Raw genomic sequence first — 56347 nt, forward strand, 5'->3', positions numbered from 1 at the left:
ATCACCGCCAGCGTCGGTTTCGCCCAGAGCGCCGGCCTGATCCTCGGTGGCTCGATCAGCCAGAGCAACTTCCTCGGTACCGGTAACAAGGTGTCGATCGGCCTGACCCGTTCGGAATACCAGACCCGCTACAACTTCGGCTTCGTTGACCCCTACTTCACTGCCGATGGCGTGAGCCTGGGCTACAACGCCTTCTACCGCAGCACCGACTACGACGACCTCGACGTCGACGTGGCCAGCTACGCGGTGGACAGCTACGGTGCGGGCGTCAGCCTCGGTTACCCGATCAGCGAGACATCGCGCCTGACCTATGGCCTGAGCGTGCAGCAGGACAAGATCAAGACCGGCAAGTACACCGTTGACGAGATCTTCGATTTCCTCGAAGAGGAAGGCGACAACTTCCTGAACTTCAAGGCCTCGATCGGCTGGTCCGAGTCGACCCTGAACAAAGGTGTGCTGGCAACCCGTGGTCACTCCCAGAGCCTGACCCTGGAATCCACCATTCCGGGCAGCGACCTGTCGTTCTTCAAGCTCGACTACCGCGGCCAGCTGTTCAAGCCGATCACCAACGACTACACCCTGCGCCTGCACACCGAGCTGGGTTATGGTGACGGTTATGGCAGCACCTCTGGCCTGCCGTTCTACGAGAACTACTTCGCGGGTGGCTTCAACTCCGTCCGTGGCTTCAAGGACAGCAGCCTGGGCCCACGCAGTACCCCAAGCCGCGGCGAGGCCAACGGTGGCAAGCCAGGCACCATCGCCGACCCGGACCAGGATCCGTTGCCGTTTGGTGGCAACGTGCTGGTACAAGGTGGTGTCGAGCTGCTGTTCCCGCTGCCGTTCGTCAAGGACCAGCGTTCGCTGCGCACCTCCGTGTTCTGGGACGTGGGTAACGTGTTCGACACCAATTGCGGCAACCAGCCGGATTGCGAGAAGGTCGGTTTCTCGGGCATGGCCAGTTCGGTCGGCCTGGGCGTGACCTGGATCACCGCACTGGGCCCGCTGAGCTTCAGCCTGGCAATGCCGGTCAAGAAGCCGGACGATGCCGACACCCAGGTGTTCCAATTCTCTCTGGGCCAGACCTTCTGAGGTCGGCCCTCGCTTAATGACAACGGTTTATCCAGGAGTGCATCGTGCGTAAGTTGACCCAACTGGCCGTAGTGGCCGCGGCGCTGGTCGCCACCCCGGCTTTCGCCGAAATGAAGGTTGCCGTCCTGAACTATCAGATGGCCCTGCTGGAGTCGGATGCCGCCAAGAAATACGCGGTGGATGCCGAGAAGAAGTTCGGTCCGCAACTGACCAAGCTGAAAAGCCTGGAAAGCAGCGCCAAGGGCATCCAGGACCGTCTGATCAAGGGCGGCGACAAGATGCAGCAGCAGGAGCGCGAGCGCCTGGAGCTCGAGTTCAAGCAGAAGGCCCGTGACTTCCAGTTCCAGTCCAAGGAACTGAACGAAGCCAAGGCCGTTGCTGACCGCGACATGCTCAAGCAGCTGAAGCCGAAGCTGGATGGCGCTGTCGAGGAAGTGATCAAGAAAGGCGGTTACGATCTGGTCCTCGAACGTGGCGCGGTCATCGATGTCAAGCCTCAGTACGACATCACCCGCCAGGTCATCGAGCGCATGAACCAAGCCCGTTGATATGACCGTGACCATGACGCTAGGCCAGTTGGCCGAGGCCCTCGGCGCCACCCTCAAGGGGCCCGAGGCGCTGCAGATTACCGGGCTGGCCACCTTGCAGGAGGCTGGCCCAGGTCAGTTGAGCTTCCTCGCCAACCCGCAGTACCGCAAATTCCTGGATAGCAGCCAGGCGGCCGCGGTGCTGCTCAAGGCGGCGGACGCCGAAGGCTTTGCCGGCAATGCGCTGATCGTCGCCGATCCGTACCTGGCCTACGCGCGCATTTCCCACCTGTTCGACCCCAAACCCAAGGCTGTGGCGGGTATTCATCCCAGCGCCGTGGTGGCCGAGGACGCGCAGGTGGACGCCAGTGCCAGCATCGGGCCGTTCGCGGTCATCGAAAGCGGTGCGCGCATCGCGGCCAATGTCAGCGTGGGTGCACACTGCGTGGTCGGTGCCCGTTGCGTGATCGGAGAGGGCGGCTGGCTGGCCCCACGGGTCACCCTGTACCATGATGTGACCATCGGCAAGCGTGTGGTCATCCAGTCGGGTGCGGTGATCGGCGGTGAAGGCTTCGGCTTTGCCAACGAGAAGGGCGTGTGGCGCAAGATCGCCCAGATCGGTGGCGTGACCATCGGCGACGACGTGGAAATCGGTGTCAACACCGCGGTCGATCGTGGCGCGCTGTCGGATACGCGGATCGCTGATGGGGTCAAGCTCGACAACCAGATCCAGATCGCCCACAACGTGCAGATCGGTGAGCACACGGCCATGGCCGCCTGCGTCGGAATTTCCGGCAGCACGCGCATCGGCAAGCATTGCACCATTGCCGGAGGTGTCGGCATGGTGGGTCATATCGATGTCTGTGATAACGTTTTCGTGTCCGGGATGACCATGGTGACCCGTTCGATCACCGAACCGGGTGCCTATTCTTCCGGCACTGCCATGCAGCCACTGGCTGAATGGCGCAAGAGCGCCGCGCGTATCCGCCACCTGGACGACATGGCCAAGCGTCTCCAGCAGCTGGAAAAACGCGTCGATACCGTGACCTCAGGTGGCCAGCCGACATCAGAAGGCTGATACCATTCCCTGAGCAAGAGTGAACAGTCGCTAGCTGGCTCCTCTTTGGACTGCAAAAGGAGCGTGTGGTCAGCACCTGCGCTCCCTATTCTTATTACAGGCTTCCCCCCCGAAATGATGGACATCAACGAGATTCGCGAATACCTGCCTCACCGTTACCCGTTCCTGCTGGTGGACCGCGTGACGGAGCTGGACTACGAGGCCCAGAGCATTCGTGCCTACAAGAATGTCAGCATCAACGAGCCGTTCTTCAACGGCCATTTCCCGGCTCACCCGATCATGCCGGGCGTCCTGATCATCGAAGCCATGGCACAGGCCGCGGGTATCCTCGGTTTCAAGATGCTCGACGCCAAGCCGGCCGATGGCACCCTGTACTACTTCGTCGGCTCCGACAAGCTGCGTTTCCGTCAGCCGGTACTGCCGGGTGACCAGTTGGTGCTGGAAGCCAAGTTCCTCAGCCGCAAGAGCATGATCTGGAAATTCGAGTGCCGCGCCCTGGTCGACGGCAAGCCGGTTTGCTCGGCAGAAATCACCTGCGCGGAACGCTCCCTATGAATTCGATTGATCCTCGGGCCATTATCGACCCGTCGGCCAAGCTGGCCGATGGTGTCGAGGTCGGCCCCTGGTCGATCGTTGGCCCCGATGTGGAAATCGGGGAGGGCACCGTTATCGGCCCGCATGTTGTGCTCAAAGGGCCGACCCGCATCGGCAAGCACAACCGTATCTTTCAGTTTTCCTCGATCGGCGAAGACACCCCGGACCTCAAGTACAAGGGTGAGCCGACGCGCCTGGTGATCGGCGATCACAATGTGATCCGCGAAGGGGTGACCATTCACCGCGGCACCGTCCAGGACCGTGCGGAAACCACCGTGGGCGACCACAACCTGATCATGGCCTATGCCCACATCGGCCACGACAGCGTCATCGGCAACCACTGCATCCTGGTCAACAACACGGCCCTGGCCGGCCATGTACACGTGGGGGACTGGGCGATCCTGTCCGGCTACACCCTGGTGCACCAGTACTGCCATATCGGTGCCCACGCGTTTTCCGGCATGGGCACGGCGATCGGCAAGGATGTCCCGGCCTTCGTCACCGTGTTCGGCAGCCCGGCCGAAGCCCGCAGCATGAACTTCGAAGGCATGCGCCGCCGGGGTTTCAGCGACGAGGTGATCCATGTGCTGCGCCGTTGCTACAAGATCGTCTATCGCCAGGGCCTGACCGTCGAAGACGCGCTCAAGGAGCTGGACGAACTGGCTGCGAAGCACCCTGAGGTCGATCTGTTCCGTCAGTCGATCGTGAACTCCGCCCGCGGCATCACCCGCTGACATGGCCCAGCTTTGCGTAGCCTTGGTCGCAGGTGAGGCCAGCGGCGACATTCTCGGTTCCGGCTTGATGCGTGCCATCAAGGCGCGCCACCCCGACGTACGGTTCATCGGCGTTGGCGGCCCCTTGATGGAAGCCGAAGGCCTGCAATCCTATTTCCCCATGGAACGCCTGGCCGTCATGGGCCTGGTCGAAGTTCTGGGGCGCCTGCGCGAGTTGCTCAAGCGCCGCAAGCTGCTGATCGAGACCCTGATCGGCGAAAAGCCCGATGTGTTCATCGGCATCGATGCCCCCGACTTCACCCTCAACATCGAACTGAAACTGCGTCAGGCCGGGATCAAGACCGTGCACTACGTCAGCCCGTCGGTCTGGGCCTGGCGGCAGAAGCGTGTGCTGAAGATTCGCGAAGGCTGCGACCTGATGCTGACGCTGTTGCCATTCGAGGCGCGGTTCTATGAAGAGCAGGGCGTACCGGTGCGCTTCGTCGGCCACCCGTTGGCCGACACCATCCCGCTCGAAGCCGACCGCCCTGCCGCACGTGCCGCGCTGGGCCTGGGCGAAGGGCCGGTGGTCGCGTTGATGCCGGGCAGCCGGGGCGGCGAAGTAGGGCGGCTGGGCGCACTGTTCCTGGATGCTGCCGAACGGCTGCGCCAGCAGGTACCGGGCGTGCGTTTCGTGCTGCCCTGCGCCAATGCCGCACGTCGCGCCCAGGTCGAGCAGATGCTCGAAGGGCGCCAGCTGCCGCTGACCCTGCTCGATGGCCAGTCGCACCAGGCCCTGGCGGCCTGTGACGCGGTGCTGATCGCCTCGGGTACCGCCACCCTCGAAGCACTGCTGTACAAGCGACCGATGGTGGTGGCCTATCGCCTGGCGCCCCTGACCTACTGGATCCTCAAGCGCCTGGTAAAGAGCCCCTACGTGTCGTTGCCGAACCTGCTGGCCCAGCGCGTGCTGGTACCCGAGTTGCTGCAGGATGGCGCCACCAGCGAAGCCCTGGCCAATACCCTGGCGCCGCTGGTGGCCGATGGCAGCCAGCAGACCGAAAGTTTCGACGAAATTCACCGCACCCTGCGCCGTGACGCCTCCAACCAGGCGGCCGAGGCGGTACTGGCCTTGCTCAAGGACCGCTGACATGCAAATTGGACTGGACTTCAACCTGGTCGAAGACCTGGTCGCCGGCGTCGACGAAGTGGGCCGTGGCCCGCTGTGCGGCGCGGTGGTGACCGCGGCGGTGATCCTCGACCCGGCGCGCCCGATCCTCGGCCTGAACGATTCGAAGAAACTCACCGAAGCCAAGCGCGAGGCGCTGTTCGACGAGATCTGCGAAAAGGCCCTGAGCTTCTGCATCGCCCGCGCCGAGGTCGAGGAAATCGACCGCCTGAACATCCTGCATGCGACCATGCTGGCCATGCAGCGCGCCGTGGAAGGCCTGCACATTACACCGAAGCTGGCCCTGATCGACGGCAACCGCTGCCCGAAACTCGCCGTACCGGCGTCGCCGGTAGTCAAGGGCGACAGCCAGGTGCCGGCCATCGCGGCGGCGTCGATCCTGGCCAAGGTGACCCGTGACCGGGAAATGAGCGCATTCGAGCTGATCTACCCGGGTTATGGCATTGGCGGGCACAAGGGCTACCCGACCCCGGTGCACCTCGAGGCGCTGGCACGCTTGGGGCCTACGCCCATCCATCGGCGCTCCTTTGCCCCGGTGCGGGCCGCGTGGGATGCACGTGAAGGCGTCACCGACTCCCTTATCTGAGCTCTGGGGCCGCCTTGCGGCCCGATCGCGACACAAGGCCGCTCCTACAGGCGATCGCGTAACTTCTGTAGGAGCGGCCTTGTGTCGCGACAGGGCTGCGAAGCAGCCCCAAAAAAACATCCCCATTTAAGCTACAATCCCGCCCTTGTCGTTCAGCACTGCTACAGGATCTTCCATGTCGGTTCCCTTCGTTCACCTGCGCGTCCACTCCGAATTCTCGCTGGTCGACGGCCTGGTGCGGATCAAGCCGCTGGCCAAGGCGCTGGCCGGGATGAACATGCCGGCAGTGGCGATCACCGACCAGAGCAACATGTGCTCGCTGGTCAAGTTCTACAAGACCGCCATGGGCGCCGGCATCAAGCCGATCTGCGGCGCCGACCTGTGGCTGGCCGCTGCCGACCCGGAAGCACCGCTGTCGCGTATCTGCTTCCTGGCCATGAACCCCAAGGGCTACCGCAACCTCACCGAGCTGATCTCGCGCGGCTGGACCGACGGCCAGCGCAACGGCCTGGTCATCCTCCAGCGTGAATGGATCGCCCCCGCCAGCGAGGGCCTGATCGCCCTTTCCGCAGGCAAGGAAGGCGATATCGGCATGGCCTTGCTGGCCGGCAAGGACGATGAAGCCGAGGCCCTGCTGCAAGACTGGATGGGCATGTTCCCCGAGCGCTTCTATGTCGAAGTGCAGCGCACCAACCGCGCCCGCGACGAGGAGTACGTGCACGCCGCCGTGGCGTTGGCCGACAAGTTCGGCGCTCCGCTGGTCGCAACCAACGACGTGCGTTTCATCAAGCAATCGGACTTCGATGCCCACGAAACCCGCGTATGCATCGGTGAGGGGTGGACCCTCGACGACCCGCGTCGGCCAAGGATGTACAGCGACCAGCAGTATCTGAAGTCGGCCGAGGAAATGGCCGAGCTGTTCAGCGACCTGCCCGATGCCATCGCCAACACTGTCGAGATCGCCAAGCGCTGCAACATCCAGGTGCAGCTGGGCAAGTACTTCCTGCCCGACTTCCCCACGCCCAACGGCATGGGCATCGATGACTACCTGCGGCATGTGTCCCACGAAGGCCTGGAAGAGCGCCTGGCGGTGCTGTGGCCGAAAGAGACCACACCCAATTACGAAGAGAAGCGCCAGGTCTACCTGGACCGCCTGAAGTTCGAACTGGACATCATCATCCAGATGGGCTTCCCCGGTTACTTCCTGATCGTCATGGACTTCATCAAGTGGGCCAAGAACAACGACGTACCGGTTGGCCCGGGCCGAGGATCGGGTGCCGGCTCGCTGGTGGCGTACGTGCTGAAGATCACCGACCTCGACCCGCTGGCCTACGACCTGCTGTTCGAGCGCTTCCTCAACCCTGAACGTATTTCCATGCCCGACTTCGACGTCGACTTCTGCATGGATGGCCGTGACCGGGTGATCGACTACGTGGCCGAAGCCTATGGCCGCAACGCGGTCAGCCAGATCATCACCTTCGGTACCATGGCGGCGAAGGCGGTGGTGCGAGACGTGGCGCGGGTACAGGGCAAGTCCTACGGCCTGGCCGACCGTCTGTCGAAGATGATCCCCTTCGAAGTGGGCATGACCCTGGAGAAGGCCTACGAGCAGGAAGAGATCCTGCGTGACTTCCTCAAGGGCGACGAAGACGCCCGCGAGATCTGGGACATGGCCCTGAAGCTCGAGGGCGTGACGCGCGGTACCGGCAAGCACGCCGGTGGTGTGGTCATCGCCCCGACCAAGCTCACCGACTTCTCGCCGATCGCCTGTGACGAAGAGGGCGGCGGCCTGGTAACCCAGTTCGACAAGGATGACGTCGAGGCTGCCGGCCTGGTGAAGTTCGACTTCCTCGGCCTGCGGACCCTGACCATCATCAAGTGGGCGATGGAGATCATCAACCGCGAGCAGGCCAAGAAGAACCTGCCCGACGTCAACATCGACTTCATCCCGCTGGACGACCGCAAGACCTACGAGCTGTTGCAGAAGGCCGAAACCACGGCGGTGTTCCAGCTTGAATCGCGTGGCATGAAGGAGCTGATCAAGAAGCTCAAGCCCGACTGTCTGGAAGACCTGATCGCACTGGTGGCACTGTTCCGCCCGGGCCCGCTGCAATCGGGCATGGTGGACGACTTCATCAACCGCAAGCACGGTCGCGCCGAGCTGGCTTACCCGCACTCCGACTACCAGTACGAGGGCCTGAAACCGGTACTGGCACCGACCTACGGCATCATCCTGTACCAGGAGCAGGTGATGCAGATCGCCCAGGTCATGGCTGGCTATACCCTCGGCGGCGCCGACATGCTGCGCCGTGCGATGGGTAAGAAAAAGCCCGAGGAAATGGCCAAGCAGCGCGGTGGTTTCATCGAAGGCTGCGTGGCCAACAATATCGATGCGGATCTTGCGGGTAACATTTTCGACCTGGTAGAGAAGTTCGCCGGCTACGGCTTCAACAAATCCCACTCCGCCGCCTATGGCCTGGTGTCGTACCAGACCGCCTGGCTGAAAACCCACTACCCGGCGCCATTCATGGCTGCGGTGTTGTCGGCGGATATGCACAACACCGACAAGGTGGTGGTGCTGGTCGAGGAAGTGCGCAGCATGAAGCTGCGCCTCGACGCGCCGGACGTGAACTTCTCCGACTTCAAGTTCACCGTCAACAATGACGGGCGCATCGTCTACGGCCTGGGCGCCATCAAGGGCGTCGGCGAAGGCCCGGTGGAGGCGATCGTCGAGGCCCGCGCCCAGGGTGGCCCGTTCAAGGACCTGTTCGATTTCTGTGAGCGCATCGACCTCAAGCGGGTCAACAAGCGTACCCTCGACGCGCTGATCCGCAGTGGCGCGCTGGACCGCCTGGGCCCGCATTTCCATGACGAGATCAAGGCCTACCACGTCAACATCGACATCAACCGTGCAACCTTGCTCTCGGCGCTGGGCGAGGCCATCAAGGCTGCCGAGCAGGCCGCCCACACCGCCGACAGTGGCCACGTCGACCTGTTCGGCGGCATGTTCGAAGCGGCGGATGCCGACGTCTACGCCAACCACCGCAAGGTGCGCGAACTGACCCTCAAGGAACGCCTGAAGGGCGAGAAGGACACCCTCGGCCTGTACCTCACCGGCCACCCGATCGACGAGTACGAGACCGAGATCCGCCGCTTCGCCCGCCAGCGCATCATCGACCTCAAGCCGTCACGCGAAACCCAGACCATCGCCGGCATGATCATTGCCCTGCGGGTGATGAAGAACAAGAAGGGCGACAAGATGGGCTTCGTCACCCTGGACGACCGCTCCGGGCGCATCGAGGCGTCGCTGTTTGCCGACGCCTTCATGGCGGCACAGTCCTTGCTGCAGACCGATGCCATGGTGGTGGTCGAAGGCGAGGTCAGCAACGACGATTTCTCTGGTGGCCTGCGCCTGCGGGTGAAGCAGGTGATGACCATGGAGGATGCGCGCACCAAGCTGGCCGAGAGCCTGCGCCTGAAGGTGGCACACGAAGCGCTCAAGGGCGACCGGCTGAAGTGGCTGGGCGAGCTGATTACCCGCCATCGCGGCGCTTGCCCGATCACCCTCGAGTACACCGGCAGCGACGCCAAGGCCATGCTGCAGTTCGGCGAGCAGTGGGCGATCGACCCGGCCGATGGGCTGATTCAGGCGCTGCGTGACCAGTTCGGGCGTGAGAACGTCTTCCTGCAATATCGTTGAACCGACAAAAATTTAATCTCGACCTGAATGCGCCTGATCCCTTAAGGTAGGGCGCCAAACGGATCAACCGGCCGGCCGCCTGGCCGTAGACCCAAGACGGATGACTATGAACCCGAATTTTCTCGATTTCGAACAGCCGATTGCCGACCTGCAAGCCAAGATCGAAGGCCTGCGCCTGGTAGGCAACGACAACTCGCTGAACATCAGCGATGAAATTGCCCGTCTGCAAGACAAGAGCAACACCCTGACCGAAAGCATCTTCGGCAACCTGACCAGCTGGCAGATCGCCCGCCTGGCCCGTCATCCGCGTCGTCCTTACACCCTGGACTACCTGGAGCACATCTTCACCGAGTTCGAAGAGCTGCACGGCGACCGCCACTTCGCCGACGACGCTGCCATCGTCGGTGGAACCGCGCGCCTGGACGGCAAGCCGGTCATGGTCATCGGCCACCAGAAGGGCCGTGAAGTGCGCGAGAAGGTTCGCCGCAACTTCGGCATGCCGCGCCCTGAAGGCTACCGCAAGGCCTGCCGCCTGATGGAAATGGCCGAGCGCTTCAAGATGCCGATCCTGACCTTCATCGACACCCCGGGCGCCTACCCGGGCATCGACGCCGAAGAGCGCAACCAGAGCGAGGCCATCGCCTGGAACCTGCGCGTGATGGCGCGCCTGAAAACCCCGATCATCGCCACCGTGATCGGTGAGGGTGGTTCCGGCGGTGCGCTGGCCATCGGCGTGTGCGACCAGTTGAACATGCTGCAGTACTCCACCTACTCGGTGATCTCGCCGGAAGGCTGTGCCTCGATCCTGTGGAAGACTGCCGACAAGGCAGCCGACGCAGCTGAGGCCATGGGCATCACTGCCGAGCGCCTGAAGAGCCTGAACATCGTCGACAAGGTCATCCAGGAGCCGCTGGGCGGCGCTCACCGTGACCCGGCGAAGATGTCGGAAAGCATCCGTGCCGACCTGGTACAGCAGCTGGACATGCTCGGCAAGCTCGACCATGACGCGCTGCTGGCCCGCCGTTACGATCGCCTGATGAGCTACGGTCTCTGAGACACCCTGGGGCCGCTATGCGGCCCTTTCGCGACACAAGGCCGCTCCTACAGGGGATTGCGTAATCCTGTAGGAGCGGCCTTGTGTCGCGAAAGGGGTGCGCAGCGCCCCCGGCAATCTCAAGCCATGTGAGGCCCCAATGATCAACCTCACCCCCTGGCTCAACGCCCCCACCTGGTACATCGCCTTCTCCGGCGGCCTCGATTCCACCGTCCTCCTGCACCTGCTGGCCGACTACGCCCGCAATCACGCATCCCCTCCACTGCGCGCCATCCACGTCCACCACGGCCTGCAACCCGCCGCCGATGCCTGGCCCGCTCACTGCCAAACCGTCTGCGACAATCTCGGCATCGAACTCCAGGTCATCCACGTCCAGGTCACCCCCGGCGCCAGCCTCGAGCAAGCCGCCCGCGACGCCCGCTATGCTGCCTTCAGGCAAGCCCTCGGCCCGGGTGACATCCTGTTCACCGGCCAGCACCGCGACGACCAGGCCGAAACCCTGCTGTTCCGCCTGCTGCGCGGCGCAGGCCTGCGTGGCCTGGCTGCAATGCCGGGGCAGCGGGCGCTAGGGCAGGGCAGCCTGGTCAGGCCATTGCTGGGCTGTTCCCGCCAGCAACTGCAGGACCATGCTCAGGCCAATGGGCTGGCCTGGATCGAAGATCCGTCAAACGCTGACACACAATTTGCCCGCAACTACCTGCGCAGCGAAGTGTTTCCGCTGCTTCAGCAACGTTGGCCGCAGGCCAGCCAGAACCTGGCCCGCGCCGCCGAGCACCTGGGCGAAGCCCAAGGGCTGCTGGACGAACTGGCCCAGGACGACCTGGCGCTCGCCGGGGAGGGCGCGCCGGTGGCTTGGCCGGGGCTGGACTCCCTCGACCTGGCTACTCTGGTGGCGCTGTCGCCGGCCCGTCAGCGCAATGCCCTGCAATACTGGCTGAGCCGCCGTACCCGCCTGCCCGACACCCGGCACTGGGCCGGCTGGGCCGACCTGCGCGATGCCGCCGCCGATGCCCAGCCCGCCTGGCAGCTTGCCGATGGGCAACTGCTGCGCAGTCATGGGCGCATCTGGTGGTTGAGCGGTGACTGGCTGCAGCTGCCCGTCGGCGAACTGGCCTGGGCCGATCCCGCCAAGCCCTTGCCGTTGCCGGGTAACGGCAGTGTGCGTCTTGTTGGCGCAGCGCCGCTGCACGGCTTGCGCATTGCCTACCGTCAGGGCGGTGAAGTGCTTGACCTCCCCGGCCGCGGCCGACGCGACCTCAAGCGCCTGCTCAACGAGCTGCAGGTGCCGCTTTTCCTGCGCCCGCGCTTGCCACTGCTGTACCAGGGCGAGCGCCTGCTGGCGGTAGCCAACCTGCCCGGGCTGGTGCAGGCTGATTGCCAGCTGTCCTGGCAGTTGCCGACGAACGCGCAAGGTTTGAGCTGAAGGGTACATTCGGGTAGACTACCCTCCCTTCTTGATACAGCTTCTGTGGGTTCCGCGAAAACACAGGAGTTGCCGATTACCAAGCAGTTTTTTGCTGGGCTGATTCTGGAAATGACGAGCGAGCTCCATGCCGGGGATACCCCTGGTCTGTACAGACGCGGCAGTTTTTCGAGATGCACTGTGATTGACGCAGGTGATCGGGGGCTTCGGCCTTCCTTCGCTTTCTCCGGCGGCGCTGGCCGCCTTAACGCAGACTTCTAGGGTTTTTCATGACGCGCTACATATTCGTCACGGGCGGTGTTGTTTCTTCATTGGGGAAAGGCATTGCCTCGGCTTCCCTGGCGGCCATCCTGGAAGCGCGGGGCCTGAAGGTCACCATGCTCAAGCTGGATCCGTACATCAACGTCGATCCGGGCACCATGAGCCCGTTCCAGCACGGTGAAGTATTCGTCACCCACGATGGCGCCGAGACCGACCTCGACCTGGGCCACTACGAGCGGTTCATCCGCACCACCATGACCCAGAACAACAACTTCACCACCGGCCGCATCTACGAGCACGTACTGCGCAAGGAGCGTCGTGGTGACTACCTGGGCGCGACCATCCAGGTCATCCCGCACATCACCGACGAAATCAAGCGTCGCATCATCAAGGGCGCCGGCGATGCCGACGTGGCCCTGGTGGAAATCGGCGGTACCGTGGGTGACATCGAGTCGCAGCCGTTCCTCGAGGCCATCCGCCAGCTGCGCGTCGAAGTGGGCTCCAAGCGCGCCATGCTGATGCACCTGACCCTGGTCCCGTACATCGCCACCGCTGGCGAGACCAAGACCAAGCCGACCCAGCACTCGGTCAAGGAGCTGCGCTCCATCGGCCTGCAGCCTGACGTGCTGATCTGCCGCTCCGACCACCCGGTCGATGCTTCGTCGCGTCGCAAGATCGCGCTGTTCACCAACGTTGAAGAGCGTGCGGTGATTTCGCTGGAAGACGTCGACACCATCTACAAGATCCCGGGCGTGCTGCACGCACAGGGCCTGGACGACTTCGTCGTCGAGCGTTTCGGCCTGCAGTGCAATGGCGCCGACCTGTCCGAGTGGGACAAGGTGGTCGATGCCAAGCTCAACCCCGAGCACGAAGTGACCATCGCCATGGTCGGCAAGTACATGGAGCTGCTGGATGCGTACAAGTCGCTGATCGAAGCGATGAGCCACGCCGGCATCACCAACCGCACCAAGGTCAACCTGCGCTACATCGACTCGGAAGACATCGAGAACCAGGGCACCAGCCTGCTCGAAGGCGCCGATGCCATTCTGGTACCGGGCGGTTTCGGCCTGCGCGGCGTGGAAGGCAAGATCACCGCGGTGCAATACGCCCGTGAAAACAAGGTGCCGTACCTGGGTATCTGCCTGGGCATGCAGGTTGCCGTGATCGAATTCGCCCGTAACGTGATGGGCTGGAAAGACGCCAACTCCACCGAGTTCGACCGCAACAGCGGCCACCCGGTCGTCGGCCTGATCACCGAGTGGGCCGATGCCACCGGTGCCGTCGAAACCCGCAGCGAAGCCTCCGACCTGGGTGGCACCATGCGCCTGGGTGCACAGGACTGCCAGCTGGCCGCCGGCTCCAAGGTGCACGACTGCTACGGCAAGGACGTGATCACCGAGCGTCACCGTCACCGCTACGAAGTGAACAACAACCTGCTGCCACAACTGGTCGACGCCGGCCTGGTGGTTTCCGGCCGTTCCGAAGATGGTGCGCTGGTGGAAGTGGTCGAGTCCAAGGACCACCCATGGTTCGTCGCCTGCCAGTTCCACCCGGAATTCACCTCGACCCCGCGTGACGGCCACCCGCTGTTCAGCGGCTTCGTCAAGGCAGCCCTGGCTCAGAAGAACAAGGCCTGATCAATGACCCAGAAGATCATTCGCGTCGGTAACATCGAGATCGCCAACGACAAGCCGTTCGTCCTGTTCGGCGGCATGAACGTCCTGGAGTCCCGTGACCTGGCAATGAAGGTCTGCGAGGAGTACGTGCGGGTGACCGAGAAGCTCGGTATCCCGTACGTGTTCAAGGCCAGCTTCGACAAGGCCAACCGTTCGTCGGTAACCTCGTACCGTGGCCCGGGCATGGAAGAGGGGCTGAAGATCTTCGAAGAGATCAAGCGCGCCTTCAACGTGCCGGTCATCACCGACGTGCACGAGCCTTACCAGGCCGAGCCTGTAGCCAAGGTGTGCGACATCATCCAGCTGCCGGCCTTCCTGTCGCGGCAGACCGACCTGGTGGTGGCCATGGCCAAGACCGGCGCGGTGATCAACATCAAGAAGGCCCAGTTCCTCGCACCCCAGGAAATGAAGCACATCCTGACCAAGTGCGAGGAGGCCGGTAACGACCAGTTGATCCTCTGCGAGCGTGGTTCGAGCTTCGGCTACAACAACCTGGTGGTGGACATGCTCGGCTTCGGCATCATGAAGCAGTTCGAGTACCCGGTGTTCTTCGATGTGACCCACGCCCTGCAGATGCCGGGTGGTCGCGCCGATTCCGCCGGTGGTCGCCGCGCCCAGGTCACCGACCTGGCCAAGGCCGGCATGAGCCAGGGCCTGGCCGGGCTCTTCCTCGAAGCCCACCCCGATCCGGACAACGCCAAGTGCGATGGCCCATGCGCCCTGCGCCTGGACAAACTGGAGCCGTTCCTGGCCCAGCTCAAGCAACTGGACGACCTGGTGAAAAGTTTTCCGACGGTAGAAACCGCGTAAAGCTCGATTCTCGGGTAAAGTACCGTCCGATCCACCCCTGACCAGTCGGTCAGGGGTTCCCTTCACCCGGCCTGCCCACTGCAAGTCCGCCCGGTGAACGGCAAGAATTTCCTAAGCTAAGTTGTTTTCGTCAATTCTGGAGTGCTTACAACAATGGCAAAAATCGTCGACATCAAAGGTCGTGAAGTTCTCGATTCGCGTGGCAACCCCACCGTGGAAGCCGATGTACTGCTCGACAACGGCATCATCGGCAGCGCCTGCGCGCCGTCCGGTGCTTCCACTGGCTCGCGCGAAGCGCTGGAGCTGCGTGATGGCGACAAGAGCCGTTACCTGGGCAAGGGCGTGCTGAAGGCCGTCGCCAACATCAACGGCCCGATCCGTGACCTGCTGCTGGGCAAGGACCCTGCCGACCAGAAGGGCCTGGACCGCGCCATGATCGAACTGGACGGTACCGAGAACAAGGCCAAGCTGGGCGCTAACGCCATCCTGGCCGTTTCCCTGGCTGCCGCCAAGGCCGCTGCCCAGGACCAGGACCTGCCGCTGTACGCGCACATCGCCAACCTGAACGGCACCCCGGGCCAGTACTCGATGCCGGTACCGATGATGAACATCATCAACGGTGGCGAGCACGCCGACAACAACGTCGACATCCAGGAGTTCATGGTTCAGCCAGTTGGCGCCAAGACCTTCTCCGACGGCCTGCGCATGGGTACCGAAATCTTCCACCACCTCAAAGCCGTGCTGAAGGCCCGTGGCCTGAACACCGCTGTTGGTGACGAGGGTGGTTTCGCCCCTAACCTGGCTTCCAACGAAGACGCCCTGGGCGCCATCGCCGAAGCCGTCGAGAAAGCCGGCTACAAGCTGGGCACCGACGTGACCCTGGCCCTGGACTGCGCGGCTTCCGAGTTCTACGAAGACGGCAAGTACAACCTGTCCGGCGAAGGCAAGTCGTTCGACGCCGAAGGCTTTGCCGAGTACCTGAAAGGCCTGACCGAGCGCTTCCCGATCATCTCGATCGAAGACGGCCTGGACGAGTCCGACTGGGCTGGCTGGAAGATCCTCACCGACAAGATCGGCACCAAGGTGCAGCTGGTTGGCGACGACCTGTTCGTGACCAACACCAAGATCCTCAAGGAAGGCATCGAGAAGGGCATCGGTAACTCGATCCTGATCAAGTTCAACCAGATCGGCTCGCTGACCGAAACCCTGGAAGCCATCCAGATGGCCAAGGCTGCTGGCTACACCGCGGTGATTTCGCACCGTTCCGGTGAAACCGAAGACTCGACCATTGCCGACCTGGCCGTGGGTACCGCTGCTGGCCAGATCAAGACTGGCTCGCTGTGCCGTTCCGACCGCGTTTCCAAGTACAACCAGCTGCTGCGCATCGAAGAGCAACTGGGTGCCAAAGCGGTTTACCGCGGTCGTGCCGAGTTTCGCGGCTAAGCAAGAGATGGTAAAAAGACAGCAGCCGGAGTTGTAGGAACGTTCGTACTGTTCTTTTCTACATTCCAACGGGTTTCTGTCGACGAAGCCTGGCCTCGGCCAGGCTTCGTGCTATTCGAGGCCCCGAAGTAAAAAGTACCCGGCAGCCTTTTTAACCTGGATAACGTGATGCGCAGTCCCTATTGGTTGTTCCTCGTCCTGCTCCTGCTGCTGGGTGGCCTGCAGTACCGCCTGTGGGTGGGTAATGGCAGCCTGGCGCAAGTGACCGAGCTGAAGCAGCAGATTGCCGAGCAGCATGCCGAAAACGAGCGCTTGCTCGAGCGCAACCGCGTGCTCGATGCCGAAGTGCTGGAGCTGAAAAAAGGCATGGAGACCGTTGAAGAGCGGGCTCGCCACGAATTGGGGATGGTCAAAGAGGGCGAAACCCTCTTCCAGTTGCCACAGAAATGATCGAAACCTTACCGGCCTTCTGGGCCGTGATTCCTGCTGCGGGCGTAGGTGCCCGCATGGCTGCCGACCGCCCCAAGCAGTACCTGGAGCTGGCCGGGCAGACCATTCTCGAGCACAGCCTCGACTGTTTTCTTGGCCACCCGATGCTCAAGGGCGTGGTGGTCAGCATTGCCGAAGATGACCCGTACTGGCCTCGCCTGCGCTGCGCCAGCGACCCGCGCATCCAGCGCGCCACGGGTGGCCGCGAGCGTGCCGACTCGGTGCTCAATGCCTTGCTGATGCTGCATGCCCAAGGGGCGGCGGACAGCGACTGGGTGCTGGTGCATGATGCCGCGCGACCGAACCTGGCGCGCAGCGATCTGGACAAGCTGTTGGCGGAGCTGGCGGGCGACCCGGTGGGTGGCCTGCTGGCGGTGCCGGCGCGCGATACCCTCAAGCGGGCCGATGCCGATGGCCGGGTGGGTGCTACCGTCGACCGCAGCACCATCTGGCAGGCCTATACGCCGCAGATGTTCCGCCTGGGGGCGTTGCATCGGGCGCTGGCCGAGTGCCTGGTGTCGGATGTGCTGGTAACCGACGAGTCCTCCGCCATCGAGTGGTCCGGCCAGGCGCCGCGGCTGGTCGAAGGGCGCAGCGACAACATCAAGGTAACCCGGCCAGAAGACCTGGAGTGGTTGCGCCAGCGTTGGGCAGGGCGCCGCTGAATTTCTTGCTCCTGTGCCGGCCTCTTCGCGGGTAAACCCGCTCCCACAGGTATCGCACATCCCTTCAGGTCTGCGCTGTACCTGTGGGAGGGCGGCGCTGAATTTCTTGCTCCTGTGCCGGCCTTTTCGCGGGTAAACCCGCTCCCACAGGTATCGCACATCCCTTAAAGTTTGCGCTGTACCTGTGGGAGCGGGTTTACCCGCGAAGAGGCCAGACCGGTCAGCACAAGGTTTCAGTTCAAACGATACTCCGGCAGCCCCGCCAACCCTTCCTTCAGGTAATCCACCAGCCGCCGTACCTTCGGCGACAGGTGCCGTTGCTGCGGATACAGCGCCCACACTGCGGTATTCGGTGGCTGGTGCGCCTCCAGCAACGACACCAGCGCACCACTGTTCAAGTGCTCCAGCACGTAGTAATCCGGCAACTGGCACAACCCCATCCCCTGCAGCGCCGCGTCCAGCACCGCCTGCCCGCTGTTGCAACGCCAGTTGCCCTGCACTCGCTGGCTGATCTCGCGGCCGTCCTGCTGCAGCGCCCACAAATCCGAGCTGCCCACCAGGCAATTGTGCCGCGCCAGTTCCGACAGGCTGTGTGGCCGACCATAACGTTCCAGGTAGGCCGGCGAAGCGCACAGGTACATGCGCCGGGGCGCCAGGCGGGTTGCCACCAGTCGTGAGTCGGCCAGCCGGCCCAGGCGGATGGCCAGGTCCATGCCTTCATGCACCAGGTCGAGGGTGTGGTTGCTCAGTTCCACATCCACCCGCAGCTGCGGATACAGCGCCATGAACCGCGTCACCAGCGGCACGATGAAGCGCTCGCCATAAGCCACCGCGCAGGTCATGCGCAGCAACCCCTTGGGCTCGCTGGCCAGGTCGCCCATGGCGCGCAGGGCTTCCTCGCGGCCATCCTGCAGGCGCTGGCAGTGCTGCAGGAATGTCTGCCCGGCCTCGCTCAGGGTCACCCGCCGGGTACTGCGGTACAGCAGGCGCGTCTGCAGCCGTTCCTCCAGCCGGGCGATCTGCCGGCTGATGTGCGATGAGGAAACCCCCAGGCGCTCGGCGGCCGCGGTGAACTGGCCCGACTCGGCCACGGCGACGAACTCGTCGATGCCTTCCCAGCGGCTGCTCATTGATTATCCCTGTATGGCAATAATGTTTTGTCTTTGGCCGGATTATTCATCAAAAGACGGTGAATTACACTGCCAGACTGAATCGACCCTCTGTCTGGAGACCTTTGATGATCAAGTCCCGTGCTGCCGTAGCCTTCGAAGCCAAGAAACCCCTGGAAATCGTCGAAGTCGACGTGGCCATGCCCAAGGCCGGTGAAGTGCTGCTGCGCGTGGTCGCCAGCGGTGTCTGCCACACCGACGCCTACACCCTGTCGGGCGCCGACCCGGAGGGCATCTTCCCGTCGATCCTCGGCCACGAAGGTGGCGCGATCGTCGAGGCGGTAGGCGAGGGCGTCACCTCGGTCGCCGTCGGTGACCACGTCATCCCGCTGTACACCCCGGAATGCGGCAAGTGCAAGTTCTGCCTCTCGGGCAAGACCAACCTGTGCCAGGCCATCCGCGCCACCCAGGGCAAGGGCCTGATGCCGGACGGCACCACGCGCTTCTCCTACAAAGGCCAGCAACTGTTCCACTACATGGGTACCTCGACCTTCTCCGAGTACACCGTGCTGCCGGAAATCTCCGTGGCCAAGATCCAGAAAGAAGCGCCGCTGGAAAAGGTCTGCCTGCTGGGTTGTGGTGTCACCACCGGTATCGGCGCGGTGCTCAACACCGCCAAGGTCAAGCCGGGTGACACCGTGGCCATCTTCGGCCTGGGCGGCATCGGCCTGTCGGCAGTGATCGGTGCGGTCAAGGCCAAGGCGTCGCGCATCATTGCCATCGACATCAACCCGGCCAAGTTCGAAATCGCCCGCCAGCTGGGTGCCACCGACTGCATCAACCCGAAAGACTACGACCGCCCGATCCAGGAAGTGATCGTCGACCTCACCGACGGCGGCGTGGACTTCTCCTTCGAGTGCATCGGCAACGTGCAGCTGATGCGTGCTGCGCTGGAATGCTGCCACAAGGGCTGGGGCGAATCGGTGATCATCGGCGTGGCCGGTGCCGGCCAGGAAATCGCCACTCGTCCGTTCCAGCTGGTCACCGGCCGCGTATGGCGTGGTTCGGCGTTCGGTGGCGTACGTGGCCGCAGCGAGCTGCCAAGCTACGTGGAAATGTCCGAGAAGGGCGAGATCCCGCTGGATACCTTCATCACCCACACCATGGGCCTGGAAGACATCAACAAGGCCTTCGACCTGATGCACGAAGGCAAGAGCATTCGCAGCGTGATCCACTTCTGAGGTTTGCCATGAGCCTGGATAACATCTCCTGCCAGAAGAGCTTCGGCGGCTGGCACAAGCGTTACCGGCATCACTCCAAGGTGCTGGGCTGCGACATGGTGTTCGCCGTCTACCTGCCGCCGCAGGCCGAACAGGGCGAGAAGCTGCCGGTGCTGTACTGGCTCAGCGGCCTCACCTGCACCGACGAGAACTTCATGCAGAAGGCCGGCGCCCAGCGCCTGGCCGCGGAGCTTGGGTTGATCATTGTCGCCCCCGACACCAGCCCGCGTGGCGAGCAGGTGCCGGGCGACCCGGACGGTGCCTGGGACTTCGGCCTGGGTGCCGGCTTCTACCTCAATGCCACTCAGCAGCCCTGGGCCCAGCACTACCGCATGCACGACTATGTGGTGGAGGAGTTGCCCGCGTTGATCGAGGCGTACTTCCCGGCTTCGGGCGAGCGCAGCATCAGTGGCCACTCCATGGGTGGGCATGGCGCGCTGGTGTGCGCCTTGCGCAACCCGGGGCGCTACCGCTCGGTGTCGGCGTTCTCGCCGATCAGCAACCCGATGGATTGCCCGTGGGGCGAGAAAGCCTTCAGCCGCTACCTGGGTGAAGACCGTGCGCGCTGGCGCGAGTGGGATGCCAGCGTGCTGCTGGCCGAGACCCCGGCCGGCGAATGCCCGCCGTTGCTGGTGGACCAGGGCGACCGCGACGACTTCCTCGAGAAGCAGCTCAAGCCTGAAGCCCTGGAGCAGGCGGCACGCAAAGGTGGGCATGAACTGACCTTGCGCCTGCAACCTGGCTATGACCACAGCTACTACTTCATCGCCAGCTTCATCGAGGAGCACCTGCGTCATCATGCGGTGGCATTGGGGCGGGTGTAAGGCGTAGCTGCGCGATCGCCTGTAGGAGCAGCCTTGTGCTGCGAATGGGCTGCGAAGCAGACCCTGGGTCTAACGCTATCGCCGATATTGCCGGGGCCGCTTTGCGGTCCATTCGCAGCACGAGGCTGCTCCTACAACGACGGCCCCAATGCCGGCTAAAGCAGGTAGAATCACGCCCTGACTCATTCAGGGCGTTTTTCTATGCGTATTGGCCACGGCTACGATGTGCACCGTTTCTGCGACGGTGATTTCATTACCCTGGGCGGGGTGCGTATCCCCCACAAATACGGCCTCCTGGCCCACTCCGATGGCGACGTGCTGCTGCACGCCCTGAGCGATGCCTTGCTTGGCGCGGCGGCGCTGGGTGACATCGGCAAACACTTCCCCGACACCGATCCGCAGTTCAAGGGCGCCGACAGTCGGGTGCTGCTGCGCCATGTGGTCGGCATCGTCCAGGCCAAGGGCTGGAAGGTCGGCAACATCGACGCCACCATCGTCGCCCAGGCGCCGAAGATGGCCCCGCACATCGAGACCATGCGCAAGCTGATCGCCGAAGACCTGCAGGTCGAACTCGACCAGGTCAACGTCAAGGCTACCACCACCGAGAAGCTCGGCTTCACCGGCCGCGAGGAGGGCATCGCCGTGCATTCGGTAGCCCTGCTGCTGCCAGCATGACCGAACTGGAACTGCTGGGCCCGCGCGCATCGGGCCAACCACTGGGTACCGCCGTCCTCAAGGCGGTGGCCGAGGATTTCCAGGTCGACGAAGTACTGGACATCCCCCTGTCGGGCCACGGCGAGCACCTGTGGCTGTGGGTCGAGAAGCGTGACCTGAACACCGAGGAGGCGGCCCGCCGCCTGGCCCGTGCTGCTGGGGTGCCGGTGCGCACGATCAGCTACGCCGGCCTCAAGGACCGCCAGGCCCTGACTCGCCAGTGGTTCAGCCTGCACCTGCCAGGCAAGGCCGACCCGGACCTGTCGCGTGCCGAGGATGCCAGCCTGCGTGTGCTCAAGCAGGTGCGCCACCAGCGCAAGCTGCAGCGCGGTGCGCATTCGGCCAACGGCTTCACGCTGCGCCTGACTGCCCTGGCTGCCGATCACCAGGCGGTGGATGCACGCCTGGAACAGCTCAAGCAGCACGGTGTGCCGAATTATTTCGGCACCCAGCGCTTCGGCCACGGTGGCGGCAACGTTCACGACGCTCTCGATTGGGCCGCACGCAAGGCCCTGCCCGAACAGCGCAACGTGCGTTCGCGGTTGCTCTCGGCCGGGCGCAGCTACCTGTTCAACCAGGTGCTGGCAGCCCGTGTTGCCGACGGCAGCTGGGCGCAGGCCCAGGTGGGCGACCTGCTGGCGTTCACCGACAGCCGCAGCTTCTTCCCGGCGGGTGAGGCGGAATGTGCCGACCCGCGCCTGGCGATTCTCGACCTGCACCCGACCGGCCCGATGTGGGGCGCGGGCGATTCGCCGGCCGCCGGTGTCACCGCACAGCTGGAAAACACCGTCGGCGCGCGTCAGCCAGCACTTTGCCAGTGGCTGGCCTTGGCGGGCATGGATCACGAACGACGCATTCTGCGGCTCCCTATTGGCGGTCTTACGTGGCATTATCCGGAGCCTGATATCCTGCAACTGGAATTCGTCCTTCCGGCCGGATGCTTCGCCACCGTGGTGGTGCGCGAAGTCGTGGATCTGGTGTCGGCGGGGCAGACGGACAGCTCATGCGTATTCTGATTTCGAACGACGACGGTGTTACCGCACCCGGCATCGCCGCGCTGCACGCTGCGCTGGCGGATTACGCCGAGTGCGTGGTTATTGCCCCGGATCAAGACAAGAGCGGCGCCAGCAGTTCGCTGACGCTGGACCGGCCACTGCATCCGCAGACCCTGGCCAATGGCTTCATCAGCCTCAACGGCACGCCCACCGACTGCGTGCACCTGGGGCTCAATGGGCTGTTGCCACAGGCGCCGGACATGGTCGTGTCGGGGATCAACCTCGGTGCCAACCTGGGCGACGACGTGCTCTATTCGGGCACGGTCGCGGCCGCGTTGGAAGGCCGTTTCCTCGGCGGTACCTCGCTGGCGTTTTCGCTGTTGTCGCGCCAGCCGGACAACCTGCCGACCGCGGCCCATATCGCCCGCCGTCTGGTCGAGGCGCAGTCGCGCCTGGCCTTGCCGCCGCGCACCGTGCTCAACGTCAACATCCCCAACCTGCCGCTGGAGCACATTCGTGGCATCCAGCTCACCCGCCTCGGTCACCGGGCGCGGGCGGCGGCGCCGACCAAGGTGGTCAACCCGCGCGGCAAGGAAGGCTACTGGATCGCCGTGGCCGGGGATGCCGAGGATGGTGGCCCGGGTACCGACTTCCACGCGGTGATGCAAGGCTATGTATCGATCACTCCGCTGCAGCTCGACCGCACCTTCAGTGATGCTTTCGAGCAGCTCGACGGTTGGCTGGAGGGCCTGCTCTGATGCGCGAGGACGATATGCTGCGGCGTGGCATCGGCATGACCTCCCAGCGTACCCGGGAGCGGCTGATCCAGCGCCTGTGCGAGGAGGGCGTTTCGAACACCAAGGTGCTCGACGTGATCCGTCGTACCCCGCGCCACCTGTTCGTCGACGAGGCGCTGGCGCATCGCGCCTACGAAGACACCGCGCTGCCGATCGGCCACAACCAGACCATCTCGCAACCGTTCATGGTTGCCCACATGAGCGAGCTGCTGCTCGAGGCCGGGCCGCTGGACAAGGTGCTGGAGATCGGCACCGGCTCGGGCTACCAGACGGCAATCCTGGCCCAGTTGGTCGAGCGGGTGTTCTCGGTGGAACGCATCAAGGTGTTGCAGGACCGGGCCAAGGAGCGCCTGGTGGAACTGAACCTGCGCAACGTGGTGTTCCGCTGGGGCGACGGTTGCGAAGGCTGGCCGGCGCTGGCGCCGTACAACGGCATCATCGTCACCGCCGTGGCGCCGGAAGTGCCGCAGGCATTGCTCGACCAGCTGGCGCCCGGTGGCCGTATGGTGATCCCGGTGGGGCCAGCCGGCGAAACCCAGCAGCTGATGCTGATCGTGCGCGAGGAGCATGGATTCTCCCGCCGCGTGCTGGGGGCAGTGCGCTTCGTACCGCTGCTCAACGGCCCGCTGGCCTGAACACTGCTGGTTCGAGCCGCGCGATATTTTTGCGCCAGCACCGAATTCTTGCAGCAACGCCCTGTCTATCTGGCGGGGTGAAGCGCTAGCGCACAGCGTGTGCCATGGCTTTGCAGCAGTCTTTCACCAACCCTGCCAATGCGGGCGGGCTTGGTTATAATTGCAATAATATTGCATTTCTTGTCTTCATATCGTTTTCGGCACCATGAGGGGAGCGCGGGTGGGTCACACAGTCATTCGGCAGCGCAAGGACGGGTCGGGTTTCACGCTTCTGGTGATTGCACTGGCCATGGGCACGCTACTGGTGGGTTGCTCGAGCACCAGCAGCAACAGCGCGCGGGTGGTCGACCGCAATAACACCGTGCCCAAGCGCCCGGCGGTAACCACCGGGCAGTACATCGTCAAACCTGGCGATACGCTGTTCTCCATTGCCTTCCGTTATGGCTGGGACTACAAGGAACTGGCTGCGCGCAACGGCATCGCGGCGCCTTACACCATTCGCCCGGGGCAAGCGATTCGTTTCAGCAGCGGCTCTGCGGGCAGCACCACGGTGGTGTCCAGCCCGTCGTCGTCGAGCAAGACCACGGTCATCCGGCGGCCTGTAGGAAGCACCAGCACGCCCCCTGCCAGCACCAGCAAACCGGCCACGCCGGCAGCCTCCAGCAGCGCCCCGGTGGTCGCCACGGTGCCTGCCGCGGAGCGCGCGGTAGGCGGCTGGACCTGGCCTGCCAATGGCGTGCTGATTGGAAAATTCGCTTCAAACGGTAGTTTGAATAAAGGCATTGATATCGCCGGTGATTTGGGACAGCCTGTTTTTGCTGCGTCTGATGGTGCAGTGGTGTACGCCGGGAGTGGCTTGAGGGGCTACGGCGAACTGATCATCATCAAGCACAGCGATACCTACGTCAGTGCCTACGGCCATAACCGCAGGCTGTTGGTTCGGGAGGGGCAGCAGGTCAAGGCAGGGCAGTCGATTGCTGAAATGGGGTCCACGGGCACAGATCGGGTGAAGCTGCATTTCGAGATTCGCCGCCAGGGCAAACCCGTCGATCCGCTCCAGTTCCTGCCACGTCGTTGACCGTTGTACCCGGCCTGTTCCTGTGATGTAGAGGGGACAGGCTCCAGCGCTGCCAGGGAGATAGGTGCCGCTCGAGTCTGAGTTCGAACTCAGCAAAGGACTATAACAATGGCTCTCAGTAAAGAAGTGCCGGAGTTTGACATCGACGATGACCTGCTTCTGATGGAGACGGGTATCGTTTTGGAAACGGATGTGGTGTCAGACGAACCTGCTGTATCTTCGGTTCGGACGAGGGCCAAGTCGGGCTCTTCGCTCAAGCAACACAAGTATATCGATTACAGCCGGGCGCTCGATGCCACCCAGTTGTATCTCAACGAGATCGGATTCTCGCCTCTGCTTTCGCCGGAAGAGGAAGTGCATTTTGCGCGCCTGTCGCAAAAGGGCGACCCTGCCGGCCGCAAGCGCATGATCGAAAGCAACCTGCGCCTGGTTGTAAAAATTGCCCGTCGTTACGTGAACCGCGGCCTGTCGCTGCTCGACCTGATCGAGGAGGGCAACCTGGGGCTGATCCGTGCCGTCGAGAAGTTCGACCCGGAGCGTGGTTTCCGGTTCTCGACCTATGCGACCTGGTGGATTCGCCAGACCATCGAGCGGGCGATCATGAACCAGACCCGCACCATTCGCTTGCCGATCCACGTGGTCAAGGAACTGAACGTCTACCTGCGCGCTGCGCGCGAGCTGACCCAGAAACTGGACCACGAACCCTCGCCAGAAGAAATCGCCACGCTGCTGGAGAAACCGGTCGCCGAGGTCAAGCGCATGCTGGGCCTGAACGAGCGGGTGTCTTCGGTGGATGTGTCGCTCGGCCCGGATTCGGACAAGACCCTGCTCGATACCCTGACCGACGACCGCCCGACCGACCCGTGCGAACTGCTGCAGGATGACGACCTGTCGCAGAGCATCGACCAATGGCTGGGCGAGTTGACCGACAAGCAGCGTGAAGTGGTGGTGCGCCGCTTTGGCCTGCGCGGGCATGAAAGCAGCACCCTGGAAGATGTAGGCCTGGAGATTGGCCTGACCCGTGAGCGGGTGCGGCAGATCCAGGTTGAGGGGCTCAAGCGTTTGCGTGAGATCCTCGAGAAGAACGGCCTGTCCAGTGAGTCGTTGTTCCAGTAGCGGAAGCCTGCAACACAAAACGCCCCGATGATTTCGGGGCGTTTTTGTATGCCTGTTTGAGATTGCTGGGGGCGCTGCGCGCCCCTATCGCGACACAAGGCCGCTCCTACAGGAGATCGCGTTGCCTGTAGGAGCGGCCTTGTGTCGCGAAAGGGCTGCAAAGCAGCCCCAAGACATTATGTACTGCGCTACCCCAGTAACATCGCGTGTAAGCCTTTGCTTACTTGTTTTGTAAGCCTTCTATGTACGCTTCAGTAAATCATTGTCGTATCCAGATCCTGCGTTTTCCCAACTCATTGAAAAACCTGGCTTATTCAGCTGTGAGGAAATGTGTCACCTGCAACACCCTGTGAGGTTTAGCGGTTGCCCGCCCGGCTCAAGTCGCTAGTATTCGAACTGTGCACAGGGACATGCACAGGCTTTCAGGAGGAAAGCCAGGGACGTCGCAAGAGGCGATTTCATCAGGATGATGTTTGGGACAAGCAGGGACTACGGAAAAAATGTGGGCGGGTCAAACCGCCCCTTCTTTTTGCCCGCAGAAAACAAAAAAGGCCCCAAGGGGCCTTTTTCGTGTCCGGACGCTATCAGCGCTCCAGGTCTGCAATCTTGCCAGTCTTGCCATCCCACTCTTCAGCGTCCGGCAGGGCGTCCTTACGCTCGGTGATGTTCGGCCAGATTTCCGCCAGTTCGGCGTTCAGCTCGATGAAGTTCTCCATGCCCGCAGGCACTTCGTCTTCCGAGAAGATGGCTTGCGCTGGGCATTCCGGCTCGCACAGGGCGCAGTCGATGCACTCGTCCGGGTGGATGACCAGGAAGTTCGGGCCTTCGTAGAAGCAGTCCACCGGGCAGACTTCCACGCAGTCGGTGTATTTGCATTTGATGCAGTTGTCGGTGACGACGAAGGTCATTTCTAATTCTCTCCTCAGGCGACGGCGGCGGCCCTTCCTCTCAGGGCCGCGCGGTTTGCGGGCATGTGGCTGCAGGCCAGGCTAATAACCTGCAGCACCAGCAAACCGCGGCGGATTCTACCAGCTTGTAGTGGGCGCCGTTATAACAGGTTCTTTAGTTGATATAGCATTTCGATAGCTTGACGCGGGGTCATGTCGTCCAACTGCAGCTTGCCCAGCTTCTCGATGGCCGGGTGTGGCAGGCTGGCGAACAGGTCGCTCTGGTGCGGGACCTGTGGCACGTCCTTGGCCTTTTGGGCCGGAGGCTGTTCATGCGGCAGGCTGGTGGTCTCCAGCCTTGCCAGGTGTTCACGGGCACGCTGGATGACGGCCGTCGGCACGCCGGCCAGCTGCGCCACGGCCAGGCCGTAGCTCTGGCTGGCAGGGCCAGGCAGCACGTGGTGCAGGAACACGATGCGTTCGTTGTGCTCGGTGGCGTTCAGGTGCACGTTGGCCACCAGCGGCTCGCTTTCCGGCAGCACGGTGAGCTCGAAGTAGTGCGTGGCGAACAGCGTGTAGGCACGCAGCTGGGCCAGGCGCTCGGCGGCGGCCCAGGCCAGCGACAGGCCGTCGAAGGTACTGGTGCCGCGGCCCACTTCATCCATCAGCACCAGGCTGCGGTCGGTGGCGTTGTGCAGGATGTTGGCGGTTTCGCTCATCTCGACCATGAAGGTCGAGCGGCCGCCGGCCAGGTCGTCGCTGGAGCCGATGCGGGTGAAGATGCGGTCGACCAGCGACAGCTCGCAGCTGGCAGCCGGCACGAAGCTGCCGATATGCGCCAGCAGCACGATCAGGGCGGTCTGGCGCATGTAGGTGGACTTACCGCCCATGTTCGGGCCGGTGATGATCAGCATGCGCGTGCTGTTGTCCAGGCCCAGGTCGTTGGCCACGAATGGCGTGGTCAATACCTGTTCCACCACAGGGTGGCGGCCCTGCTCGATGCGCAGGCACGGCTCGTCGACGAAGCGCGGGCAGTTCAGGTCCAGGTTCAGTGCACGTTCGGCCAGGTTGCTGAGCACGTCCAGTTCGGCCAGGGCGGCGGCGCTGTCCTGCAGCGGTGCCAGGTGGCTGATCAAGGTTTCCAGCAGGGCGTCGTAGAGCATCTTTTCGCGGGCCAGGGCGCGGCTCTTGGCCGACAGGGCCTTGTCCTCGAACGCCTTCAGCTCCGGGGTGATGAAGCGCTCGGCGCCTTTCAGGGTCTGGCGGCGGATGTAGTCGCCCGGGGCCTGCTCGGCCTGCTTGGTCGGCAGCTCGATGAAGTAGCCATGCACCCGGTTGTAGCCGACCTTGAGGTTGGCCAGGCCGGTGCGGGCCTTTTCCCGGGCTTCCAGGTCGATCAGGAACTGGCCGGCGTTCTCGCTGATCGCCAGCAGCTCGTCCAGTTCGTTGTCATAACCGGCCTTGAGCACGCCGCCATCGCGGATCACCGCCGGCGGGTTGTCGATGATCGCCCGCTCCAGCAGGCTGGCCAGTTCGGGGTAGGTGCCGGTAATGGCGGCCAGGCGTGCCAGGTGCGGCGCCTCCAGCTCGGCCATGGCGTTCTGCAGCTCGGGCAGCGCGCCCAGGGCATCGCGCAGGCGTGCCAGGTCGCGTGGGCGGGCGTTGCGCAGGCCGATACGGGCGAGAATCCGCTCGATATCGCCGATTTCCTTGAGCTGCGGCTGCAGCTTCTCGAAGCGGTAGCCGTCGAGCAGGCAGCGGATCGAGTCCTGGCGTGCCTGCAGCACCTTGAGGTCGCGCAACGGGCGGTTCAACCAGCGGCTCAGCAATCGGCTGGCCATGGCGGTCTGGCAGCGGTCGATCACCGACTGCAGGGTGTTGTCACGGCCGCCGGCGAGGTTGATGTCCAGCTCCAGGTTGCGGCGGCTGGCGCCGTCGAGGATGACCGTGTCGTCCAGGCGTTCGTGGCGAAGGCTGCGCAGGTGCGGCAGGGCGGTGCGCTGGGTTTCCTTGGCGTAGATCAGCAGGCAACCGGCGGCGCCGATGGCCAGGGTCAGCTTGTCGCAGCCAAAGCCCTTGAGGTCCTTGGTCGCGAACTGCTGGCACAGGGCCTTGCGCGCCGAGTCGCGGTCGAAGTCCCATGGCGCACGGCGACGGGCGCCCGGGCGTTTCTCGGCGGGCAGGTCGCGCGGCCAGTCGTCGGGGATCAGCAGCTCGACCGGGTTCAGGCGCTCGAGCTCGGCCAGCAGGTTTTCCCAGCCCTTGATCTCCTGCACGCTGAAGTTGCCACTGGTGATGTCCAGTACCGCCAGGCCGAACAGGCGCTCGTCACCGAGCAGCGCGGCAATCAGGTTGTCGCGACGCTCGTCGAGCAGGGCCTCGTCGCTGACCGTACCCGGGGTGATGATGCGCACCACCTGGCGTTCCACCGGGCCCTTGCTGGTGGCGGGGTCGCCAATCTGCTCGCAGATCACCACCGATTCGCCGAGCTTGACCAGCTTGGCCAGGTAGCCTTCCAGCGAATGGAACGGAATCCCGCACATGGGGATGGACTGGCCGGCCGACTGACCGCGCGCGGTCAGGGTGATGTCCAGCAGTTTTGCGGCTTTTTTCGCATCTTCGTAGAAGATCTCGTAGAAGTCGCCCATGCGGTAGAACATCAGCTGGTCCGGGTGCTGGTTCTTCAGCTTCCAGTACTGCTGCATCATCGGGGTGTGTGCGGAGAAATCGGAAATTGCTTTATTCATCAAGGGCTTAGAAAGTAGGTCTCAATATTGTGGGGCAAATTGGGGCGTTCTGTGTTGCATGCGCGACGCCGAGACCCACCGGATTTTCAAGCCGCATAGGTTAACACGGCTACCCGGCAGGCTGTACCTGCAAGTCCGGCGAGTGCACAGGGATGCGCTGAAGGCGGGTTGACATCATGGTGCCTCCATGGAGAATTGCCTGCCTTCGCCCATCAGGGATGACTTGCCTGACGCATTCGCGGTGGCCCGCGACCCGGTAAAAAGATATTGCAACAGGTTGATTAGTGCAGTGAGCGCAATTCGTTTTGATGTAGATGCGGTTTTTTGTATTTCCCTCGACACCCGCGCTGACCGGCGCACGCTGTTCAGCGAAACCATCGGGCGACAGCTCGACAACGAAGTGCACTTTCATGTCGTCGAGAAAAACAGCGACCCCAAGCGCGGTTGCTACGAGTCCCATCAGCAACTGGCCCGTCATGCGCTGGACAATGGCCTCGATCGAATCCTGATCTTCGAAGACGATGCCAAGGCCTATGAGTTCGAACCTTCGCGGGTGCGCTGGGTAAACCGCTTCATGCAGAAACGGCCCTTCGAGGCCTTGCACCTGGGCTATTCCATGGGGCGAACCTGGCTGACCTGGTTCCCGTTCATCGCCCGCGGGCGGGTGGTGGCGCTGCATGCCTATGTGCTGTCGCGCGAGGGCTGCCGGATCCTGGCAGAGACGCCCTACGATGGCACCCCGGTGGATGTGGTGGTCAAGCACCGGATCCGCCAGCACTGCGTGTTCCCCATGATGTTCCGCCAGCACGCCGCCGCCGTGGCCGGTAGCGACCTGGAACAGGTGGTGCGCAATGAGGACGAGTGGTGGGAGCGCAACTGGGCCAAGCATCGTCGTTCACCGATGAAGAACATCTGGCGGACCGTGCTTCGGCTGAATTTCTGATTGGTGTGGGCTTGGGGTGCATGCCTTGAGAGGTTTGGCGCCTGCGAGATCGAGCGCCGCCCGCGCGGCGCTTCGCAGCACAAGGCTGCTCCTACATCTGTTTCGGGCCAGTTATTCCTGAGGCGAAGGCGCGCGCCCATTGGTGTCCACCTCGATTTCGTGCCGGGCAAACAAGGCGGTCGCGTGCACTGGCACAGGCGTTACTGGCCCGAAACAGATGTAGGAGCAGCCTTGTGCTGCGAAGCGCCGCGCGGGCGGCGCTCGATCTCATAGGCGGCAAAAATCCAGAGGCGAACATCCTCATGCCCAGCACGCCGCCAGACGCCCATTCCCCATCTCTGAAATGCTAGGGTAGAGGGCAGCCTTCAAGGAGCCCGACATGGACCCGATCACCACGCTTGCCACCCGCCTGGGTGAACACCTGCGCCGCTTCAACGCGCAGGTGACCACCGCCGAATCCTGCACCGGTGGCGGCATCGCCGAGGCCATCACCCGCGTGCCCGGCAGCTCGGCCTGGTTCGAGGCTGGGTACGTGACCTATTCCAACACCCAGAAAACCCGTCAACTGGGAGTGCCCGCGGCGTTGTTCGGCCAGGTTGGCGCGGTCAGCCAGGAAGTGGTCGAAGCGATGGTCCGCGGCGCCCAGGCCGCCAGCGGCGCGCGCTTTGCCGTGGCGGTGAGCGGCGTGGCCGGGCCGGATGGTGGTTCGCCGTCCAAACCGGTGGGCACCGTGTGGCTGGCCTGGGGCGACGGCAACCATGTGTTCAGCGAGCGGCGCCAGTTTGACGGCGACCGCGAGGCGGTGCGCCGACAGACGGTGATCGCCGCGTTAGACGGCTTGTTACAGCTTGGTGCCGAGTAAATCGACGACAGGGGTTTGCGCGGGCGCTTGCCTGTGGAATAATACTGGCTACTTATACAGGTATTCCGGCCGTCAGGGCCAAGTCGAACACGTGAGGATTTCAATGGACGACAACAAGAAGCGCGCCTTGGCTGCGGCCCTGGGTCAGATCGAACGCCAATTCGGCAAGGGCGCCGTCATGCGCATGGGCGACCACGAGCGCCAGGCTATCCCTGCCATCTCCACCGGCTCGCTGGGCCTGGACATTGCCCTGGGCATCGGCGGCCTGCCAAAAGGCCGTATCGTCGAGATCTACGGCCCGGAATCGTCGGGTAAGACCACGCTGACCCTGTCGGTCATCGCCGAAGCCCAGAAAAACGGCGCCACCTGCGCCTTCGTCGACGCCGAACACGCCCTCGACCCCGAGTACGCCGGCAAGCTGGGCGTCAACGTCGACGACCTGCTGGTTTCGCAGCCGGACACCGGCGAACAGGCCCTGGAAATCACCGACATGCTGGTGCGTTCCAACGCTGTTGACGTGATCATCGTCGACTCCGTGGCTGCTCTGGTACCGAAGGCCGAGATCGAAGGCGAGATGGGTGACATGCACGTGGGCCTGCAGGCGCGCCTGATGTCCCAGGCGCTGCGCAAGATCACCGGTAATATCAAGAACGCCAACTGCCTGGTCATCTTCATCAACCAGATCCGTATGAAGATTGGCGTGATGTTCGGCAGCCCGGAAACCACCACCGGTGGTAACGCCCTGAAGTTCTACGCCTCGGTGCGTCTGGATATCCGCCGTACTGGCGCGGTCAAGGAAGGCGACGAGGTGGTCGGTAGCGAAACCCGCGTCAAGATCGTCAAGAACAAGGTTTCGCCGCCATTCCGTCAGGCCGAGTTCCAGATCCTCTACGGCAAGGGTATCTACCGTAACGGCGAGATCATTGACCTGGGTGTTTCCCAAGGCCTGGTCGAGAAGTCCGGTGCCTGGTACGCCTACCAGGGCAACAAGATCGGTCAAGGTAAGGCAAACGCTGCCAAGTACCTGGCTGAGAACCCGGCTATTGGTGCCGAGATCGAGAAGCAGATTCGCGAGAAGCTGCTGACCTCTGGTGCTGTTGCGGCTGCTGGTAAGGCTGCTGCTGCCGAAGCCGATGCCGATGACATGGCCGACGCTGACGCCGGTTATTGATTGCGCGGTAGATAGCCGAACATGTCCGCCGTACTCGACACCCCCGTCGCCATTCGGCGGACAGCCATGGACCTGCTCGCGCGACGTGAGCACGGTCGCGTCGAGCTGACGCGCAAGTTGCGTCAGCGGGGCGCTTCGGACGAGCTGATCGAGCCTGAACTCGACCGGCTCGCCGAAGAAGGGCTGCTTAGCGAAGCCCGTTATCTCGAAAGTTTCATCCGATACCGTTCCAGCTCCGGCTACGGCCCTGCGCGTATTCGCGAAGAGCTAGGCCAGCGCGGTTTGGCGCGTGCTGATATCGAGCAGGCGCTACGCGAAAGCGAGGTGGATTGGGGCGAGCGCATGCGTGACGTTTGGCAGCGCAAGTTTGCTGGTCAGCGCCCGCAAGATCCCCGCAGCCGTGCCCAGCAGACCCGGTTTCTGGCTTACCGGGGTTTCCCCATGGACATGATCGGCCGCCTGCTCAGTGGGCGTGATATCGACGACTACTGAAGACTGGGGCCGCTTTGCGGCCCTTCGCGGGCTTGCCCGCTCCCACAGTTTTTGGTGCAAGGTTCAGAAAATGCGCGGTCCCTGTGGGAGCGGGCAAGCCCGCGAAGGGCTGCAAAGCAGCCCCAATCCAGCCGGCAAACGTTATCTGACCGGCATTAGGGTTTACCCGCGAGTACCGGCAACGCCGCTCCCACAGGTTGCGCGGCGCGCTTTTGGAAATTTGTTCGACAATCAACTGACCTTCAACGCCTCCCTGGCCCGCTGTGTGGTATGCATGGGCTGCGGCTTGGCCCAGTTTTCCGGCAGGTTGATGAAGTCCACCAGCTCGCGCAGCCTGCCCTGGTCCCGGCCATTGAAGGCAAATGACAAACGGGTCAGGTGGCTGAAGTTGCCCACTTCGTGCTCGGCACTGCTGTCAGGTTGCTGGTGATACTTGCCACTCAGGCGCAAGTCGGCAAAGCCTTCCTGGATGTCATACAGCGCCGCCTCGCTGAGCGGGTGATGCATACGGATCACGAACTGGCTCTTCAGCCAGCGGCTGGAGTGGTAGTTGCTGTAGAACTGGTTGATTTCTTCCACTGCCTCGTCAGCGCTGTGCACCAGGCGCAGCAGTTTCAGGTCGCTGGGCAGGATGTAGCGGTTTTCCTCCAGTTGGCGGCTGATGAAGTCCAGGCAGTCGCGCCAGAAGCTGCCACCTGGCGAATCCAGCAGCACCACCGGTACCAGCGGGCTCTTGCCGGTCTGGATCAGGGTCAGCACCTCCAGCGCTTCATCCAGAGTGCCGAAGCCACCCGGGCACAGCACCAGGGCATCGGCCTCCTTGACGAAGAACAGCTTGCGGATGAAGAAGAAATGGAACGGCAGCAGCTTGTCGGTGCCGTCCACCGTGGGGTTGGCGTGTTGTTCGAAGGGCAGGGTGATGTTGAACCCCAGGCTGTGGTCGCTGCCGGCGCCTTCGTGGGCAGCTGCCATGATACCGCCGCCGGCACCGGTGATGACCATCAGGTCGGAGCGTGCCAGGGTTGCGCCCAGCTCGCGGGCCAGGGCGTACATCGGGTGCTCTAGCGGAGTGCGCGCCGAGCCGAACACGGTCACCTTGCGCCGGCCCTTGTAGCGTTCCAGGGTGCGGAACGAATGGTCCAGTTCGCGCAGGGCCTGCAGGGTGATCTTGGCGCTCCAGCGGTCGGTGTCGTCATGGGCCATGCGCAGGATGGTCAGCATCATGTCGCGGTACAGCGGCAGGTTGGGGCTGTTCGGTGCCACCAGTTGCAGTTGTGCGTCGATGTTGCTCAGGTCGATGTTGTTGTCGCGGAAGTGGCTGAACAGCAGTTCACTCGATTGGTAAGGCATGCAACGTCTCCTTCTGCACCAATACCTCTGACCTCAATCTAGACCCTTGCGCTCAATTGTGCCGGGGGTGTTCGGCACAGCCGCCCGTCGGCATGCAGCCACGGGGGATGCGGGTTTGGTTAACTGGGTAAAGCGAAACGTGTCGATGCAGGAGGTGGCGGTATGCATCGCTTGATCATCGAAGTGGACCGGCAGCTTTACCAGCAGCTGGAGAATGCGGCCCAGGTGCATCACCTGAGCCTGGAGGCCGAATGCCGGCGCAGGCTGTCGGGGCTGGAATGCCAGTCGCGCTACCTGCAGGCGCTGCTGGCAGAGATGCGCGCCGATGCCGCTGAAGGGCGCTGGCGCGCCCGTGAAGACGAGAAGGCGTAGCGATCGAAGTGTTGGTTACTTCTTCTTGTTGCCGGCCACGCAGCTGGCATTGTCGAACGCCTGGTCCATGATCGGCTGGTTGGTCTTGTAGACCGTGAAGCGGTAGACCATGACCGCGCCTTTGGACATCAGGTTGCGGAAACCGCTGTTGCGGCAGACGCTGTCACCCAGCTGACTGCGTACCTGTTCGGGGTTGGCCTGCATGCGCGCGGCATGGTCCTGGCGCACGCTCAGGTGGTTGACCAGTGCCTTGCCTTCCACGGTGTAACCCTGGTCGAGGATGTCCTCGTTGATGGCTCGCGGGGTGCCGACACTGCTCTCTTTGGCCACCTTCTGCAGCATGTTGTTCAGGTCGTATTCCTGCTTGGAAGCCGCCTGGGCTGCCAGGGGCAGGGCGAGCAGCAGGCTCAGGGCGGGGACGATACGGCGCAGCATGAATCTCTCCTGGTTCGATGACTGGCGCTTTGACATGCGCGGGTCGACGGCGTTCCCTGAAAATCGCGCAGGCGCGAGGCTGGGGTACGGTAAAAAACAGCGATTATAAGGACCGCGCCGCCACCTGCACAGCAATTGCCCCCTGTTCTGGTAGACTGGCGCCCTTAGTTTTTTCCGAGTCATCCTTGTGTCCATTCCCAACCTGTCCAGAGGCCTGCCGGCATGAGCCATGAGGTAGCGCGCCTGCGCGCCGAACGCCTGGCCCGCAGCAACAAGCCCTTCATCGCCCGTGGTTCGCGTGCCGAGCGCTGCCCCGATTGCAGGGTAATCGCCACTCATTGCCTGTGCGCCTGGAAGCCGCGGGTGCAGGCAGAGTCCGGCGTATGCCTGCTGATGCATGACACCGAGCCACTGAAGCCCACCAATACCGGCTGGCTGATCGCCGACCTGATCGAGGACACCTCGGCCTTCGGCTGGCTGCGTACTTCGGTCGACGAACGCTTGCTGGCTTTGCTGGGCGATCCGCATTGGCAGCCCTACATCGTCTTCCCGGGCGAATTCGTTGCCCAGGAACGGGTGGTCAGCGAGGTAGTGCGCGAGCCGGGCAAGCGCCCGCTGTTCATCCTGCTGGATGCCACCTGGACCGAAGCGCGCAAGATGTTCCGCAAAAGCCCTTACCTTGACCGCTTCCCGGTGTTGAGCCTGCAGGCCGAGCAGATGTCCCGCTACCGCCTGCGCCGCTCCAAGCGCGACGATCACTTCTGCACCGCGGAAGTCGCGGCCATGTGCCTGGACCTGGCCGGCGATACCCAGGCCTCGCAGGCGCTGGACGCCTACCTGGATGTGTTCAGCCTGCATTACCTGAGCGGCAAGCGGCGCCTGCCGCTGGACGAGCAGGACGACACCCACCAGCGTTTGCATACCTTCCTATAGTCCAAGGGGCACAACCCCTGCTTTGGTTCATAATGACCCTTACCCGAGTGCCCGACACAGAACAGGATCCCCAGATCGATGGCCACTTACGAAATCCTGATTGCCGATGACCACCCGCTGTTCCGTGGCGCCTTGCGCCAGGCCGTTACCCTCGGCCTGGGCCCGGATGTACGCCTGGTTGAAGTCGCCAGCATTGCCGAACTGGAAACCCGTCTGAGCGAAAAAGCCGACTGGGACCTGGTGTTGCTGGACTTGAACATGCCGGGTGCCTACGGTTTTTCCGGGCTGGTGCTGCTGCGCGGGCAATACCCGCAGATCCCCGTGGTGATGGTATCGGCGCAGGAAGAGGCCGCAGTGGTGGTCAAGTCCCGCGAGTTTGGCGCCAGTGGCTTCATTCCCAAGTCCAGCACCCTGGAAGTGATCCAGGATGCGGTGCGCAAGGTGCTCGACGGCGAGGTCTGGTGGCCGCCGCAGGCGTTCGAAAAGGTCGATGTCTCGGCCGAGGCCAAGGCCGCCAGCGAAGGCCTTGCCAGCCTCACGCCGCAGCAGTTCCGCGTGCTGACCATGGTCTGCGAAGGCTTGCTGAACAAGCAGATCGCCTATGAGCTGAACGTGTCGGAAGCGACCATCAAGGCCCACGTGACCGCGATCTTCCGCAAGCTGGGTGTGCGTACCCGCACCCAGGCGGCGTTGTTGCTGCAACAACTTGAATCGGTTGCCAGCAGCTGAGTGCGCGTGGCTTCACGCTTTTTTGACCCGTGCCGGTCTAGTCTGCTGGCCTTTCCGTTGTGAAGTGACTCACATGACATCGCCATTCAAGGGCCAGACCGGCCTCAAACGTATCCTCAACGCCGCCGGCTATTCGCTGGACGGCCTGCGCGCCGCCTTCAAGGGCGAGGCCGCGTTCCGCCAGCTGGTGCTGCTAAACGTGCTGTTGGTCCCGGTCGCCTTCTGGCTGCCGGTCAGCCGTGCGGAGCGGGCGATCATGATCGCCGTGTGCCTGTTGGGCCTGATCGTCGAACTGTTCAATTCGGCGGTGGAAGCAGCCATCGACCGCATTTCGCTGGAGCGCCACCCGCTGTCGAAAAACGCCAAGGACATGGGCAGCGCCGCGCAACTGGTGGCACTGACCATGGTGGCGCTGGTGTGGGGTGTGATCCTGCTTTAAGCGATTGGTGGCAACACGATCTCGTCACTGCGGGTGAAGCCCGCAGTGAAGTTGCGGCACAGTTCGAGAAATTCGCGCATGGCCGAGGTCTGGTACTTCTGTTTGTGCCAGATGAAGTAGAACTGGCGCATCAGGTCCAGCTCCGGGGTTTCTACCGCTACCAGGCTGCCGCGGCGGAAGGCGTCACGCAGGGCCAGGCGCGAGATGCAGCCGATGCCCAGGCCCGACTCCACCGCGCGCTTGATCGCTTCGGTGTGCTCCAGCTCCAGGCGGATGTTGAGGTTGGTGCGGTGGTGGCGCATGGCCTGGTCGAAGGTCAGGCGCGTGCCCGAGCCCTGTTCGCGCAGGATCCACGCTTCCTGGGACAAGGTCTGTACATCGGCGCGGCCCAGCTTGGCCAGCGGGTGCTGCGGCGCGCAGAACACCACCAGCTCGTCCTCGACCCAGGGCTGCACTTCCAGGTCCGGGTGGTTGCAATCGCCTTCGATCAGACCCAGATCAATTTCGTAATGCGCCACCTGTTGCACGATATGCGCAGTGTTCTGCACATGCAGCTTCACCTGGCTTTCCGGGTGCACCTGCATGAAGCTGCCGATCAGCAGGGTGGCCAGGTAGTTGCCGATGGTCAGCGTGGCGCCGACCGCCAGCGAGCCGAAACCGGACTTGCCGTTGAGCAGGTCTTCGATTTCCTTGGCCTGGTCGAGCAGGGCCACGGCCTGCGGCAACAGTTGCTGGCCCAGGGCGTTGAGGCTCAGGCGCTTGCCGGCGCGGTCGAACAGCTGGCAGCTGGACTGGCGCTCAAGCTCGGTGATCGAGGTGCTGGCTGCCGACTGCGACAGGGCCAGCACACTGGCGGCGCGCGAAACGCTCTGGTGCTGGGCCACGGCAACGAAGACTTGCAGCTGACGAAGTGTAAATCGCATATCGATATAACCGATAACACATATCTTGATAATCCAGTTAACAGATATTGTCGCTGCCCCTAAACTATCGCGCAACTGCGCGTCTTGCGCGCGCCGCGTCTTTCTTCAGGAGCCCCATTAAATGAGCAACATGAACCACGAACGTGTCCTCAGTGTGCACCACTGGAACGACACCCTGTTCAGCTTCAAGTGCACTCGCGACCCGGGCCTGCGCTTCGAGAACGGTCAGTTCGTGATGATCGGCCTGCAACAAGAAAGCGGCCGTCCGCTCATGCGCGCCTATTCCATTGCTTCGCCGAACTGGGAAGAGCACCTGGAGTTCTTCAGCATCAAGGTGCCGGACGGTCCGCTGACCTCGCAGCTGCAGCACCTGAAGGAAGGCGACGAGATCATCATCAGCAAGAAGCCTACCGGTACCCTGGTACTCGACGACCTGAACCCGGGCAAGCACCTGTACCTGCTGAGCACCGGCACTGGCCTGGCACCGTTCATGAGTGTCATCCAGGACCCGGAAACCTACGAGCGCTTCGAGAAGGTGATCCTGGTGCACGGCGTGCGCTACGTGAACGAAGTGGCCTACCGCGAGTTCATCACCGAGCACCTGCCGCAGAACGAATTCTTCGGTGAGTCGGTTCGCGACAAGCTGATCTACTACCCGACCGTGACCCGTGAACCGTTCGAAAACCAGGGCCGCCTGACCGACCTGATGCGCAGCGGCAAGCTGTTCAGCGACATCGGCCTGCCACCGATCAACCCGCAGGACGACCGCGCGATGATCTGCGGCAGCCCGAGCATGCTCGACGAGACCAGCGAAGTACTGGACAGCTTCGGCCTGAAGATCTCCCCGCGCATGCGCGAGCCGGGTGATTACCTGATCGAGCGTGCCTTCGTCGAGAAGTAAGGCGCAGGCTGATGCAAAGAAGGCGACCCTTGGGTCGCCTTTCTTGTACCTGTGATTCATGTATCGCCTGTACCGGCCCTTTCGCGGGCTTGCCCGCTCCCACAGGGATATCACAAGGCCTGAGGTCAGTGGTACCCCTGTGGGAGCGGGCAAGCCCGCGAAAGGGCCGGTACAGGCAATACACAATCTATTCGACGCGCGTCTCGCCGCTATACACCAATATCTCCCGACACCGCTTGCACAGGTAGCGCCGCCCCTGGCGCACCAGCTTGTGCCGCTGCGCGGTAAACGGGAAGTCGCTTTGCGGGCACGGGCAGCGGTAGATGTAGCGGGTCACCACGCGCCGTTGCACTTCGTAGTTGTGGCAACGGTTGGGCGGCAGTTCATACACCCCGCGCATGATCAGCTGCCACTCCTCGCCATGGGCCTGGATGCGGTCGCCGAACAGCTGGTGGGCCACCAGGTGCGCCACTTCATGGGCCACGGTCTGGCGCAGGAAGTCTTCCTGGTTTTCGCGGTAAAGCTGAAGGTTGAAGCGCAGCAGGTTCTCGTGCAGGTGGGCGACACCTGCTTTTTGCCCGCGCAGCTTGAAGCTGACTTCCGGGCGCGGGAAGGGGCGTTTGAAGAAGGTTTCAGCTTGCTGGTAACAGGTTTCGACGCGTTGTCTGAGCAGCTCGGGCATGGCGGGGTGGTTCTCCTGACCGGGCATTATGCCGCAACCCCGGGCAGCGTGCCGAGCCACCGGTCAGCGCACAGCCAGAGGCCGCCTTGCGGCGGCCTCAGGTTGATGCCCCAGTGTTGGTCGAGTCTGTTCTAGTTGGTGTAGACGGGCCCCACGCCCAGTCCCCAGATGATCACCGTGGCGGCCATGATCGCCACCAGTACCACAAGGCCCACCGCCAGCACCGAGCTGGAGAACAGGAAGCCTTCGTCGGACGGTATGTTCATGAACGTCGGCAAACCGACGTACAGCAGGTACACCGTGTAGCAGATGGCGGCGGTGCCAATCAGCATGCCCAGCCACAGGTGCGGGTACAGTGCCGCCAGGCCGCCGATGAACAACGGGGTGGCGGTGTAGGTGGCAAAGGCGATGCACTGTGCCATGGACGGGTTGGCATCGTAGGTGCGAGCCATCCAGTGGATGAACGCCCCCATTACCGCCACCCCGGCAAGCATCGCCAGGTACGACATGATGCTCATCCAAATGGCGCTTTCCATGGTCAGCATCACCGCTGGCCGGTCGCCGATCACCCAGCCGACCTGGGTGGTACCGATGAACGCCGAAATGGCGGGGATCGCAGCCAGGATCAGGGTGTGCGTCAGGTACATGTGGCTGATGGTTTCTTCTTCGCCACGAATTTCCCGCCATTCCTGGTCGGGATGGGTAAACAGCCCCACAACGTGATGAATCATGCCGATCACTCCTCTCAATGTTGCCAAACGCCCCCCAGATGGAGCGCAAGCGGCCCGAGGCCCGAACACCGAAGCAAGCGGTAATGTGGCCTTATGTCGCAGTATAGGAAGCCGTTACCTGCATAAACCGAGCTTTTTAGAGCAAATTGCGCTGTAAGGCGCGCTGTTGATTACAATGAAGTCTTTATCGGAATGCCTACAGCGCCGCCGCGTTTGTGCGTAAAATAGCCGGCTTTTGTCACACCTCGCGGATCCAAGCGCTATGGGCACCCTCTCGGTCAACCAGAACAAACTGCAAAAACGCCTGCGTCGTCTCGCCGGCGAAGCCATCACCGACTACAACATGATCGAGGATGGCGACAAGGTCATGGTCTGCCTGTCCGGCGGCAAGGACAGCTACACCATGCTCGACGTTCTGTTGCACCTGCAGAAGGTGGCACCGATCAAGTTCGAGATCGTCGCGGTGAACATGGACCAGAAGCAGCCGGGTTTCCCCGAGCATGTGCTGCCGGCCTACCTCAAGGAACTGGGTGTCGAGTACCACATCGTCGAGAAGGACACCTACTCGGTGGTCAAGGAGCTGGTCCCCGAGGGCAAGACCACCTGCTCGCTGTGCTCGCGCCTGCGCCGTGGCACCCTGTACACCTTCGCCGACGAAATCGGCGCGACCAAGATGGCGCTGGGGCACCACCGCGACGATATCGTCGAAACCTTCTTCCTCAACATGTTCTTCAACGGCGCGCTCAAGGGCATGCCGCCGAAGCTGCGCGCCGACGATGGCCGCAACGTGGTGATCCGCCCGCTGGCCTACTGCAGCGAGAAGGATATCCAGGCCTACTCGGACATGAAGGAATTCCCGATCATCCCGTGCAACCTGTGCGGTTCGCAGGAAAACCTGCAGCGCCAGGTGGTCAAGGACATGCTGGTGGAGTGGGAGCGCAAGCACCCGGGGCGTACCGAGAGCATCTTCCGCGCCCTGCAGAACGTGGCGCCGTCGCAGCTGGCTGACCGCAACCTGTTCGACTTCACCAGCCTGAAGATCGACGAAAACGCTACCCCGCGTTTCCTTGACGTGCTGAATATCTGAGCCCATGCGCGATTACCAGTGGTTGCACGAGTACTGCCTGAACCGCTTCGGCTCGGCCCAGGCCCTGGAGGCCTTCCTGCCGCAGCCGCGCACATCGGCGCAACTGCGTGATCTCAGCGATGACCGCTACCTGTCGACCTTGGCCCTGCGCGTGTTTCGCGCCGGGCTCAAGCACAGCCTGGTGGATGCCAAGTGGCCGGCGTTCGAGCAGGTGTTCTTCGGCTTCGACCCGGAGAAGGTGGTATTGATGGGCGCCGAGCACCTCGAGCGGCTGATGCACGACGAGCGCATCATCCGCCACCTGGGCAAGCTCAAGAGCGTGCCGCGCAATGCGCAGATGGTTCTTGACGTGGCCAAGGAGAAGGGCAGTTTCGGCGCCTTCATCGCCGACTGGCCGGTGACCGACATCGTCGGTTTGTGGAAGTACCTGGCCAAGCACGGCAACCAGCTGGGCGGGTTGTCGGCACCGCGTTTCTTGCGCATGGTCGGCAAGGACACGTTCATCCCTACCGATGACATGGCTGCGGCGTTGATTGCGCAGAAGGTGATCGACAAGCCGCCGACCAGCCAGCGGGACCTGGCCTTGGTGCAGCAGGCGTTCAACCAGTGGCATGCCGAGAGTGGGCGGCCGCTGTGCCAGTTGTCGGTGATGCTGGCGCATACCGTCAACCATTGAGATTTGTGTTGGCCTCTTCGCGGGCATGCCCGCTCCCACAGGGATCGCACCGCATTTGAGGCTTGCGCTGTACCTGTGGGAGCGGGCAAGCCCGCGAAGAATCTAACTGCCTTCGCCGGCCATGCGCCGCTCGTGCTGGAACTTCCAGCGCACATACAGCAGCCCGGCAATGAACAGCCCCAGGCTCACCAGCACTTCTACCCAGCCAAATACCGCCCGCGCCGGGTCGAACGCCGCCAGCACGCCCTTGATGAAATAGATATTCACCACGAAGCAGGTCCAGGCATGTGCGCGGGCGCTGCCTGTCAGCATGCCCGGCAGCAACAGCAGCAACGGCACCAGTTCGATCGCCAGGATCACCTCGACCCGCGCCCCGTGCAGGTTGGCGAACCACAGGTTGTTCACCACCAGCAGGGCAATCAGGCCGAAGAAGAACGCCAGGCTCAACGCCCGCGTCAGGCGCAGGCGCGGTGCCAGCCATTCCAGCGCCGGCAATACCTTGGGCTTCTTAGCCACGTGCGGCCTCCAGGGCCTTGGCGGTGGTCGCCAGGCGTTGGCCAAGGGCGCGGCACAGGGCTATCTCGTGCTGGTCGAGCTCGCGCTTGCCATCGGCGCCAGCATGATGGCTGGCGCCATACGGGGTGCCGCCACCGCGGGTCTCGAGCAGTGCCGATTCGCTGTACGGCAGGCCCATTACCAGCATGCCGTGGTGCATCAGTGGCAGCATCATCGACAGCAGGGTGGTTTCCTGCCCGCCATGCAGGCTGGCGGTTGAGGTGAAAACGCCCGCCGGCTTGCCGACCAGTTCACCGCCCAGCCACAGGCTGCTGGTGCCATCCAGGAAGTACTTGAGCGGCGCTGCCATGTTGCCGAAGCGGGTCGGGCTGCCCAGTACCAGGCCGGCGCAGTGGCGCAGGTCGTCCAGGGTGGCGTACAGCGCGCCACTGGCCGGGATGTCCGGGGCCACTGCTTCGCACTCGGTGGAAATCGCCGGCACCGTGCGCAGGCGGGCTTCCATGCCGGCCAGCTCGATGCCGCGGGCGATGTGCCGGGCCATCTCGCTGGTCGAACCATGGCGGCTGTAATACAGCACCAGGATGTAGGGCTGGCTCACGGCAGGATCTCCAGTACTTTCTCGGGCGGTCGGCCGACCACGGCCTTGTCACCGACGACCAGGATCGGCCGCTCGATCAGCTTGGGGTGCCGGGCCATGGCCTCGATCAGTTGTGCGTCGGTCAGTGCCGGGTCGGCCAGGTTCAGCTCCTTGTACTCGTCCTCGCCGGTACGCAGCAGCTGGCGTGGGGCGATGCCAAGCTTGCCGAGCAGGGCCTTCAGGGTGGCAGCGTCGGGCGGGGTCTCGAGGTAGCGCACGATGGTCGGCGCCAGGCCGCGAGCTTCGAGCAGTTCCAGGGCGCCGCGGGATTTCGAGCAGCGCGGGTTATGATAGAGCGTGAGGTCGGTCATGTCGGGTCGCATCCAGCAGGGTGTGGCGGCTATTCTAACCGCAGCGACTGACCAATTTGCTTTAAAACTCGAGAAGGATTGACCCATGGCAAGGCGTCTGGCAGCAGTACTGGCCATCACCGCGAGCCTGTTGCTCGGTGGTTGCGGTGCCGATTATGGCGTGGACCAACACGGTAATACGGTTAAGGCCGAACAGATCGACGGGCACTGGCTGGTGCTCAACTACTGGGCCGAATGGTGCGGGCCGTGCCGTACCGAAATCCCTGAACTGAACGCGGCAGCCAAGCAGTGGGCGGCCGACGGTATCAAGGTAGTGGGGGTGAACTTCGATGGCTTGCAGGGGCAGGAGCTGAAGCAGGCTGCCGAAACCCTGGGCATCGCTTTCACCGTATTGGCGCAGGACCCGGCCGAGCGCTATGACCTGCCACGAAGCGAGGCATTGCCGGTGACCTACATCATCGATGACAAGGGCAAGGTGCGGGAACAGTTAATGGGTGAGCAGACCCTGGAAGGGCTGCAGGCCAAGATCAAGGCACTGAAGGGCGCCTGATGCATTTTGGGGCTGCTTTGCAGCCCATCGCGACACAAGGCCGCTCCTACAGGAGATCGCATTCCCCTGTAGGAGCGGCCTTGTGTCGCGATGGGCCGCAAAGCGGCCCCGGCAATATTCAGCCTTCCTCAGGCCAGAAGCGCAGCGGCTTGCCTTCGGCCGGCCAGAAACGCATCTGCTCGATAGGCGACACATCCCAGCGCTGCACTGTTTCCAGCGCCTGCAGGAAGCGCTTTTCCTGCTCCATCAACGCCGGTGCGCAGAGCTTGCGGGTCTTGCCGACCTTGCCGAAGCTCAGGTGCTCGCCGTCCAGTGTGTACGGCGCGAACCAGTGGTTGCAGCCGCCATTGCCATAGGCACGGCCATCGCTGGCCAAGGTCAGAGTCAGGTGGCTGTAGTCGATCAGCGGCCGTTCGCCAATCCACTCCAGCACGTAGCTGCGCTCCTGCTGCAGCTTGGAAGGTTCCGCGGCGCAGCCGAGCAGGCCGGTGGCAATCAGCACGCCGGTCAGCAGATTCTTCACTCGGCGCTCTCCTGGCAACGCGGGCACAGGTGTTTTTCGCCACGGCTGGCCCAGCCCAGCTCGGCAACCCGCGCGCTGGCGGCAGGCTGGCGGGCTTTCTTGCCCAGCTTGGCGTCCACCGCGAACTCGAAGTCCAGCACGGCGTCGCAGCTGTCGCACGCAACCTGCCAGGTGAGGATTTCGAGCTCGTTGAACACCGGGCCGCTGGCCACGGCAACCCACTGGCCGCGTGGGTTGATCAGGTGGCGCACGCTCTCCACTGTCAGGCGCATGGACAAGTCCTTGCTGCCCTTGAGGGTGACCAGCAGGGTGTCGCCTTTGTGCATCGAACCGCCGTTGCCGGTGACCTGATAGCGGCCCGGCACCAGGGCGCGGCACTCGATCAGGGTGTGTTGCGGGTTGAAAAGGGTGTAGCGGAAATCGTGCTCGACCATGGGTCCTCCAGAAATGCCGCGTATCCTAGCACTAACCCATCACCAGATTCTGTGGATTGCCTGCCGCCCAGCGGTTGATGTTGTCCAGCGTGGTCGCGGCGATGGCATCCAGTGCCTCGCGGGTAAGGAACGCCTGGTGGGCAGTGATGATCACGTTGGGGAAGGTCAGCAGGCGGGCCAGTACGTCGTCCTGCAGCGGCAGGTCGGAGCGGTCTTCGAAGAACAGCTGGGCTTCTTCTTCGTAGACGTCCAGCCCCAGGTAGCCGAGCTGGCCGCTCTTCAGCGCGTCGATCAGCGCCGGGGTGTCGACCAACGCGCCGCGGCCGGTGTTGATCAGCATGGCGCCGGGCTGCAGCTGGGCCAGGCTTTGTGCATTGATAAGGTGCCGGGTGTGCTCGGTCAGCGGGCAGTGCAGGCTGATGACGCGGGCTTCGCGCAGCAGCTCGGGCAATGGCAGGTAGCGCGCGCCCAAGGCCAGCAGGTCGGGGTTGGGGTAAGGGTCATAGGCCAGCAACTGGCAGCCGAAACCGGCCATGATGCGGGCAAAGGCGGTGCCGATCTGGCCGGTACCGACCACGCCGACGGTCTTGCCGTGCAGGTCGAAGCCGGTCAGCCCGTGCAGGGTGAAGTCACCCTCGCGGGTGCGGTTGTAGGCCCGGTGCAGGCGCCGATTCAGGGCCAGGATCAGCGCCACGGCGTGTTCGGCCACGGCGTGCGGCGAGTAGGCCGGCACTCGCACTACGGTCAGGCCCAGGCGCTGGGCGGCGGCCAGGTCGACATGGTTGTAGCCGGCCGAACGCAGGGCGACCAGGCGCGTGCCGCCTGCGGCCAGGCGTTGCAGCACCTGGGCGTCGAGCTCGTCATTGATGAAGGCGCAGACCACCTGGTAGCCATCGGCCAGGGCAGCGGTGTCGAGGGTCAGGCGGGCGGGCTGGAAGTGCAGGTCCAGTGTGGTGCCGCTGGCGGCACGGGTGAAGCTTTCCTGGTCGTAGTGCTGGCTGCTGAACAACAGGGCGCGCATGGTGGGGCTTCCTTTGCAGTGGTCTGGAGATTGTAGTCAGCGACGTTTGCCCGCTATTGACCCATGCCGGCCAGGCACATTCTTTGTAGGAGCAGCCTTGTGCTGCGAAGAGGCCGGTGCAGGCGGCCATTAATGTATCGCCTGTACTGGCCTCTTCGCAGCACAAGGCTGCTCCTACAAAGAATGTGCTCGGGCTTCAGGCGCTCAATCTGGCCTGCGCCGCCAAGCGGTTGATTGCCGCATCCAGTTCGTCCAATGCCTGCTGTGCCAGCGGGTTTTCCTGCTTGAGCAAGGTCTCGCTGCGCTGGCACGCGGCCCGCAACTGCGGCACGCCGCAATAACGCGAGGCGCCGTTCAGGCGGTGCACCTGTTCGATCAGGCCGTTGCGGTCGTCGGCCTCGCGGGCAGCGCGTATGGCTTCGCGGTCGGCTTCCAGCGAGGTCAGCAGCATGCTCAGCATATCGGCCGCCAGGTCCGCCTTACCGGCGGCCAGGCGCAGGCCTTCCTCGGGGTCCAGCACCTTCAGGTCATCACCGTTGGCCAGTTGCTCGGCCAGGCGTTCCTGCTGTGGCGCGCCCAGGCTAAGGCCGGTCCATTTCATCACCACCTGGGCCAGCTGCCGTTCGCTGATCGGCTTGGTCAGGTAGTCGTCCATGCCACCGTGCAGCAACGCGCGTTTCTCGTTGGCCATGGCGTGGGCGGTGAGGGCGACGATCGGCAGCGGGTTGCCGCTTTGGGTGTTTTCCCACAAGCGAATCTGCTCGGTGCAGGCGCGGCCGTCCATGCCGGGCATCTGCACGTCCATCAGCACCAGGTCGAACGGCTCGTCCTGCACCGCCTGCACCGCCGCATAGCCGTTGTCGACGGCCAGCACCTCGGCGCCCAGGTCTTCGAGCAGGGTCTGCACCAGCAGCAGGTTGGCGGGGTTGTCGTCGACGCAGAGGATCTTCGGCTGGCGCTGGCCGTTGACGCTGTTCACCTCGCCCTGCGGGCGGCGCGGTTGCACCAGTTCCAGCAACAGGCGGCGCAGTTTGCGCGTGCAGGTCGGCTTGGACAGCAACTGGCCATGGCCGTTGGGCAGGTACGGGTGGTACAGCGCCTGCTCGGTGGTCGGGCACAGCACCACGCACTGGCAATGGTAGCGCTCGAGCTGCTGGTGGTAATGGCCCAGCTGCTCGGGCGACAGGTTGCCAAGGTTGGCCCCGAGCACGGCGAACTCGAACGGCAAGCCAGCCTGGCTGGCGGCCTGCACACCCTGCAGCAGCTGGTCGTAGGAGGCGAACAGGCTGACGCTGAGGCCGCAGTCTTCCAACTGGTGTTCCAACGCCTGGCGCGCCAGCTCGTGGCCGTCGACGATGGCTGCGCGGCGGCCCAGCAGCGGTTGCAGCGGCAACTCCTCGACACCATCGTGGGCCTTGGGCAGGTTGAGGCTGATCCAGAACTGCGAACCCTCGCCCGGGGTGCTGTCGACGCCGATCTCGCCGCCCATCTGCTCGATCAGGCGCTTGGAAATCACCAGCCCCAGGCCGGTGCCGCCGGGCTGGCGGGCCAGCGAGTTGTCGGCCTGGCTGAAGGCCTGGAACAGCGTACGCACATCCTGTGGCGACAGGCCGATGCCGGTGTCCTGCACGCTGATGCGCAGCTGCGCACTGTCTTCGTGCTCGTCTTCGAGCATGGCGCGCACGACGATGGTGCCTTCGCGGGTGAACTTGATGGCGTTGCTGACCAGGTTGGTAAGGATCTGCTTGAGCCGCAACGGGTCGCCGATCAGCGACGACGGGGTATCGCGGTAGATCAGGCTGAGCAGCTCCAGCTGCTTGGCGTGGGCGGCCGGGGCGAGGATGGTCAGGGTGTCCTGGATCAGGTCGCGCAGGTTGAAGGGGATGCTGTCGAGCACCAGCTTGCCGGCCTCGATCTTGGAGAAGTCGAGGATCTCGTTGATGATCCCCAGCAGGTTGTCGGCGGATTTCTCGATAGTGCTCAGGTAGTCCAGCTGGCGCGGTGTCAGCTCGCTTTTCTGCAGCAGGTGGGTGAAACCGAGGATACCGTTGAGCGGGGTGCGGATTTCGTGGCTCATGTTGGCCAGGAATTCCGACTTGATGCGGCTGGCTTCCAGGGCTTCCTTGCGCGCCATGTCCAGCTCGATGTTCTGGATCTCGATGGTTTCCAGGTTCTGGCGAACGTCCTCGGTGGCCTGGTCGATGCTGTGCTGCAGCTCTTCGTGGGCGTTGTGCAGGGTTTCGGCCATGCGGTTGATGCCGCGCGCCAGTTCGTCCAACTCATGGCTGCCCATGGCCGGCAGGCGTTCCTCGAGGTGGCCGTCTTTGAGCTGGTTGACCGCGTGCTTGATGCGCTTGATCGGGTCGTTGATGGTGCGGCTCATGCGCAGTGCCAGCAGGCCGCTGAGCACCAGGCAGGCGAGGATCAGCAGCAGGCTGGTGAACAGGTTGCGGTAGCCGCGCAGCAGGGTGCCGTCGTGGGACAGCTCGATCTCGACCCAGCCCAGCAGGCGTTCGGATTCGGCCGGCACGGCATCGGTGGCCAGGTCGCGATGGTGGCCGAACACCGGCATCAGGTAGCGTGTGGCGTCATTGCCGCTGCGCTGCAGCAGCTGGGTGCCGGTGCCGCCGCTGGGTGGCTGGTTGAGCATGCTCGGGCCGGCGTGGGCCAGGCGCGTGCGGTCCGGGGCCAGGAAGGCGACCGCACGCACATCGGCCTGCTCCAGGGTTTGTGCGGCAATGCGCTCAAGTTGCGCCGGTGCCAGCTTGGCCATGGCGGGTGCGGCCAGTGGCGCCAGTTGCTCGGCGATCATCTTGCCGCGTTGCAGCAGCTGGGTGCGCAGGTCGTTCTGTTGCAGCCAGGTGAAGTAACTACCCAGCACCAGGGCCATCAGGCCGGCCGGCAGCAGGGCCAGCAGCAGGACCCGGCTGCGAATTCCCAAGCGATCGAGCACACTCGCCTCCTGTCATGTGCCTGGACGCCGTCAAGCGATGACGGCCAAGCCGGGAAGTTACTCCGCCTGCCGCGCTATTGCACCTCTTTAGTACGTGTTTTGCGCCCTTGCAGGGGCTTTGGTCGCAGGGCGGTTGCCTGGCAGGCGCTGGATACTCAATAATTGCGCAATTGAGAATGCATGGCAGTTGCCAATGAATCCTGTAGCTATTCACAACTCCAATATCCTCGCCATCGAGGATGACCCGGTCCTCGGTGCCTACCTGCACGAAGAGCTGCAGCGCGGCGGCTTCCAGGTGACCTGGTGCCGCAATGGCCTGGAGGGCCTGGAAACGGCGGGGCGCCAGGCTTTCGACGTGGTGCTCATGGACATCCTGCTGCCCGGGCTCAACGGCCTGGATGCGCTTGCGCAGTTGCGCAAGCGCAGCGCCACGCCGGTGATCCTGATGTCGGCGCTGGGCGCCGAGGCCGACCGCATCAGCGGTTTCCAGCGCGGTGCCGACGACTACCTGCCCAAGCCGTTCAGCATGGCCGAGCTGCAGGTACGCATCGAGGCCATCCTGCGCCGCGTCGCCCTCGAGCGGCGCCATCAAGCCCCGCAGGCGCGCGCCGGCAGCGGCGAACTGCAATACGACGAGGCACTGTGCGACGTGCGCCTGGAGGGTCGCCTGGCCGGCCTGACTCCCAGCGAATACCGCCTGCTCGACATCCTCAACCGCAACCTCGACGAAGTGCTGAGCAAGCCGTTCCTCTACCAGCAAGTCCTGCAGCGAGGCTATTCGCGGCATGACCGCAGCCTGGACATGCACGTCAGCCAGATCCGCCGCAAGCTCAAAGGCATCGGCTATCACGAACGGCAGATCCGCACCGTGTGGGGCAAAGGCTACGTACTCAGCGCCAGCGAGGCGGAGTGACCCATGCTCGACCGCCACTCGCTGTTCTGGAAACTGGCGATCCTGCTGGTGGGCTTCTGCCTGCTGATGATCGGCCTCAGCTACACCTGGGGCCGGCACATGGAAACCCAGAACGCCTTCCTCTCGGAACCGGCGCGGCAGGCCTTGCGTGGCTATGCTGCCGAGGCCGAGCAGGCCTGGCGCAGTGGTGGGCGGGCAGGGCTGGACCGTTGGGTGGCGGCGATGCACCAGCGCGAACGCGGCTGGGTTGGCGTGCTCGACCTCAACCTGCGGCCGCTGGACAGCGCCAGCCTCGACCCGCAGATCATGCAGCGGCTGACCCGCCTGCGCGGTGTCGACTGGCCGATGAGTCGGCGCAGCGTCGAGCAGCCGTGGCTGCGCATACCGTTCCCGGGGGCTCCGGAGCAGGGCCTGCTAGTGATCGAACTGCCGCAGCGCTTCAACCCCGGGCAGTATCGGATGCTGTGGCGCATTGTCACCAACGGCATCATCCCCGGCCTGTTCACCCTGCTGTTGTGCGTGGGCCTTTACCGCATGCTGATCGTGCCGTTGAACCAGTTGCGCGAGCAGGCCAATGCCTGGCGCGCCGACCAGTTGTCGGCTCGCCTCGACCCACGCACCATCGCCCGGCATGACGAGTTGGGCGAACTGGCCCGGGCCTTCGATCAGATGGCCGAGCGGCTGCAGGGTACGGTAGCCATGCAGCAGCAGTTGCTGCGTGACCTGTCCCACGAAATGCGTACGCCACTCAGCCGGCTGCGGGTGGCCTGCGATGGCGAAACCGACCTGCAGCGCCTGCGTGAACGCCTGACGCGGGAGGTGGACTGCATGCAGCAGCTGGTCGAGGACACCCTGCAACTGGCCTGGCAGGACGCCGAACGTGCGCCGATGAACCTGGAGCCGATCGAGGTGCAGGCGCTGTGGGAGCTGCTGGCCGAGAATGCCAGCTATGAAAGCGGCTGGTCGCTGGCGCGGCTGCGCTGTGAAGTGCCGGCCGACTGCTGGGTGCAGGGCAACCTGAACCACCTGGCCCAGGCGCTGGAGAACCTGTTGCGCAATGCCATTCGTCATTCGCCGGCCGATGGTGTGGTGCGCCTCGGCGGGCAGCGTGAAGGCGGGTATTGGTGGTTGTGGCTGGAAGACGAAGGCGGTGGCGTGGCTGAAGAAGACCTGGAGCGGATCTTTGCACCGTTCTCGCGGCTGGACGGTTCGCGGCCCGGGGATGGCGGTTTCGGCCTGGGGCTGAGCATTGCCCGCAGTGCCATCCAGCGCCAGGGTGGCACCTTGTGGGCGCAGAATGGCAAGCGCGGGCTGCGGTTGTGGATGAGATTGCCGTTACATGTGCCGGCCTCACCACAGCGCTTGAATTTAACGCGGTCCCTGTAGGAGCGGCCTTGTGTCGCGATGGGGCGCGCAGCGGCCCCTAGGTTTCAGCTTCGCCGCATATATTGCCGGGGCCGCTGCGCGCCCCATCGCGACACAAGGCCGCTCCTACAAAGGCCGTGCACGCAATACACGCCGATATATAGCTTGTAGCTATATTCACCACAGATTGCGTGATATGGCCGGGAAGGGTTTGCCGGTATGATAGGCACCCCTGCCGTCCGGATTGTGAAATACGCCATGACCTTGCAGTACCCAACCATCGCCGATTGCGTCGGCAATACGCCCCTGGTTCGCCTGCAGCGTATCGCTGGCGAAACCAGCAACACCCTCCTGCTCAAGCTCGAAGGTAACAATCCCGCCGGCTCGGTGAAGGACCGCCCGGCACTGTCGATGATCACCCGCGCCGAACTGCGCGGCCAGATCAAGCCCGGCGACACCCTGATCGAAGCCACCTCCGGCAACACCGGCATCGCCCTGGCGATGGCTGCGGCGATCAAGGGCTACAAGATGATCCTGATCATGCCCGACAACTCCACCGCCGAGCGCAAGGCCGCCATGACCGCCTACGGCGCCGAGCTGATCCTGGTGACCAAGGAAGAGGGTATGGAAGGCGCCCGTGACCTGGCCGAGAAGCTGCAGGCCGAAGGCCGCGGCCTGGTGCTGGACCAGTTCGCCAACGGCGACAACCCCATCGCCCACTACAACAGCACCGGCCCCGAGATCTGGCAGCAGACCCAGGGCACCATCACCCATTTCATCAGCTCCATGGGTACCACCGGTACCATCATGGGCTGCTCGCAGTACCTCAAGGAACAGAACCCGGCGGTGCAGATCATCGGCCTGCAACCAATGGAAGGCTCGGCCATTCCGGGTATCCGCCGTTGGCCCGAGGAATACCTGCCGAAAATCTTCGACGCCAGCCGCGTCGACCGCGTGGTCGACATGTCGCAGCAGGAAGCCGAGGAAACCACCCGCCGCCTTGCCCGTGAAGAGGGCATTTTCTGCGGCGTGTCTTCCGGTGGTGCAGTCGCGGCCATGCTGCGCCTGTCCCGCGAGGTGGAAAATGCCACGATGGTCGCGATCATCTGCGACCGCGGCGACCGTTACCTGTCCACCGGCCTGTTCGACCCGAGCTAAATGTCCAAGAAGAAAAGCAACAGCGGCCTGCGCTTCCAGCCGGCCGGCGGCAACCGCAGCCCCCAGGTCCCGGTGGGCAAGAAGCAGCGCCTGGAAATAGAGCGCCTGGCCGGTGACGGCCGGGGTATTGCCTTCCACGAAGGGCGCACCTGGTTCGTCAGTGGCGCCCTGGCCGGCGAGGCCGTGGAGGCGCGGGTGCTCAATGCCCGTGGCAAAGTGGTCGAGGCTCGCCTTGAGCGCCTGCTGCAGGCCAGCCCCGAGCGCCGTCAGGCACCATGCCGGTATTACGAGCGCTGCGGTGGCTGCAACCTGCAGCACCTGCCGCACGAAGCGCAGCTGGCGCTCAAGCAGCGCACCCTGGCCGAGCAGCTGCAGCGGGTGGCCGGCGTGCAGCCCGAAGAATGGGCCGCACCGCTGAGCGGGCCGGAGTTCGGTTACCGGCGCCGCGCCCGCGTGGCCGTGCGCTGGGACGCCAAGGCGCGCCAGCTGGAGGTCGGCTTCCGCGCCGAAGCCAGCCAGGACATCATCGCCATCGACGATTGCGCGGTGCTGGTACAGCCCTTGCAATCGATTCTGCGCCACTTGCCGACCGTGCTGCGCTCGCTGAGCAAGCCGCAGGCGCTGGGCCATGTGGAACTGTTCAGCGGCACTGCCGAGGCGCTGCTGGTGCGCCATGTCGCGCCGTTGCCGGCTGAAGACCTGGCCAGGTTGCAGGCATTCTGCGAGCAGGCCAATGCCCAGCTGTGGCTGCAGGGCGAAGGTGAGCCGGCGCCAGTGGACCCAGCCGCGCAACTGGGCTTTGCCCTGGCGCCCTGGCAGCTGGAACTGGCCTGGCGCCCAGGTGACTTCGTGCAGGTGAATGCCCAGGTCAACACGGCGATGATCGAGCAGGCCCTGGCCTGGCTGGCACCCCAGGCCGACGAGCGCGTGCTGGACCTGTTCTGCGGCCTGGGCAACTTCGCCCTGCCGCTGGCCCGCCAGGCGCGCGAGGTGGTAGCTGTGGAAGGTGTGCAGGCCATGGTCGATCGGGCCGCGGCCAATGCCCGAAACAACAATGTGCATAACGCACGGTTTTTTCAGGCCGATTTATCGCAGCCTTTGGCAGGCGCCGGATGGGCCGCCGAGGGCTTTTCTGCGGTACTCTTGGATCCACCGCGCGACGGTGCTTTCGAGGTGGTGCAAGGCATCGCCCGCCTCAAGGCCAGAAGGCTGGTCTATGTATCGTGCAACCCGGCCACGCTGGCGCGAGACGCCCAGGTGCTGGTCGGCCAGGGGTACCGGTTAAAAAGGGCCGGGATTCTCGACATGTTTCCTCAGACGGCGCATGTCGAGGCCATGGCGTTATTCGAAGCGGGCTAGCTGACTGGCCCCTTGGTGCGGCTTTCACGGAAGGGTGGCCGCACGGTGATTGCCAGCGCACCCGCGTGGTGCGCTGTATGGAAAGGTAAAACAAAGATGGTACAGGTGAGAGTGCACCAGCCGGTCAACACCGACGGCAGTATCAATCTCGAAGCATGGTTGGACCATGTGGTAAGCGTCGATTCGGCACTGGATCGCGCAGCGCTGAAAGAGGCCTGCGAGTTTGCCCATGAGGTCGAGAAAAAGGGCAACCCGGCCAAGCATTCCTGGGCGGACGGTACGTCCAGCTTCCAGGCAGGCCTGGAGATTGCCGAAATCCTCGCCGACCTCAAGCTCGACCAGGATTCCCTGGTGGCTGCGGTCATCTACCGCTCGGTGCGCGAGGGCAAGGTGACCCTGGCCGAGGTCAGCCAGCGCTTTGGCCCGGTGGTGTCCAAGCTGATCGACGGTGTGCTGCGCATGGCCGCCATCAGCGCCAGCCTCAGCCCGCGCCAATCGCTGGTGCTGGGTTCGCAGGCGCAGGTCGAGAACCTGCGCAAGATGCTCGTGGCCATGGTCGACGACGTGCGCGTGGCGCTGATCAAGCTGGCCGAGCGTACCTGCGCGATCCGTGCGGTCAAGGCCGCCGACGACGAGAAACGCCTGCGTGTCGCGCGCGAGGTGTTCGACATCTATGCGCCGCTGGCGCACCGCCTGGGTATCGGCCACATCAAGTGGGAGCTGGAAGACCTGTCCTTCCGCTACCTCGAACCCGACCAGTACAAACAGATTGCCAAGCTGCTGCACGAGCGCCGGCTGGACCGCGAGCGCTTCATCAGCGAGGTGATGAACCAGCTGCAGAACGAGCTGCTGGCCACTGGCGTCAAGGCTGACATCAGCGGCCGGGCGAAACATATCTATTCGATCTGGCGCAAGATGCAGCGCAAAGGCCTGGAGTTCAGCCAGATCTACGATGTGCGCGCGGTCCGCGTGCTGGTGCCGGAAATCCGCGACTGCTACACCGCGCTGGGCATCGTGCACACCCTGTGGCGGCACATTCCCAAGGAGTTCGACGACTACATCGCCAACCCCAAGGAGAACGGCTATCGCTCGCTGCACACCGCGGTGATCGGCCCCGAGGGCAAGGTGCTGGAAGTGCAGATCCGTACCCACGGCATGCACGAGGAAGCCGAGCTTGGGGTTTGCGCCCACTGGCGTTACAAAGGCACCGACGTCAAGTCCAGCTCCAACCATTACGAAGAGAAGATCTCCTGGCTGCGCCAGGTGCTGGAGTGGCACGAAGAGCTGGGCGACATCGGTGGCCTGGCCGAGCAGCTGCGGGTCGACATCGAGCCGGACCGGGTCTACGTGTTCACCCCGGACGGCCACGCCATCGACTTGCCAAAGGGTGCCACGCCGCTGGACTTTGCCTACCGCGTGCACACCGAAATCGGCCACAACTGCCGCGGCGCCAAGATCAACGGGCGCATCGTGCCGCTCAACTACAGCCTGCAGACCGGCGAGCAGGTCGAGATCATCACCAGCAAGCATGGCAACCCCAGCCGTGACTGGTTGAACTCCAACCTGGGCTACGTCACCACCTCGCGGGCGCGGGCCAAGATCGTGCACTGGTTCAAGCTGCAGGCACGCGACCAGAACGTCGCTGCCGGCAAGACCTTGCTCGAACGCGAGCTCAGCCGCCTGGGCCTGCCGCAGGTGGATTTCGAGCGCCTGGCCGAGAAGACCAACGTCAAGACCGCCGAGGACATGTTCGCCTCGCTCGGTGCTGGCGACCTGCGCCTGGCGCACCTGGTCAACGCCGCCCAGCAGTTGCTGGAGCCCGAGCGCATCGAGCAGATCGAACTGGTACCGCGCAAACCTACCGGGCCGCGTACCGGCAAGCGTGGCGACATCCAGATCCAGGGCGTCGGCAACCTGCTGACGCAGATGGCTGGCTGCTGCCAGCCGCTGCCGGGTGACGCCATCGTCGGCTACATCACCCAGGGCCGCGGCGTGAGCATCCACCGCCAGGACTGCGCCTCCGTGCTGCAGTTGGCGGGCAAGGAGCCGGAGCGCATGATCCAGGTCAGCTGGGGGCCGATCCCGGTGCAGACCTACCCGGTCGACATCGTCATCCGTGCCTACGACCGCCCGGGCTTGCTGCGCGATGTGTCGCAAGTGCTGCTGAACGAGAAGATCAACGTGCTGGCGGTGAACACCCGCTCGAACAAGGAAGACAACACCGCGCTGATGTCGCTGACCATCGAGATTCCAGGCCTGGATGCGCTGGGGCGCCTGCTGGGGCGGATCTCGCAGTTGCCGAACATCATCGAGACGCGGCGTAATCGTACCCCTTGAGACCGCGGTGCCTGCTTCGCGGGCTTGCCCGCTCCCACAGGCAAGATGCAGATTTCGAAACCTGC

At 63.7% G+C, this 56347-nt stretch carries 55 protein-coding genes; 40 read left to right on the top strand and 15 right to left on the bottom strand.

Annotation, left to right across the window (positions count from 1 at the left end):
• From bamA to ispD, 15 genes are all read left to right on the top strand, one after another.
• A partial coding sequence (bamA, locus tag ABIB24_RS24910; RefSeq protein WP_354317460.1) for an outer membrane protein assembly factor BamA occupies positions 1 to 1089 on the top strand: 1089 nt, incomplete at its 5' end.
• A gap of 44 nt (positions 1090 to 1133) precedes the next feature.
• Positions 1134 to 1637 (top strand): OmpH/Skp family outer membrane protein, encoded by a 504-nt coding sequence (locus ABIB24_RS24915; protein ID WP_015269197.1) that lies wholly within the window; start codon positions 1134 to 1136, stop codon positions 1635 to 1637.
• 1 nt (position 1638) lies between these two features.
• The gene (gene lpxD / locus ABIB24_RS24920) at positions 1639 to 2694 is read left to right on the top strand and encodes a UDP-3-O-(3-hydroxymyristoyl)glucosamine N-acyltransferase (RefSeq protein WP_013971258.1); all 1056 of its coding nucleotides are present in this window, start codon (positions 1639 to 1641) and stop codon (positions 2692 to 2694) included.
• Between the two features lie 114 nt (positions 2695 to 2808).
• On the top strand, positions 2809 to 3249 hold the full coding sequence (fabZ, locus tag ABIB24_RS24925; protein ID WP_004375427.1) for a 3-hydroxyacyl-ACP dehydratase FabZ: 441 nt from the start codon (positions 2809 to 2811) through the stop codon (positions 3247 to 3249).
• The gene (gene lpxA / locus ABIB24_RS24930) at positions 3246 to 4022 is read left to right on the top strand and encodes an acyl-ACP--UDP-N-acetylglucosamine O-acyltransferase (RefSeq protein WP_025337980.1); all 777 of its coding nucleotides are present in this window, start codon (positions 3246 to 3248) and stop codon (positions 4020 to 4022) included. The genes fabZ and lpxA overlap by 4 nt, the downstream gene beginning before the upstream one ends.
• Position 4023: 1 nt before the next feature.
• Positions 4024 to 5151, top strand: coding sequence for a lipid-A-disaccharide synthase (gene lpxB, locus ABIB24_RS24935; RefSeq protein ID WP_137163169.1), 1128 nt, complete (start codon positions 4024 to 4026; stop codon positions 5149 to 5151).
• Position 5152: 1 nt separating this feature from the next.
• Entirely contained in the window at positions 5153 to 5776 is a 624-nt protein-coding gene (gene rnhB, locus ABIB24_RS24940; protein ID WP_013971261.1) for a ribonuclease HII, read from the top strand.
• 175 nt (positions 5777 to 5951) lie between these two features.
• Complete coding sequence (gene dnaE, locus ABIB24_RS24945; protein WP_354317464.1) at positions 5952 to 9476, top strand: DNA polymerase III subunit alpha; 3525 nt, start codon at positions 5952 to 5954, stop codon at positions 9474 to 9476.
• Between the two features lie 106 nt (positions 9477 to 9582).
• Entirely contained in the window at positions 9583 to 10530 is a 948-nt protein-coding gene (accA, locus tag ABIB24_RS24950; protein ID WP_046616627.1) for an acetyl-CoA carboxylase carboxyl transferase subunit alpha, read from the top strand.
• A 139-nt stretch (positions 10531 to 10669) separates the two neighbouring features.
• Positions 10670 to 11953: a tRNA lysidine(34) synthetase TilS gene (gene tilS, locus ABIB24_RS24955; RefSeq protein ID WP_354317466.1), complete on the top strand. Its 1284-nt coding sequence runs from the start codon at positions 10670 to 10672 to the stop codon at positions 11951 to 11953.
• Between the two features lie 269 nt (positions 11954 to 12222).
• Positions 12223 to 13851 (top strand): CTP synthase, encoded by a 1629-nt coding sequence (gene pyrG / locus ABIB24_RS24960; protein ID WP_025337984.1) that lies wholly within the window; start codon positions 12223 to 12225, stop codon positions 13849 to 13851.
• Positions 13852 to 13854: 3 nt separating this feature from the next.
• Positions 13855 to 14700, top strand: coding sequence for a 3-deoxy-8-phosphooctulonate synthase (gene kdsA / locus ABIB24_RS24965; protein ID WP_354317468.1), 846 nt, complete (start codon positions 13855 to 13857; stop codon positions 14698 to 14700).
• A gap of 153 nt (positions 14701 to 14853) precedes the next feature.
• Positions 14854 to 16143, top strand: a complete 1290-nt coding sequence (gene eno / locus ABIB24_RS24970) for a phosphopyruvate hydratase (RefSeq protein ID WP_025337986.1) — start codon at positions 14854 to 14856, stop codon at positions 16141 to 16143.
• Positions 16144 to 16311: 168 nt separating this feature from the next.
• Positions 16312 to 16593 (top strand): cell division protein FtsB, encoded by a 282-nt coding sequence (gene ftsB, locus ABIB24_RS24975; protein WP_004375443.1) that lies wholly within the window; start codon positions 16312 to 16314, stop codon positions 16591 to 16593.
• Positions 16590 to 17297, top strand: a complete 708-nt coding sequence (ispD, locus tag ABIB24_RS24980; RefSeq protein ID WP_025337987.1) for a 2-C-methyl-D-erythritol 4-phosphate cytidylyltransferase — start codon at positions 16590 to 16592, stop codon at positions 17295 to 17297. Before ftsB ends, ispD begins: the two co-directional genes overlap by 4 nt.
• A 233-nt stretch (positions 17298 to 17530) precedes the next feature.
• Here ispD and ABIB24_RS24985 read toward each other — a convergent pair whose 3' ends face one another.
• Positions 17531 to 18427: a LysR substrate-binding domain-containing protein gene (locus ABIB24_RS24985; protein WP_015269205.1), complete on the bottom strand. Its 897-nt coding sequence runs from the start codon at positions 18425 to 18427 to the stop codon at positions 17531 to 17533.
• Between the two features lie 107 nt (positions 18428 to 18534).
• On the opposite strand from ABIB24_RS24985, the gene ABIB24_RS24990 reads away from it, so the two are divergent.
• The 8 genes from ABIB24_RS24990 (at position 18535) to rpoS (ending at position 25845) form a co-directional block, all read left to right on the top strand.
• Positions 18535 to 19647, top strand: coding sequence for an S-(hydroxymethyl)glutathione dehydrogenase/class III alcohol dehydrogenase (locus ABIB24_RS24990; protein WP_016712915.1), 1113 nt, complete (start codon positions 18535 to 18537; stop codon positions 19645 to 19647).
• Positions 19648 to 19655: 8 nt separating this feature from the next.
• Complete coding sequence (fghA, locus tag ABIB24_RS24995) at positions 19656 to 20510, top strand: S-formylglutathione hydrolase (protein ID WP_354317470.1); 855 nt, start codon at positions 19656 to 19658, stop codon at positions 20508 to 20510.
• Positions 20511 to 20711: 201 nt separating this feature from the next.
• Entirely contained in the window at positions 20712 to 21185 is a 474-nt protein-coding gene (gene ispF, locus ABIB24_RS25000) for a 2-C-methyl-D-erythritol 2,4-cyclodiphosphate synthase (protein ID WP_015269207.1), read from the top strand.
• Positions 21182 to 22240, top strand: a complete 1059-nt coding sequence (gene truD, locus ABIB24_RS25005) for a tRNA pseudouridine(13) synthase TruD (protein ID WP_137163174.1) — start codon at positions 21182 to 21184, stop codon at positions 22238 to 22240. Before ispF ends, truD begins: the two co-directional genes overlap by 4 nt.
• Positions 22228 to 22977, top strand: a complete 750-nt coding sequence (gene surE, locus ABIB24_RS25010; protein ID WP_025337991.1) for a 5'/3'-nucleotidase SurE — start codon at positions 22228 to 22230, stop codon at positions 22975 to 22977. Before truD ends, surE begins: the two co-directional genes overlap by 13 nt.
• Positions 22978 to 23012: 35 nt before the next feature.
• The gene (locus ABIB24_RS25015; RefSeq protein ID WP_015269209.1) at positions 23013 to 23651 is read left to right on the top strand and encodes a protein-L-isoaspartate(D-aspartate) O-methyltransferase; all 639 of its coding nucleotides are present in this window, start codon (positions 23013 to 23015) and stop codon (positions 23649 to 23651) included.
• 220 nt (positions 23652 to 23871) lie between these two features.
• Entirely contained in the window at positions 23872 to 24729 is an 858-nt protein-coding gene (locus tag ABIB24_RS25020; protein ID WP_025337992.1) for a peptidoglycan DD-metalloendopeptidase family protein, read from the top strand.
• 108 nt (positions 24730 to 24837) lie between these two features.
• The gene (rpoS, locus tag ABIB24_RS25025; protein ID WP_013971277.1) at positions 24838 to 25845 is read left to right on the top strand and encodes an RNA polymerase sigma factor RpoS; all 1008 of its coding nucleotides are present in this window, start codon (positions 24838 to 24840) and stop codon (positions 25843 to 25845) included.
• A gap of 584 nt (positions 25846 to 26429) precedes the next feature.
• Here the strand turns inward: rpoS and fdxA are convergent.
• The gene (gene fdxA, locus ABIB24_RS25030) at positions 26430 to 26753 is read right to left on the bottom strand and encodes a ferredoxin FdxA (protein WP_004375459.1); all 324 of its coding nucleotides are present in this window, start codon (positions 26751 to 26753) and stop codon (positions 26430 to 26432) included.
• A 140-nt stretch (positions 26754 to 26893) separates the two neighbouring features.
• Positions 26894 to 29467 (bottom strand): DNA mismatch repair protein MutS, encoded by a 2574-nt coding sequence (mutS, locus tag ABIB24_RS25035; protein ID WP_075046894.1) that lies wholly within the window; start codon positions 29465 to 29467, stop codon positions 26894 to 26896.
• Positions 29468 to 29768: 301 nt separating this feature from the next.
• Here mutS and ABIB24_RS25040 point away from each other — a divergent pair, with 301 nt between their 5' ends.
• The 4 genes from ABIB24_RS25040 to recX all read left to right on the top strand — a co-directional run bounded on the left by ABIB24_RS25040 (position 29769) and on the right by recX (position 32947).
• Complete coding sequence (locus ABIB24_RS25040; protein WP_025337994.1) at positions 29769 to 30422, top strand: glycosyltransferase family protein; 654 nt, start codon at positions 29769 to 29771, stop codon at positions 30420 to 30422.
• Between the two features lie 379 nt (positions 30423 to 30801).
• A complete protein-coding gene (locus ABIB24_RS25045) occupies positions 30802 to 31284 on the top strand; it encodes a CinA family protein (protein WP_286101174.1) in 483 nt (160 codons plus the stop codon).
• A gap of 103 nt (positions 31285 to 31387) precedes the next feature.
• Positions 31388 to 32455, top strand: coding sequence for a recombinase RecA (gene recA / locus ABIB24_RS25050; protein ID WP_015269214.1), 1068 nt, complete (start codon positions 31388 to 31390; stop codon positions 32453 to 32455).
• 21 nt (positions 32456 to 32476) lie between these two features.
• Positions 32477 to 32947, top strand: coding sequence for a recombination regulator RecX (gene recX, locus ABIB24_RS25055; RefSeq protein ID WP_085619270.1), 471 nt, complete (start codon positions 32477 to 32479; stop codon positions 32945 to 32947).
• A 231-nt stretch (positions 32948 to 33178) separates the two neighbouring features.
• On the opposite strand, the gene ABIB24_RS25060 is transcribed toward recX, so the two are convergent.
• Entirely contained in the window at positions 33179 to 34297 is a 1119-nt protein-coding gene (locus ABIB24_RS25060) for an LOG family protein (protein WP_025337997.1), read from the bottom strand.
• 162 nt (positions 34298 to 34459) lie between these two features.
• Between ABIB24_RS25060 and ABIB24_RS25065 the strand changes: the two genes are divergently transcribed.
• On the top strand, positions 34460 to 34669 hold the full coding sequence (locus ABIB24_RS25065; protein ID WP_025337998.1) for a hypothetical protein: 210 nt from the start codon (positions 34460 to 34462) through the stop codon (positions 34667 to 34669).
• Positions 34670 to 34684: 15 nt separating this feature from the next.
• On the opposite strand, the gene ABIB24_RS25070 is transcribed toward ABIB24_RS25065, so the two are convergent.
• Positions 34685 to 35104, bottom strand: coding sequence for a quorum-sensing-regulated virulence factor family protein (locus ABIB24_RS25070; RefSeq protein ID WP_013971343.1), 420 nt, complete (start codon positions 35102 to 35104; stop codon positions 34685 to 34687).
• Between the two features lie 222 nt (positions 35105 to 35326).
• Between ABIB24_RS25070 and ABIB24_RS25075 the strand changes: the two genes are divergently transcribed.
• From ABIB24_RS25075 to ABIB24_RS25085, 3 genes are all read left to right on the top strand, one after another.
• Positions 35327 to 36037 (top strand): tRNA-uridine aminocarboxypropyltransferase, encoded by a 711-nt coding sequence (locus ABIB24_RS25075; protein WP_354317476.1) that lies wholly within the window; start codon positions 35327 to 35329, stop codon positions 36035 to 36037.
• A 78-nt stretch (positions 36038 to 36115) separates the two neighbouring features.
• Positions 36116 to 36766 carry a response regulator transcription factor ErdR gene (erdR, locus tag ABIB24_RS25080; protein ID WP_025338000.1) on the top strand — a complete coding sequence of 217 codons (651 nt, stop codon included), beginning with the start codon at positions 36116 to 36118 and terminating at the stop codon, positions 36764 to 36766.
• Positions 36767 to 36839: 73 nt separating this feature from the next.
• Positions 36840 to 37205, top strand: a complete 366-nt coding sequence (locus ABIB24_RS25085) for a diacylglycerol kinase (protein WP_025338001.1) — start codon at positions 36840 to 36842, stop codon at positions 37203 to 37205.
• On the opposite strand, the gene finR is transcribed toward ABIB24_RS25085, so the two are convergent.
• On the bottom strand, positions 37202 to 38128 hold the full coding sequence (gene finR, locus ABIB24_RS25090; protein WP_004375481.1) for a LysR family transcriptional regulator FinR: 927 nt from the start codon (positions 38126 to 38128) through the stop codon (positions 37202 to 37204). The two genes, ABIB24_RS25085 and finR, sit on opposite strands and share 4 nt — an antisense overlap.
• Positions 38129 to 38249: 121 nt before the next feature.
• On the opposite strand from finR, the gene fpr reads away from it, so the two are divergent.
• Positions 38250 to 39029, top strand: coding sequence for a ferredoxin-NADP reductase (gene fpr / locus ABIB24_RS25095; protein ID WP_004375483.1), 780 nt, complete (start codon positions 38250 to 38252; stop codon positions 39027 to 39029).
• 187 nt (positions 39030 to 39216) lie between these two features.
• Here fpr and ABIB24_RS25100 read toward each other — a convergent pair whose 3' ends face one another.
• Both ABIB24_RS25100 and ABIB24_RS25105 read right to left on the bottom strand, forming a co-directional pair.
• Positions 39217 to 39711 (bottom strand): SprT family zinc-dependent metalloprotease, encoded by a 495-nt coding sequence (locus tag ABIB24_RS25100; protein WP_025338002.1) that lies wholly within the window; start codon positions 39709 to 39711, stop codon positions 39217 to 39219.
• 131 nt (positions 39712 to 39842) lie between these two features.
• Positions 39843 to 40442, bottom strand: coding sequence for a Yip1 family protein (locus ABIB24_RS25105; RefSeq protein WP_012270925.1), 600 nt, complete (start codon positions 40440 to 40442; stop codon positions 39843 to 39845).
• Positions 40443 to 40704: 262 nt separating this feature from the next.
• Between ABIB24_RS25105 and ttcA the strand changes: the two genes are divergently transcribed.
• Positions 40705 to 41529, top strand: a complete 825-nt coding sequence (ttcA, locus tag ABIB24_RS25110; protein WP_012270926.1) for a tRNA 2-thiocytidine(32) synthetase TtcA — start codon at positions 40705 to 40707, stop codon at positions 41527 to 41529.
• A gap of 4 nt (positions 41530 to 41533) precedes the next feature.
• Positions 41534 to 42205, top strand: a complete 672-nt coding sequence (locus ABIB24_RS25115; RefSeq protein WP_137163176.1) for a DNA-3-methyladenine glycosylase I — start codon at positions 41534 to 41536, stop codon at positions 42203 to 42205.
• Positions 42206 to 42307: 102 nt separating this feature from the next.
• Here the strand turns inward: ABIB24_RS25115 and ABIB24_RS25120 are convergent, their stop codons facing one another.
• The 3 genes from ABIB24_RS25120 to arsC are packed head-to-tail and all read right to left on the bottom strand — an operon-like array spanning position 42308 to position 43669.
• On the bottom strand, positions 42308 to 42721 hold the full coding sequence (locus ABIB24_RS25120; protein ID WP_075043999.1) for a DUF2069 domain-containing protein: 414 nt from the start codon (positions 42719 to 42721) through the stop codon (positions 42308 to 42310).
• A complete protein-coding gene (gene wrbA, locus ABIB24_RS25125; protein WP_025338005.1) occupies positions 42714 to 43319 on the bottom strand; it encodes an NAD(P)H:quinone oxidoreductase in 606 nt (201 codons plus the stop codon). Before wrbA ends, ABIB24_RS25120 begins: the two co-directional genes overlap by 8 nt.
• Positions 43316 to 43669, bottom strand: coding sequence for an arsenate reductase (glutaredoxin) (arsC, locus tag ABIB24_RS25130; RefSeq protein WP_085692879.1), 354 nt, complete (start codon positions 43667 to 43669; stop codon positions 43316 to 43318). Before arsC ends, wrbA begins: the two co-directional genes overlap by 4 nt.
• A gap of 85 nt (positions 43670 to 43754) precedes the next feature.
• On the opposite strand from arsC, the gene ABIB24_RS25135 reads away from it, so the two are divergent.
• Positions 43755 to 44219 (top strand): TlpA disulfide reductase family protein, encoded by a 465-nt coding sequence (locus tag ABIB24_RS25135; RefSeq protein WP_015269224.1) that lies wholly within the window; start codon positions 43755 to 43757, stop codon positions 44217 to 44219.
• A 118-nt stretch (positions 44220 to 44337) separates the two neighbouring features.
• Here ABIB24_RS25135 and ABIB24_RS25140 read toward each other — a convergent pair whose 3' ends face one another.
• The 4 genes from ABIB24_RS25140 to ABIB24_RS25155 all read right to left on the bottom strand — a co-directional run bounded on the left by ABIB24_RS25140 (position 44338) and on the right by ABIB24_RS25155 (position 49150).
• The gene (locus ABIB24_RS25140; RefSeq protein WP_004375489.1) at positions 44338 to 44742 is read right to left on the bottom strand and encodes an META domain-containing protein; all 405 of its coding nucleotides are present in this window, start codon (positions 44740 to 44742) and stop codon (positions 44338 to 44340) included.
• Positions 44739 to 45176, bottom strand: a complete 438-nt coding sequence (locus tag ABIB24_RS25145; protein ID WP_004375491.1) for a hypothetical protein — start codon at positions 45174 to 45176, stop codon at positions 44739 to 44741. The genes ABIB24_RS25140 and ABIB24_RS25145 overlap by 4 nt, the downstream gene beginning before the upstream one ends.
• A 31-nt stretch (positions 45177 to 45207) precedes the next feature.
• Positions 45208 to 46197 (bottom strand): 2-hydroxyacid dehydrogenase, encoded by a 990-nt coding sequence (locus ABIB24_RS25150; RefSeq protein WP_137163178.1) that lies wholly within the window; start codon positions 46195 to 46197, stop codon positions 45208 to 45210.
• A gap of 196 nt (positions 46198 to 46393) precedes the next feature.
• Positions 46394 to 49150 (bottom strand): response regulator, encoded by a 2757-nt coding sequence (locus tag ABIB24_RS25155; protein WP_075044003.1) that lies wholly within the window; start codon positions 49148 to 49150, stop codon positions 46394 to 46396.
• A 193-nt stretch (positions 49151 to 49343) separates the two neighbouring features.
• Here ABIB24_RS25155 and ABIB24_RS25160 point away from each other — a divergent pair, with 193 nt between their 5' ends.
• The 5 genes from ABIB24_RS25160 (at position 49344) to relA (ending at position 56282) form a co-directional block, all read left to right on the top strand.
• A complete protein-coding gene (locus tag ABIB24_RS25160) occupies positions 49344 to 50063 on the top strand; it encodes a response regulator transcription factor (RefSeq protein WP_025338009.1) in 720 nt (239 codons plus the stop codon).
• A 3-nt stretch (positions 50064 to 50066) separates the two neighbouring features.
• Positions 50067 to 51449 carry a sensor histidine kinase gene (locus ABIB24_RS25165; RefSeq protein WP_025338010.1) on the top strand — a complete coding sequence of 461 codons (1383 nt, stop codon included), beginning with the start codon at positions 50067 to 50069 and terminating at the stop codon, positions 51447 to 51449.
• Positions 51450 to 51686: 237 nt separating this feature from the next.
• On the top strand, positions 51687 to 52586 hold the full coding sequence (cysM, locus tag ABIB24_RS25170) for a cysteine synthase CysM (protein ID WP_043936067.1): 900 nt from the start codon (positions 51687 to 51689) through the stop codon (positions 52584 to 52586).
• Positions 52587 to 53945 (top strand): 23S rRNA (uracil(1939)-C(5))-methyltransferase RlmD, encoded by a 1359-nt coding sequence (rlmD, locus tag ABIB24_RS25175; protein ID WP_061551293.1) that lies wholly within the window; start codon positions 52587 to 52589, stop codon positions 53943 to 53945.
• A 96-nt stretch (positions 53946 to 54041) separates the two neighbouring features.
• A complete protein-coding gene (gene relA / locus ABIB24_RS25180; protein ID WP_015269231.1) occupies positions 54042 to 56282 on the top strand; it encodes a GTP diphosphokinase in 2241 nt (746 codons plus the stop codon).
• Positions 56283 to 56347: the final 65 nt, after the last annotated feature.

The sequence above is a fragment of the Pseudomonas sp. UYEF17 genome (assembly GCF_040546125.1).
In the GTDB taxonomy this organism is placed as follows: Bacteria; Pseudomonadota; Gammaproteobacteria; order Pseudomonadales; family Pseudomonadaceae; genus Aquipseudomonas; species Aquipseudomonas putida_Z.

Bases quoted from the DNA above. Each gene is read 5' to 3' on its own strand.
- ABIB24_RS25065 (WP_025337998.1), top strand. From the start codon at position 34,460: ATGCATCGCTTGATCATCGAAGTGGACCGGCAGCTTTACCAGCAGCTG.
- rlmD (WP_061551293.1), top strand. From the start codon at position 52,587: ATGTCCAAGAAGAAAAGCAACAGCGGCCTGCGCTTCCAGCCGGCCGGC.
- rpoS (WP_013971277.1), top strand. From the start codon at position 24,838: ATGGCTCTCAGTAAAGAAGTGCCGGAGTTTGACATCGACGATGACCTG.
- ABIB24_RS25135 (WP_015269224.1), top strand. From the start codon at position 43,755: ATGGCAAGGCGTCTGGCAGCAGTACTGGCCATCACCGCGAGCCTGTTG.
- ABIB24_RS25085 (WP_025338001.1), top strand. From the start codon at position 36,840: ATGACATCGCCATTCAAGGGCCAGACCGGCCTCAAACGTATCCTCAAC.
- cysM (WP_043936067.1), top strand. From the start codon at position 51,687: ATGACCTTGCAGTACCCAACCATCGCCGATTGCGTCGGCAATACGCCC.
- finR (WP_004375481.1), bottom strand. From the start codon at position 38,128: ATGCGATTTACACTTCGTCAGCTGCAAGTCTTCGTTGCCGTGGCCCAG.
- pyrG (WP_025337984.1), top strand. From the start codon at position 12,223: ATGACGCGCTACATATTCGTCACGGGCGGTGTTGTTTCTTCATTGGGG.
- arsC (WP_085692879.1), bottom strand. From the start codon at position 43,669: ATGACCGACCTCACGCTCTATCATAACCCGCGCTGCTCGAAATCCCGC.
- ttcA (WP_012270926.1), top strand. From the start codon at position 40,705: ATGGGCACCCTCTCGGTCAACCAGAACAAACTGCAAAAACGCCTGCGT.
- dnaE (WP_354317464.1), top strand. From the start codon at position 5,952: ATGTCGGTTCCCTTCGTTCACCTGCGCGTCCACTCCGAATTCTCGCTG.
- lpxA (WP_025337980.1), top strand. From the start codon at position 3,246: ATGAATTCGATTGATCCTCGGGCCATTATCGACCCGTCGGCCAAGCTG.
- ABIB24_RS25015 (WP_015269209.1), top strand. From the start codon at position 23,013: ATGACCTCCCAGCGTACCCGGGAGCGGCTGATCCAGCGCCTGTGCGAG.
- ABIB24_RS25075 (WP_354317476.1), top strand. From the start codon at position 35,327: ATGAGCCATGAGGTAGCGCGCCTGCGCGCCGAACGCCTGGCCCGCAGC.
- ABIB24_RS25150 (WP_137163178.1), bottom strand. From the start codon at position 46,197: ATGCGCGCCCTGTTGTTCAGCAGCCAGCACTACGACCAGGAAAGCTTC.
- ABIB24_RS25060 (WP_025337997.1), bottom strand. From the start codon at position 34,297: ATGCCTTACCAATCGAGTGAACTGCTGTTCAGCCACTTCCGCGACAAC.
- ABIB24_RS25105 (WP_012270925.1), bottom strand. From the start codon at position 40,442: ATGATTCATCACGTTGTGGGGCTGTTTACCCATCCCGACCAGGAATGG.
- ABIB24_RS25115 (WP_137163176.1), top strand. From the start codon at position 41,534: ATGCGCGATTACCAGTGGTTGCACGAGTACTGCCTGAACCGCTTCGGC.
- ABIB24_RS24990 (WP_016712915.1), top strand. From the start codon at position 18,535: ATGATCAAGTCCCGTGCTGCCGTAGCCTTCGAAGCCAAGAAACCCCTG.
- ftsB (WP_004375443.1), top strand. From the start codon at position 16,312: ATGCGCAGTCCCTATTGGTTGTTCCTCGTCCTGCTCCTGCTGCTGGGT.
- eno (WP_025337986.1), top strand. From the start codon at position 14,854: ATGGCAAAAATCGTCGACATCAAAGGTCGTGAAGTTCTCGATTCGCGT.
- fghA (WP_354317470.1), top strand. From the start codon at position 19,656: ATGAGCCTGGATAACATCTCCTGCCAGAAGAGCTTCGGCGGCTGGCAC.
- rnhB (WP_013971261.1), top strand. From the start codon at position 5,153: ATGCAAATTGGACTGGACTTCAACCTGGTCGAAGACCTGGTCGCCGGC.
- recA (WP_015269214.1), top strand. From the start codon at position 31,388: ATGGACGACAACAAGAAGCGCGCCTTGGCTGCGGCCCTGGGTCAGATC.
- ABIB24_RS25160 (WP_025338009.1), top strand. From the start codon at position 49,344: ATGAATCCTGTAGCTATTCACAACTCCAATATCCTCGCCATCGAGGAT.
- ABIB24_RS25045 (WP_286101174.1), top strand. From the start codon at position 30,802: ATGGACCCGATCACCACGCTTGCCACCCGCCTGGGTGAACACCTGCGC.
- relA (WP_015269231.1), top strand. From the start codon at position 54,042: ATGGTACAGGTGAGAGTGCACCAGCCGGTCAACACCGACGGCAGTATC.
- erdR (WP_025338000.1), top strand. From the start codon at position 36,116: ATGGCCACTTACGAAATCCTGATTGCCGATGACCACCCGCTGTTCCGT.
- lpxB (WP_137163169.1), top strand. From the start codon at position 4,024: ATGGCCCAGCTTTGCGTAGCCTTGGTCGCAGGTGAGGCCAGCGGCGAC.
- ABIB24_RS25070 (WP_013971343.1), bottom strand. From the start codon at position 35,104: ATGCTGCGCCGTATCGTCCCCGCCCTGAGCCTGCTGCTCGCCCTGCCC.
- fpr (WP_004375483.1), top strand. From the start codon at position 38,250: ATGAGCAACATGAACCACGAACGTGTCCTCAGTGTGCACCACTGGAAC.
- fabZ (WP_004375427.1), top strand. From the start codon at position 2,809: ATGATGGACATCAACGAGATTCGCGAATACCTGCCTCACCGTTACCCG.
- kdsA (WP_354317468.1), top strand. From the start codon at position 13,855: ATGACCCAGAAGATCATTCGCGTCGGTAACATCGAGATCGCCAACGAC.
- accA (WP_046616627.1), top strand. From the start codon at position 9,583: ATGAACCCGAATTTTCTCGATTTCGAACAGCCGATTGCCGACCTGCAA.
- lpxD (WP_013971258.1), top strand. From the start codon at position 1,639: ATGACCGTGACCATGACGCTAGGCCAGTTGGCCGAGGCCCTCGGCGCC.
- surE (WP_025337991.1), top strand. From the start codon at position 22,228: ATGCGTATTCTGATTTCGAACGACGACGGTGTTACCGCACCCGGCATC.
- fdxA (WP_004375459.1), bottom strand. From the start codon at position 26,753: ATGACCTTCGTCGTCACCGACAACTGCATCAAATGCAAATACACCGAC.
- ABIB24_RS24985 (WP_015269205.1), bottom strand. From the start codon at position 18,427: ATGAGCAGCCGCTGGGAAGGCATCGACGAGTTCGTCGCCGTGGCCGAG.
- ispF (WP_015269207.1), top strand. From the start codon at position 20,712: ATGCGTATTGGCCACGGCTACGATGTGCACCGTTTCTGCGACGGTGAT.
- ABIB24_RS25165 (WP_025338010.1), top strand. From the start codon at position 50,067: ATGCTCGACCGCCACTCGCTGTTCTGGAAACTGGCGATCCTGCTGGTG.
- ABIB24_RS25145 (WP_004375491.1), bottom strand. From the start codon at position 45,176: ATGGTCGAGCACGATTTCCGCTACACCCTTTTCAACCCGCAACACACC.
- ispD (WP_025337987.1), top strand. From the start codon at position 16,590: ATGATCGAAACCTTACCGGCCTTCTGGGCCGTGATTCCTGCTGCGGGC.
- ABIB24_RS25100 (WP_025338002.1), bottom strand. From the start codon at position 39,711: ATGCCCGAGCTGCTCAGACAACGCGTCGAAACCTGTTACCAGCAAGCT.
- truD (WP_137163174.1), top strand. From the start codon at position 21,182: ATGACCGAACTGGAACTGCTGGGCCCGCGCGCATCGGGCCAACCACTG.
- recX (WP_085619270.1), top strand. From the start codon at position 32,477: ATGTCCGCCGTACTCGACACCCCCGTCGCCATTCGGCGGACAGCCATG.
- tilS (WP_354317466.1), top strand. From the start codon at position 10,670: ATGATCAACCTCACCCCCTGGCTCAACGCCCCCACCTGGTACATCGCC.